Source organism: Kushneria sp. AK178 (genome assembly GCF_053903105.1).
In genome coordinates, this window is sequence record NZ_CP096381.1 from 2920637 (window position 1) to 2977722 (window position 57086).

Annotated in this window: 54 protein-coding genes, 1 tRNA gene and 1 riboswitch (2 of these 56 running past the window's edge); of the genes, 24 read left to right on the forward strand and 31 right to left on the reverse strand. The window is 63.7% G+C overall.

Annotated features, from left to right (window positions below):
• The 8 genes from M1D97_RS13365 to ffh all read right to left on the reverse strand — a co-directional run.
• Positions 1-214, reverse strand: the start of a protein-coding gene (locus M1D97_RS13365) for a homoserine dehydrogenase (RefSeq protein ID WP_456268221.1). It extends 1103 nt beyond the left edge of the window; the window shows 214 of its 1317 coding nt (coding positions 1-214); it begins with the start codon at positions 212-214; its stop codon lies off the left edge, out of view.
• 117 nt (positions 215-331) lie between these two features.
• Positions 332-1093 carry a DsbC family protein gene (locus M1D97_RS13370; RefSeq protein WP_456268222.1) on the reverse strand — a complete coding sequence of 254 codons (762 nt, stop codon included), beginning with the start codon at positions 1091-1093 and terminating at the stop codon, positions 332-334.
• Positions 1094-1100: 7 nt separating this feature from the next.
• Positions 1101-1988: a site-specific tyrosine recombinase XerD gene (gene xerD / locus M1D97_RS13375; RefSeq protein WP_456268223.1), complete on the reverse strand. Its 888-nt coding sequence runs from the start codon at positions 1986-1988 to the stop codon at positions 1101-1103.
• A gap of 155 nt (positions 1989-2143) precedes the next feature.
• Entirely contained in the window at positions 2144-2509 is a 366-nt protein-coding gene (gene rplS, locus M1D97_RS13380) for a 50S ribosomal protein L19 (RefSeq protein ID WP_456268224.1), read from the reverse strand.
• Between the two features lie 104 nt (positions 2510-2613).
• Positions 2614-3426 (reverse strand): tRNA (guanosine(37)-N1)-methyltransferase TrmD, encoded by an 813-nt coding sequence (trmD, locus tag M1D97_RS13385; RefSeq protein ID WP_456268225.1) that lies wholly within the window; start codon positions 3424-3426, stop codon positions 2614-2616.
• Between the two features lie 32 nt (positions 3427-3458).
• Positions 3459-3974: a ribosome maturation factor RimM gene (gene rimM / locus M1D97_RS13390; protein WP_456268226.1), complete on the reverse strand. Its 516-nt coding sequence runs from the start codon at positions 3972-3974 to the stop codon at positions 3459-3461.
• 17 nt (positions 3975-3991) lie between these two features.
• Complete coding sequence (rpsP, locus tag M1D97_RS13395) at positions 3992-4252, reverse strand: 30S ribosomal protein S16 (RefSeq protein ID WP_456268227.1); 261 nt, start codon at positions 4250-4252, stop codon at positions 3992-3994.
• Between the two features lie 218 nt (positions 4253-4470).
• Positions 4471-5919 (reverse strand): signal recognition particle protein, encoded by a 1449-nt coding sequence (gene ffh, locus M1D97_RS13400; protein ID WP_456268228.1) that lies wholly within the window; start codon positions 5917-5919, stop codon positions 4471-4473.
• A 282-nt stretch (positions 5920-6201) separates the two neighbouring features.
• Here ffh and M1D97_RS13405 point away from each other — a divergent pair, with 282 nt between their 5' ends.
• The 5 genes from M1D97_RS13405 to M1D97_RS13425 all read left to right on the forward strand — a co-directional run bounded on the left by M1D97_RS13405 (position 6202) and on the right by M1D97_RS13425 (position 10879).
• Positions 6202-6996, forward strand: coding sequence for a cytochrome C assembly family protein (locus M1D97_RS13405; RefSeq protein ID WP_456268229.1), 795 nt, complete (start codon positions 6202-6204; stop codon positions 6994-6996).
• Between the two features lie 99 nt (positions 6997-7095).
• On the forward strand, positions 7096-8391 hold the full coding sequence (locus M1D97_RS13410) for an HlyC/CorC family transporter (protein ID WP_456268230.1): 1296 nt from the start codon (positions 7096-7098) through the stop codon (positions 8389-8391).
• 154 nt (positions 8392-8545) lie between these two features.
• Positions 8546-8875 carry a PepSY domain-containing protein gene (locus M1D97_RS13415; RefSeq protein ID WP_456268231.1) on the forward strand — a complete coding sequence of 110 codons (330 nt, stop codon included), beginning with the start codon at positions 8546-8548 and terminating at the stop codon, positions 8873-8875.
• 10 nt (positions 8876-8885) lie between these two features.
• On the forward strand, positions 8886-9566 hold the full coding sequence (locus tag M1D97_RS13420; RefSeq protein ID WP_456268232.1) for a response regulator transcription factor: 681 nt from the start codon (positions 8886-8888) through the stop codon (positions 9564-9566).
• Positions 9566-10879: a sensor histidine kinase gene (locus tag M1D97_RS13425; protein WP_456268233.1), complete on the forward strand. Its 1314-nt coding sequence runs from the start codon at positions 9566-9568 to the stop codon at positions 10877-10879. The genes M1D97_RS13420 and M1D97_RS13425 overlap by 1 nt, the downstream gene beginning before the upstream one ends.
• Here the strand turns inward: M1D97_RS13425 and M1D97_RS13430 are convergent.
• Both M1D97_RS13430 and M1D97_RS13435 read right to left on the reverse strand, forming a co-directional pair.
• Positions 10876-12795, reverse strand: a complete 1920-nt coding sequence (locus tag M1D97_RS13430) for an MFS transporter (RefSeq protein WP_456268234.1) — start codon at positions 12793-12795, stop codon at positions 10876-10878. The genes M1D97_RS13425 and M1D97_RS13430 overlap by 4 nt on opposite strands.
• Positions 12796-12812: 17 nt before the next feature.
• Positions 12813-13427 (reverse strand): TetR/AcrR family transcriptional regulator, encoded by a 615-nt coding sequence (locus tag M1D97_RS13435; protein ID WP_456268235.1) that lies wholly within the window; start codon positions 13425-13427, stop codon positions 12813-12815.
• Positions 13428-13633: 206 nt separating this feature from the next.
• On the opposite strand from M1D97_RS13435, the gene M1D97_RS13440 reads away from it, so the two are divergent.
• A complete protein-coding gene (locus M1D97_RS13440; RefSeq protein WP_456268236.1) occupies positions 13634-14332 on the forward strand; it encodes an SOS response-associated peptidase in 699 nt (232 codons plus the stop codon).
• Positions 14333-14400: 68 nt separating this feature from the next.
• Positions 14401-17160 carry an insulinase family protein gene (locus M1D97_RS13445; protein WP_456268237.1) on the forward strand — a complete coding sequence of 920 codons (2760 nt, stop codon included), beginning with the start codon at positions 14401-14403 and terminating at the stop codon, positions 17158-17160.
• A gap of 15 nt (positions 17161-17175) precedes the next feature.
• Here the strand turns inward: M1D97_RS13445 and sbcB are convergent, their stop codons facing one another.
• The 4 genes from sbcB to minC form a co-directional block, all read right to left on the reverse strand.
• Positions 17176-18642, reverse strand: coding sequence for an exodeoxyribonuclease I (gene sbcB / locus M1D97_RS13450; protein ID WP_456270228.1), 1467 nt, complete (start codon positions 18640-18642; stop codon positions 17176-17178).
• Between the two features lie 79 nt (positions 18643-18721).
• A complete protein-coding gene (minE, locus tag M1D97_RS13455; RefSeq protein WP_086900848.1) occupies positions 18722-18976 on the reverse strand; it encodes a cell division topological specificity factor MinE in 255 nt (84 codons plus the stop codon).
• Positions 18973-19791: a septum site-determining protein MinD gene (gene minD / locus M1D97_RS13460; protein ID WP_456268238.1), complete on the reverse strand. Its 819-nt coding sequence runs from the start codon at positions 19789-19791 to the stop codon at positions 18973-18975. The genes minE and minD overlap by 4 nt, the downstream gene beginning before the upstream one ends.
• A 43-nt stretch (positions 19792-19834) precedes the next feature.
• A complete protein-coding gene (gene minC / locus M1D97_RS13465) occupies positions 19835-20560 on the reverse strand; it encodes a septum site-determining protein MinC (RefSeq protein ID WP_456268239.1) in 726 nt (241 codons plus the stop codon).
• Between the two features lie 224 nt (positions 20561-20784).
• Here minC and M1D97_RS13470 point away from each other — a divergent pair, with 224 nt between their 5' ends.
• Together M1D97_RS13470 and M1D97_RS13475 are read left to right on the forward strand one after the other, a co-directional pair.
• A complete protein-coding gene (locus tag M1D97_RS13470; protein WP_456268240.1) occupies positions 20785-23559 on the forward strand; it encodes a DUF349 domain-containing protein in 2775 nt (924 codons plus the stop codon).
• Between the two features lie 38 nt (positions 23560-23597).
• Positions 23598-23674: transfer RNA gene (locus M1D97_RS13475), tRNA-Met, on the forward strand.
• Between the two features lie 185 nt (positions 23675-23859).
• Here M1D97_RS13475 and M1D97_RS13480 read toward each other — a convergent pair.
• A complete protein-coding gene (locus M1D97_RS13480; protein ID WP_456268241.1) occupies positions 23860-24639 on the reverse strand; it encodes a DUF3750 domain-containing protein in 780 nt (259 codons plus the stop codon).
• A gap of 165 nt (positions 24640-24804) precedes the next feature.
• On the opposite strand from M1D97_RS13480, the gene M1D97_RS13485 reads away from it, so the two are divergent.
• Positions 24805-25740 carry a tetratricopeptide repeat protein gene (locus tag M1D97_RS13485; RefSeq protein ID WP_456268242.1) on the forward strand — a complete coding sequence of 312 codons (936 nt, stop codon included), beginning with the start codon at positions 24805-24807 and terminating at the stop codon, positions 25738-25740.
• 55 nt (positions 25741-25795) lie between these two features.
• Here the strand turns inward: M1D97_RS13485 and M1D97_RS13490 are convergent, their stop codons facing one another.
• The gene (locus M1D97_RS13490) at positions 25796-26968 is read right to left on the reverse strand and encodes a MalY/PatB family protein (RefSeq protein ID WP_456268243.1); all 1173 of its coding nucleotides are present in this window, start codon (positions 26966-26968) and stop codon (positions 25796-25798) included.
• A gap of 120 nt (positions 26969-27088) precedes the next feature.
• On the opposite strand from M1D97_RS13490, the gene M1D97_RS13495 reads away from it, so the two are divergent.
• The gene (locus M1D97_RS13495; RefSeq protein WP_456268244.1) at positions 27089-27526 is read left to right on the forward strand and encodes a hypothetical protein; all 438 of its coding nucleotides are present in this window, start codon (positions 27089-27091) and stop codon (positions 27524-27526) included.
• Positions 27527-27547: 21 nt separating this feature from the next.
• Here M1D97_RS13495 and M1D97_RS13500 read toward each other — a convergent pair whose 3' ends face one another.
• Positions 27548-27883, reverse strand: coding sequence for a hypothetical protein (locus M1D97_RS13500; protein WP_456268245.1), 336 nt, complete (start codon positions 27881-27883; stop codon positions 27548-27550).
• Between the two features lie 186 nt (positions 27884-28069).
• Between M1D97_RS13500 and M1D97_RS13505 the strand changes: the two genes are divergently transcribed.
• The 3 genes from M1D97_RS13505 to M1D97_RS13515 are packed head-to-tail and all read left to right on the forward strand — an operon-like array spanning position 28070 to position 30205.
• Positions 28070-28594, forward strand: a complete 525-nt coding sequence (locus M1D97_RS13505) for a DUF501 domain-containing protein (RefSeq protein WP_456268246.1) — start codon at positions 28070-28072, stop codon at positions 28592-28594.
• A gap of 47 nt (positions 28595-28641) precedes the next feature.
• A complete protein-coding gene (locus tag M1D97_RS13510) occupies positions 28642-29211 on the forward strand; it encodes an LOG family protein (protein WP_456268247.1) in 570 nt (189 codons plus the stop codon).
• Positions 29212-29236: 25 nt separating this feature from the next.
• Positions 29237-30205, forward strand: coding sequence for an NAD(P)H-quinone oxidoreductase (locus tag M1D97_RS13515; protein WP_456268248.1), 969 nt, complete (start codon positions 29237-29239; stop codon positions 30203-30205).
• Positions 30206-30292: 87 nt separating this feature from the next.
• Here the strand turns inward: M1D97_RS13515 and M1D97_RS13520 are convergent, their stop codons facing one another.
• Positions 30293-30757 carry a tetratricopeptide repeat protein gene (locus tag M1D97_RS13520; RefSeq protein WP_456268249.1) on the reverse strand — a complete coding sequence of 155 codons (465 nt, stop codon included), beginning with the start codon at positions 30755-30757 and terminating at the stop codon, positions 30293-30295.
• A 347-nt stretch (positions 30758-31104) separates the two neighbouring features.
• On the opposite strand from M1D97_RS13520, the gene M1D97_RS13525 reads away from it, so the two are divergent.
• The 7 genes from M1D97_RS13525 (at position 31105) to M1D97_RS13555 (ending at position 41023) form a co-directional block, all read left to right on the forward strand.
• On the forward strand, positions 31105-32142 hold the full coding sequence (locus tag M1D97_RS13525; protein ID WP_456268250.1) for an NADP(H)-dependent aldo-keto reductase: 1038 nt from the start codon (positions 31105-31107) through the stop codon (positions 32140-32142).
• Positions 32143-32260: 118 nt separating this feature from the next.
• Positions 32261-33037, forward strand: a complete 777-nt coding sequence (yaaA, locus tag M1D97_RS13530) for a peroxide stress protein YaaA (protein WP_456268251.1) — start codon at positions 32261-32263, stop codon at positions 33035-33037.
• Positions 33038-33094: 57 nt separating this feature from the next.
• Entirely contained in the window at positions 33095-33937 is an 843-nt protein-coding gene (locus M1D97_RS13535) for a Tim44 domain-containing protein (RefSeq protein ID WP_456268252.1), read from the forward strand.
• Positions 33938-34140: 203 nt separating this feature from the next.
• Complete coding sequence (locus tag M1D97_RS13540) at positions 34141-36036, forward strand: sensor histidine kinase (protein ID WP_456268253.1); 1896 nt, start codon at positions 34141-34143, stop codon at positions 36034-36036.
• Positions 36029-37423, forward strand: a complete 1395-nt coding sequence (locus M1D97_RS13545) for a sigma-54-dependent transcriptional regulator (RefSeq protein ID WP_456268254.1) — start codon at positions 36029-36031, stop codon at positions 37421-37423. Before M1D97_RS13540 ends, M1D97_RS13545 begins: the two co-directional genes overlap by 8 nt.
• Positions 37424-37820: 397 nt before the next feature.
• Positions 37821-38786: a TAXI family TRAP transporter solute-binding subunit gene (locus tag M1D97_RS13550; RefSeq protein ID WP_456270229.1), complete on the forward strand. Its 966-nt coding sequence runs from the start codon at positions 37821-37823 to the stop codon at positions 38784-38786.
• Between the two features lie 62 nt (positions 38787-38848).
• Positions 38849-41023 carry a TRAP transporter permease gene (locus tag M1D97_RS13555; protein WP_456268255.1) on the forward strand — a complete coding sequence of 725 codons (2175 nt, stop codon included), beginning with the start codon at positions 38849-38851 and terminating at the stop codon, positions 41021-41023.
• 59 nt (positions 41024-41082) lie between these two features.
• On the opposite strand, the gene M1D97_RS13560 is transcribed toward M1D97_RS13555, so the two are convergent.
• The 13 genes from M1D97_RS13560 to crcB all read right to left on the reverse strand — a co-directional run bounded on the left by M1D97_RS13560 (position 41083) and on the right by crcB (position 53197).
• Positions 41083-42288, reverse strand: coding sequence for a pyridoxal-phosphate-dependent aminotransferase family protein (locus M1D97_RS13560; RefSeq protein WP_456268256.1), 1206 nt, complete (start codon positions 42286-42288; stop codon positions 41083-41085).
• A 265-nt stretch (positions 42289-42553) separates the two neighbouring features.
• Positions 42554-43672, reverse strand: a complete 1119-nt coding sequence (locus M1D97_RS13565; protein WP_456268257.1) for a 5-(carboxyamino)imidazole ribonucleotide synthase — start codon at positions 43670-43672, stop codon at positions 42554-42556.
• A 63-nt stretch (positions 43673-43735) separates the two neighbouring features.
• Entirely contained in the window at positions 43736-44248 is a 513-nt protein-coding gene (purE, locus tag M1D97_RS13570; protein WP_456268258.1) for a 5-(carboxyamino)imidazole ribonucleotide mutase, read from the reverse strand.
• A 133-nt stretch (positions 44249-44381) separates the two neighbouring features.
• Positions 44382-45035, reverse strand: coding sequence for a glutathione S-transferase family protein (locus M1D97_RS13575; protein WP_456268259.1), 654 nt, complete (start codon positions 45033-45035; stop codon positions 44382-44384).
• Positions 45036-45104: 69 nt separating this feature from the next.
• The gene (locus M1D97_RS13580; protein ID WP_456268260.1) at positions 45105-45362 is read right to left on the reverse strand and encodes a DUF3253 domain-containing protein; all 258 of its coding nucleotides are present in this window, start codon (positions 45360-45362) and stop codon (positions 45105-45107) included.
• Positions 45359-45772: a VOC family protein gene (locus M1D97_RS13585; RefSeq protein WP_456268261.1), complete on the reverse strand. Its 414-nt coding sequence runs from the start codon at positions 45770-45772 to the stop codon at positions 45359-45361. The genes M1D97_RS13580 and M1D97_RS13585 overlap by 4 nt, the downstream gene beginning before the upstream one ends.
• Before the next feature lie 225 nt (positions 45773-45997).
• The gene (locus tag M1D97_RS13590) at positions 45998-46708 is read right to left on the reverse strand and encodes an extensin-like domain-containing protein (RefSeq protein ID WP_456268262.1); all 711 of its coding nucleotides are present in this window, start codon (positions 46706-46708) and stop codon (positions 45998-46000) included.
• A gap of 247 nt (positions 46709-46955) precedes the next feature.
• Complete coding sequence (locus tag M1D97_RS13595; RefSeq protein ID WP_456268263.1) at positions 46956-48626, reverse strand: BCCT family transporter; 1671 nt, start codon at positions 48624-48626, stop codon at positions 46956-46958.
• Between the two features lie 232 nt (positions 48627-48858).
• Positions 48859-49686, reverse strand: a complete 828-nt coding sequence (gene pstB / locus M1D97_RS13600; protein WP_456270230.1) for a phosphate ABC transporter ATP-binding protein PstB — start codon at positions 49684-49686, stop codon at positions 48859-48861.
• Between the two features lie 27 nt (positions 49687-49713).
• Positions 49714-50556 (reverse strand): phosphate ABC transporter permease PstA, encoded by an 843-nt coding sequence (gene pstA / locus M1D97_RS13605; RefSeq protein WP_456268264.1) that lies wholly within the window; start codon positions 50554-50556, stop codon positions 49714-49716.
• Positions 50557-50566: 10 nt separating this feature from the next.
• A complete protein-coding gene (gene pstC, locus M1D97_RS13610) occupies positions 50567-51526 on the reverse strand; it encodes a phosphate ABC transporter permease subunit PstC (RefSeq protein ID WP_456268265.1) in 960 nt (319 codons plus the stop codon).
• A gap of 92 nt (positions 51527-51618) precedes the next feature.
• The gene (gene pstS / locus M1D97_RS13615) at positions 51619-52653 is read right to left on the reverse strand and encodes a phosphate ABC transporter substrate-binding protein PstS (protein ID WP_456268266.1); all 1035 of its coding nucleotides are present in this window, start codon (positions 52651-52653) and stop codon (positions 51619-51621) included.
• A gap of 154 nt (positions 52654-52807) precedes the next feature.
• Positions 52808-53197 (reverse strand): fluoride efflux transporter CrcB, encoded by a 390-nt coding sequence (gene crcB, locus M1D97_RS13620; RefSeq protein ID WP_456268267.1) that lies wholly within the window; start codon positions 53195-53197, stop codon positions 52808-52810.
• An 86-nt stretch (positions 53198-53283) separates the two neighbouring features.
• Positions 53284-53371, reverse strand: a riboswitch (Fluoride riboswitch).
• 114 nt (positions 53372-53485) lie between these two features.
• Here crcB and M1D97_RS13625 point away from each other — a divergent pair.
• From M1D97_RS13625 to M1D97_RS13635, 3 genes are all read left to right on the forward strand, one after another.
• The gene (locus M1D97_RS13625) at positions 53486-54337 is read left to right on the forward strand and encodes a CvfB family protein (RefSeq protein WP_456268268.1); all 852 of its coding nucleotides are present in this window, start codon (positions 53486-53488) and stop codon (positions 54335-54337) included.
• 53 nt (positions 54338-54390) lie between these two features.
• Positions 54391-55746, forward strand: a complete 1356-nt coding sequence (locus tag M1D97_RS13630) for a YdgA family protein (protein WP_456268269.1) — start codon at positions 54391-54393, stop codon at positions 55744-55746.
• A gap of 160 nt (positions 55747-55906) precedes the next feature.
• On the forward strand, positions 55907-57086 hold the 5' portion of the coding sequence (locus M1D97_RS13635) for an NAD-dependent malic enzyme (protein WP_456268270.1). Its footprint extends 512 nt past the window's final position; the window shows 1180 of its 1692 coding nt (coding positions 1-1180); its start codon is at positions 55907-55909; its stop codon lies beyond the right edge, outside the window.

A 57086-nucleotide genomic window follows, 5' to 3' on the forward strand; every position in this document is an offset into this window, starting at 1 on the left:
CAATGTCGGGATTGCGCGCCACCTCGAAGACATCCCGGGTCACGTTGATGCCGGTCAGGTCGACGTGTGGAATATCGCGCCGCGCGCCGATCTGCGTCACCACAATGGCGCGTCCGGCGCGACGCTCGATGTCCCGGGCGTTACGCACCAGTACATTGAACGTGCCGCTGCCCACGGTCCCGAGTCCGCAAATGCCTACCTTTACCGGTTCCACCGTCTTGCCCCCTGGTCTACTGATCTCAACGCTGCATGACTGTTGTTCCCGGCGCGGTCAGAGGCCGGGTGGAGAAGCAGTGTAACGCCCTGCGCGGCTGGCATGAATGCCCCGTGATCAATTCTCCAGTCCCAGCATGTTGACCAGTCGATCCACCGGCACATAGCCCGGGATCATGCGGCCATCGGGCAGGATCAGGGCCGGCGTGCCCTGGATGGCCATCTGCTTGCCCAAAGCAAACTGTTGTTCGATGGGCGTGTCGCAGCTGGCCGTGGCCTTGAGCTTTTGGCCCTGCTTGGCTCGGGTCATCGCTTCGCTGCGATTGTCACTGCACCAGACCTGACCGAGCTCCCGCGCGCCTTCGCCATTCATGCCGGAGCGCGGGAAGGCCAGATAGCGCACCTCGATGCCATGCTCGTTGAGCTCGGGCACCTCTTCGTGAAACTTGCGACAGTAGGGGCAGGTGGTATCGGTGAAGACGTTGATCACGGCCCTGACCTCACCGGCCGGCCGGAACACGACCGCTTCGTCATCGGGGACCTGCTCGAGCAGGTCGACGCGATGCTGCTGCTGTTTCTGCTCGGTCAGATTGACCATCTGCCCGTCACTGTTGCGATAGAGGTCGCCGACCAGCAGGTACTGCCCGTCGCGATCGCTGTAAAGGGTCTGGCCGTTCTCCAGCTGCACCTCGTAGACCCCGGGCAGGGGCGATGCGTCGATCGACCGGACCGGCATTTTCTGACCGTTGACGACCAGGTGATCGGCCAGGTCCTTCGGCACCCTGCCATCATCGGCCTGTACGGCCGGGGCCAGCAGAGCACCGGTCAGCAGGACACCGGGCAGCAGCGAACGAAAGGGAAAGGCAAGCGACATGGACATGGGTAATTCAGCCCCGTGGATGATGTTTGGCATGGATGGCTTCAAGGCGGGCCTGAGCCACCCGGGTATAGATCTGTGTGGTAGAGAGGTCGCGATGGCCGAGAAGTTCCTGCAGCACGCGCAGATTGGCGCCGTGATTGAGCAGATGGGTGGCGAAGGCGTGGCGCAGGGTATGCGGCGACAGCGGCGCGTCGATGCCGGCTCGCGTGGCGTGGTGCTTGATGCGATACCAGAAGGTCTGTCGCATCATGAAGCCGTCACTGCGGCCGGGAAAAAGCGGTGCCCGGGTAATATCGCGCATCAGCTCGCCGCGGCCCTCGCGCAGATAGCGCTCGAGCCACTCGACGGCCGGCTCTCCCATGGGCACCAGCCGTTCGGCATCGCCCTTGCCCAGCACCCTTACCACGCCCTGACGCAGGTTGACGCTGTCCACCCGCAGCCCCACCAGCTCGGAGACGCGCAGTCCGCAGCTGTAGAGCACTTCCAGCATGGCACGGTCGCGCAGCCCCAGTGCGGTGGTGATATCGGGGGCATCGAGCAGGCGCTCGACCTCGTCCTCTTCGAGCGTGCCCGGCAGCTCCGAGCTGGCACGAGGTGCCACGATGTCGGCCAGAGGGTCGCTGTCGATCTGACCGGTCACCAGCGCCCAGCGGTAAAAGCGGCGCAGGCTGGAGGTCAACCGCGCATCGGAGCGCGCCTGGTAGCCGTTGCGACGACGCTCTTCGATCAGTCCATGGTAGGTCCGGCTGTCCGGGGCCAGAAGGCTCATGTCATGGCGCGTCAGATAGCGCTGCCAGTGCATCAGATCACATCGATAGGCATCGAGGGTGTGCATGCTGGCACCACGCTCGAGCCAGAGCGCATCAAGAAAGGCTTCAATCAGCTTGCTGGACATGACGGTCTCTCATGAAAACACAACGCCCCGGATGATCCGGGCAGCCCCGCACAGGCGACCGGGCCTGCCCCCGGACAGACAAAGACCCCGCCCATGATGCATGGTGCGGGGTCTTGAGGAAACTGCCCGATGATGCCGGGCAGTACCGGAAGGGCTCAGGACTTCTTGGTGAGCCTTTCCTTGATGCGTGCGGACTTGCCGCTGCGCTCGCGCAGATAGTAGAGCTTGGCCTGACGAACGTCACCACGACGACGCACTTCGATGCTGTCGACCTGACGGCTGTAGGTCTGGAAGGTACGCTCGACGCCGACACCGTGGGAGACCTTGCGCACGGTGAACGCGGAGTTCAGCCCGCGGTTGCGCTTGCCGATAACAACGCCTTCAAACGCCTGCAGACGCTCGCGGCTGCCTTCCACGACCTTGACCTGTACCACGACAGTGTCGCCGGGGCCGAAATTCGGTACTTCCCTGTCCAGCTGCTCGTTTTCAAGCGCCTGGATGATCAGGTTCTTGCTGCTCATGACATTTCTCCAATGTGACCGGACCCGGCAGCAGTGTCTGCAATACCGGCGTCCTTGATCCCGGCGACATGCGCGGGGTCGATTCGTGGGTGACGCGGCACCGTTTACAGGGTCTGGCCCTGATCCCGGCCCCGCACCGCCGCATCGGCATCCGCCGATGCGTATTCGTTGATGAACTCGTCCAGCAGCTTTCGCTGCTCGGCATCGAGCGTCATCTGCTGCAAAAGCTCCGGCCGACGCTGCCAGGTTCGCCCCAGGGACTGCTTGAGCCGCCAGCGACGAATTTCGCCGTGGTGCCCGCCCAGCAGGACCTGCGGTACGCGTCGGCCGTCCACTTCTTCCGGCCGCGTATAGTGCGGACAGTCCAGCAGGCCATCGCTGAAGGAGTCCTCCTCGGCCGAGGCCTGATGGCCCAGCACGCCGGGCACCAGTCGCGCCACGGCATCGCAGAGCACCATGGCCGGCAGCTCGCCACCGCTGAGCACGTAATCACCGATGGACCACTCTTCATCGATGTCCAGATCAATGACGCGCTCATCGATGCCTTCGTAGCGTCCGGCGACCAGCACCAGCCGTTTATGCGAGGCCAGCTGTCTGACGCCGGCCTGATCGAGCGGCCTGCCCTGCGGTGACAGATAGATCACCCGGACCGGGTCATCATCGTCGCCTTCTCCCTGCTGCTCGCCGTGCTGACGAGCCTGATCGATGGCGCTGCGCAGGGTATCCACCTTCATCAACATGCCGGGGCCGCCCCCATAGGGGCGATCATCCACGCTGCGATGGCGATCCAGCGCATAGTCCCGCGGGTTCCAGCAGTCGATGCGCATCAGACCGCGCTCCACGGCGCGACCGGTGACCCCGTAACGGGTCACGGCATCGAACATCTCCGGAAACAGCGATACCACTCCGATCCACACGATCCACTACTCGCCTGACGGGGACGGCGTTTTCAAAAGTCGGGATCCCAGTCGACGGTCATGATGCCGCCCTGCAGATCCACCTTCTGAATCACGTCGTCCGGCAGAAACGGAATCAGGCGTTCACGGTCTTCGCCGCGAACCACCAGCACGTCGTTGGCACCGGTCTCGAACAGATATTCGACGCGTCCCAGTGCAACACCGTCGCCCGTCTGAACGGCAAGCCCTTCAAGCTGGTACCAGTAGTACTCATCCTCTGAAAGGCTCGGCAGTTCCGCCGCTTTCAAAAGCACGGTAGCACCGGCCACACGCTCGGCGGCCTCGCGCGAATCCACACCGTCGAGCCGGACAATCAGTCCCTTGCCGTGGCGCTGACCGTTGCGCAGGGTCATGGGCGTGCGCTGCCCGTTCTGCTCGACCAGCCAGGTCTCGTAATCGAGGATGCCCTCCATCGGGCTGGTCCACGAATACACGCGGAGCCACCCTTTTACGCCATAGGGGCTGGTCAGCTTGCCCATGACGACGTACTGCTCGGGCGACTGCGTCATACCGATTCCAGACTCGATCAGGCGGAAGCGGCTTGCTGCTTGCGCGCGTAACGCACCAGCTCGGCAACGCGATCGGACAGCTGCGCGCCATGGGCCTGCCAGTGGTCGATGCGATCGAGGTCGATGCGCAGACGCTCCTGCTGACCGCGGGCAACCGGGTTGAAAAAGCCGACCTGCTCCAGGTGACGGCCGTCACGCTTGACGCGCGAATCGGTCACATGCAGGTGATAAAAGGGACGCTTCTTGGCGCCACCACGTGCCAGACGAATGGTAACCATTTAAAGTCCTTCAGTTGGAATAGCGTCGTACCAGCCGTACGACGAAGCCGTAAACATGTTGCGCACAGCGCCCTGGCAGCCTGCGCTTCCCGAATGAGACATGCCGGAAAACGCAACGCGCAGGCGCGCCGCTCCTCGAAGACGCGGTATTCTACGGGAAATTTCAAGGCTTGGGAACTGCATGAAGCCATCTCCCTGCCTGTCGGATCAGCGAGTGCTCAGCGGCGCGGCAGACCGCCGGAGCCGCCCATACCGCCGGGACCGCCCATACCGCCGGGGCCTCCCATGCCACCCGGGCCGCCGCCGGGACCGCCCATGCCGCCACCGCCCATCATCGAGCTCATGTTGCGCATCATTTTCTGCATGCCGCCCTTCTTGCCCATCTTTTTCATCATCTTCTGCATCTGCTTGTGCTGCTTGAGCAGACGATTGAGATCCGGCACGGTCGTCCCGGAGCCGGCGCAGATGCGGCGCTTGCGCGAGCCATTGATGAGATCGGGCTTGCGGCGCTCCTTCGGCGTCATGGAGTTGATCATCGATTCGAGCTTGCCGAACTCCTTCTCGCTCGCCTGACCCTGAGCCATCTCGGCCATCTGGCCCATGCCCGGCAGCTTCTCCATCAGGCTGCCCATGCCGCCCATGCTCTTGAGCTGCTGGAGCTGGTCGCGAAAATCCTCGAGATCAAAGCTTTCGCCCTTCTTGATCTTTTTGGAGAGCTGATCGGCCTTGCTGCGGTCCACCTTGCGCTCGGCTTCCTCGATCAGGCTGAGCACATCCCCCATGCCCAGGATGCGCGAGGCCACGCGGTCCGGATAGAAGGGTTCGAGGGCATCGGTTTTCTCTCCCATGCCCATGAACTTGATCGGCTTGCCGGTGATATGGCGTACCGACAGTGCAGCACCGCCACGGGAGTCACCGTCGGCCTTGGTCAGGATCACGCCGGTCAGCGGCAGCGCCTCGTGAAAGGCATGCGCCGTATTGGCGGCGTCCTGGCCCGTCATGGCATCCACGACGAACAGCGTCTCCTGCGGCGAAATGGCGCGGTGCAGATCGCGAATCTCGCCCATCATGGTGTCGTCGATGTGAAGACGACCGGCCGTATCGACCAGCACGACATCGAAGAACTGAATACGGGCATGACGGATGGCCGCCTCGGCGATCGCGGTCGGCTCCTGCTCGCTGTTCGAGGGGAAGAACTCAACGCCGACTTCATGGGCCAGCGTTTCGAGCTGATCGATCGCGGCCGGACGATAGACGTCGGCCGAGACCACCAGCACCTTTTTCTTTTCACGCTCGCGCAGAAAGCGGGCCAGCTTGGCGACCGAGGTCGTCTTGCCCGCCCCCTGCAGGCCGGCCATCAGGATGACGGACGGCGTCTGCTTGAGCTCGAGGGGCACGTTGCCCTCGCCCATGGTCGCTTCCAGCTCCTGCTGGACGATCTTGACGAACTGCTGGCCGGGCGAGAGGCTTTTGGACACCTCCTGCCCCACGGCGCGTGTGCGCACGCGCTCGACAAAGTCCTTGACCACCGACAACGAAACGTCGGCTTCCAGCAGGGCGCGACGCACCTCGCGCAGGGTGTCCTTGATGTTCTCTTCGGTCAGCCGTGCCTGGCCGGTCACGGATCTGAGCGTGTGTGAGAGACGATCTGTCAGGCTGTCAAACATGAGCTTCTCCGATGGTGCAGCGGCGGCGGCAGAAACGTGAGGGGCGCCCATGCCGAGACCGGAAAATGTTGGCCCGCATTATAACGGTTCAGGGCGCTGCCATGCACCAGCCCGAACCGGATTCGTGTCAAACGGCGCAGAAACATCCCCCTGCCCGGGCCGCGCGTATCCCGGTGGCCGGTTTCGATAACGAAAGGCTCCCGGTATAGTAGGCAGACTCCGTGATCTGCATCACGACGCGTACGCCCGGTTCGCGATTTCCATACGGATTGTCATATAACGATGCTCACGCTTTTCTCTGCCCTTGTGGCAGTCGTGTTCTACTGCACTGCCGCCTGTCGTCAGATGCTCTCACTGACGCGGCGCCTGCCCGTGCGCCAGGGGCTTGTCAACGCCGCCAGTGCCCTGGCAGTCGCGGGCCATGGCGTGGTGGTCTTTACCACACTGCACGCCCGTGACGGCCTCAATCTGGGCATCTCTGAAACCGTTTCGCTGGTCTTTTTCCTGATTGCCGCCCTGCTGCTGCTGGCCAGTATCAAAAAACCGCTGATGCCGGCCGCCGTGGGGCTTTATCCGCTGGCCGCCCTGAGCGTGGTGGGCGTTGTCGGCCTTCCGCAGTCCAGCATCGAGTATGGCTTTACTCCCGGCATGCTGGTCCATATCGCCACGTCGGTGCTGGCCTATGCGTTTCTGATCATGGCGGCAGGTCAGGCCGTGTTGCTGTCCGTTCAGACCCACGCGCTCAAGCACAATCATCTGCGCGGCATCATTCAGGTCCTGCCACCGCTGACGACCATGGAACGGCTGATGTTCGAGCTGATCATCTGCGGCATGGTCTTTCTGACGGCCTCGATCATCAGCGGCTTTTTGTTCATCAACGACCTCTTTGCCCAGCATCTGGCGCACAAGACCGTGCTGTCCCTGCTGGCCTGGGTGCTCTTCTCCATTCTCCTCTGGGGGCGGTACCAGCGCGGCTGGCGCGGCCCCTGGGCCATCCGCTGGACGCTGGGCGCGGTGATCGTGTTGATACTGGCCTACTTCGGCACCAGGCTGATCATTCAGCTGCTGCATGGCTGAGCGGCGCCACGGAGCGGCACATCCCGGCAGTGCCGCCTTGACACCCACGGCACAAGTTCCTAAAAACGACCGATAACCGATTCCGAGGGCCCACCAACCTTGAGCGATGACACTCCCCTGGGGCTGATGTTCACCCTGCTCGTGCTGCTCATTATCCTGTCTGCCTTTTTCTCGAGCTCGGAGACCGGCATGATGTCCATCAACCGCTATCGGTTGAAGCATCAGGCCAATACGGGGCAAAAATCCGCCAAACGGGTGCTGCGCATGCTCTCGCGCCCCGACCGGCTGATCGGCGTCATCCTGATCGGCAACAATTTCGTTAATAACCTGGCCGCCTCGATCGCCACCATCATCGCCATCCACTTTTTTGGCGAGGTTTCCGGGCCGGCCATTTCGACCGCTATCCTGACGCTGGTCGTGCTGATCTTTGCAGAAGTCACGCCCAAGACGATGGCTGCCCTGCGCCCTGAAAAAATCGCCTTTCCCGCCTCGCTGGTCCTCGACCCCCTGCTGCGCCTGCTCTACCCGCTGGTCTGGCTGGTCAACGGCATTTCCAACGGTCTACTGCGTCTGGTGGGAGTGCGCGACATCGATGGCGGCGCCGCCCATCTGACCCGCGACGAGCTGCGCACCGTGGTGCATGAAGCGGGTACCATGATCCCGCGCCGTCACCAGACCATGCTGCTGTCGATCCTTGATCTGGAAAATGTCACCGTCAACGACATCATGGTGCCGCGCCACGAGGTCGTGGGACTCAATCTCGAGGATGATCTGGACGTACTGCTGTCTGAAATCCGTACCAGCCAGCACACCCGGGTGCCGGTCTACAAGGGCGATATCAACAACATCATCGGCATTCTGCATTTGCGCAACGCCGCTCGCATCATGTCCCAGTCCAGCGTCAACAAGGCCTCCATCGTGCAGGAGGCACGCGAGCCCTACTTCGTGCCCGAATCCACCCCGCTGCATACCCAGCTGCTCAATTTCCAGCAGCAAAAGCGTCGCATTGGCATCGTGGTCGACGAATACGGTGATGTGCAGGGGCTGGTGACACTCGAGGATATTCTTGAAGAGATCGTGGGCGAGTTCACGACCGACATCGCCGACACCCATCAGGAGATTCATCTGCAGGAAGATGGCAGCTACATCATTGATGGCACGGCCAACATTCGCGAGATCAACAAGGTGCTGGGCTGGCAGCTGCCGACCAGCGGGCCCAAGACGCTCAACGGACTGATTCTGGAATATCTGGAGTCCTTTCCCGACGCCCCGGCCAGTCTGGAGATCGGCACCATTCGCATCGAAATTCTCGACATCCGGGAAAACCTGATCACTTCAACGCGCTGCTGGCAGACCCAGCGGCGCGCAACACGCGCGGCTGAAACCCGTCAGTAGGCGGTAACGCCGTAATGCAGGCGAGCCGGTTTTGAGATTGAATTAAGCCTGTTTTGTTAAGTTGCGCGATATCCATGATGGCTGTCCCGAGGACGCATGATGATATCGCTCACTTTTCCGCACGGCCTGCGTGCCACAGGTCAACATGATGTTCATGGATAGCCTCCGGCGGCGCCTGCCTCTTTCCTGCTGTCTGATACTGCTGCCGATCCTGACGGGACTCGCCCGGGCCTGCCCCGAAGAGGGCCGGGACGTGTCCCAGGACGAAGTGCTGCAGATGACCGAAAGCGGTCACATCGAGCCCTTTCCGGCCATTCTCGAAAAGGCCCGGGAGTATCGCAGCGGCAAGCTGCTCGAAGCCAAGCTCGACTGTGTTAACCAACGTTATGTTTACGAAATCGACATGCTCGATCATGATGGGCAGATCAGGGCACTTCGATTCGATGCGGTGACCGGAAAGCATCTGGATCTGGAAGAAGATTAGAGGGGTAACCATGCGGCTGCTACTGATTGAAGACAACGTCCCCCTGGCGGACGAACTGACGGCCCTGTTCACCCAGCACGGCTACGCTGTTGACTGGTGCACGGACGGTCGCGATGCCGCCGTCATGGCCACCAGCGAACCCTTCGATATCATCATCCTTGATCTGGGGCTGCCCGGTCGCCCGGGGCTGACGCTGCTGGAGCAGTGGCGCGCCGACGGGCTGGACACGCCTGTGCTGATCCTGACGGCCCGCTCCAGCTGGAGCGAGCGCATCACCGGTCTGCGCGCCGGGGCCGACGACTATCTGCCCAAGCCCTTTCACCCCGACGAGCTGATCCTGCGCCTGCAGGCCCTTGTACGCCGCCGTCACGGTCAGCGCCCCTCTCCGACCATCTCGGTCGCCGGTGTCGTACTGGATGAAAACGGCCAGAGCGCGTGGCGTACATCCAACGATACGCCGGTCAACCTGACCCGCGCCGAATTCGCGATCCTGCGCTATCTCATGCTGCACCCCGATCACGTGATCGCCAAGGATCGCCTGCTTGATCACCTTTATGACAGCGAACACGATCGCAACCCCAATGTGGTCGAGGTGCACATCAACCATCTGCGCCAGAAACTGGGTCGTGGCGTGATCATTACCCAGCGGGGCCAGGGCTATCGTTTCGGCGGTGACAGCGCCGCTGCCTGATGTCACTGACGCGTCGTCTTGATCTGGGCCTGCTGGCCTCGGTACTGGTGGTCATGCTGCTGCTGGCCCACGGCAGCGTGGTACTGTTCGACTACGTGCTGCGGGATTACCTGACCGAGCGGCTGCGCGAGGACGCCGAGAGCCTGGCCACCCTGCCAGTGGACCGGAATGATCAGGTCCGTATCGATCCGCTGCGCCTGCGTGCCTCCTTCAATCAGGTCTACTCGGGGCAGTATTTCGTCATCGACATCGATGACGACATTCATCTGCGCTCGCGCTCTCTCTGGGACCATCGGCTCAAACCGGTCGAGGGCGACACCGCCCAGATCCGCCCGGGGCCCGAAAACCAGTCCCTGCTGGCCTGGACCGGGCAGTACCATCGCGGCCGACACCACTTCACCATTACCACGGCGCTCGATTACAGCACCGTCACCCGACGTCTGGACTGGCTGCGCCTGTGTATCTGGGGGCTGGGCGGCGTCATGGCCATCCTGCTGGTCTTCATTCAGCGTCGGGTCATCCGCCTGGGGCTCATGCCGCTGGAGAAGCTGCAGCGCGAACTGGCCCAGCTGCATGAAGGCAAGCGCATGGCGCTGGAAACCCGCGTACCGGATGAAATTGCCCCCTTCGTTGACGAGCTCAATCATCAGCTGGAGCGCATCGAGCGCGTGCTCAACCGCTCGCGTGACGGCATCGCCAACCTGGGGCATGCGCTCAAGACGCCCCTGTCGGTGATGGAAACGCAGCTGGCCCGGCGGGAACTCGAACAGCTCCCCGACCTGCGCCACTCCCTGCAGGCCCGGCTGGATGACATTCACCGCCTGGTGGAGCGTGAGCTGCAGCGCGCGCGTCTGGATACCGGCGAGGTCTCCGCAGCCGCTCGCTTTCAGCCCGACAGCGATATCCCGCCGCTTCTGGACACGCTGCGCGAGATTCATGCCAACGTCACGTTCATCAATGACAGCGCCCCCCTGCCGCCCCTGCCCTGGGATCGCGATGAGCTGCTGGAGATTCTGGGCAACCTGCTGGATAACGCCGGCAAGTGGGCCCATGGGCTGGCCCGCCTGACCCTGTCCCGCGAGGAAGGCCGGTTCGTGATGCTGGTCGAGGATGACGGACCGGGCATTCCGCCGGACCAGCGCGGGCGAGTCATGGGGCGAGGCACGCGCCTGGATGAACAGGTCAGCGGTCACGGGCTGGGGCTGGGCATCGTGGAGCAGATTGTCCATCACCACGGCGGGGAGATTCATCTCGGCGAGAGCGATCTGGGCGGACTGGCCGTTACCGTGGACCTGCCGGCACCGCTCGTCTAGCGCGACGCCTCAGCCCCTTGATCCTGCCCTGCCAGCGTACGTACGGGCTTGTTGCTGGCGTAGCCATCGATACCGGCCTTGAGCGCCGCCACACTGGCCTGCAGCGATTCCCGCGTCACGGTTTCCGAATCAACCGGTGCGCCAAAGGTGAGGCACACCTTCGCCCGAAAACGTCTGGGCATCCCCTTGAAGGGCACGCCATCGTAGCGTGATGACCACGACCCCCAGAGCCCGGACAGCGCTGCCGGCACCACCGGCACCGGATCGCGCTTGAGAATCAGATCAATCCCTCGACGGAATTCATTGATGTGGCCGTCGCGGGTCAGGCGCCCTTCGGGAAACAGCATGACCACCTCGCCGTTCTGCAGCGCTTTGCTGACCAGATCCAGCGCCCGGCGCATGCCCTTGGGATCACGCCGCTCGGAAGCCACCGGAATGGCGCCGGCCATGCGAAAGAACCAGTTGAGCCACGGCGATTCGTAAATGGGCTTGTCCATCAGAAAGCGCAGCGGCCGCGGGCTGGCGCCGCCCATGACCAGCGCATCCATGAAGCTGACGTGGTTGCAGACCACGATGGCCGGCCCTTCATCGGGAATGTTGTCGATACCCCGGATCCGCAATCGGTACCACATGTGGACCAGCACAAAGATACTGATACGCATCATGGGGCGTGCCTGCAGCAGGGCGCAGACCAGCGCCGTCAGCAGGGAAATGGCCGCAAGAGAGGCAAAAAAGGTGTGCAGGGTGACATTCATGACGCCAATCAGCACGGCCCCGAAGGCTGCAGAGGCCACCATGAACAGCGCATTGAGAATGTTGTTGGCGGCAATCATGCGCGCTCGATCCTCGTCACCGCTGAGAATCTGAACCAGCGTATACAGCGGAATGATGTAGAGTCCGCCGCCCGCCCCGATCAGGATCAGATCCAGCAGCATCCACCAGAAGCGCGGCATGGCCATCAGATCCGCCATCGTATTGATGCCCGCGCCCAGTGCCGGATGGGTGGCAAAATCAAATCCGGCCAGCGCCAGCACGAAGGCGCCGATGGGGACCAGGCCAACCTCCAGTCGACCGGCCGACAGCCGAGCACAGATCAGCGACCCCAGCCCCACACCCACGGCAAAGGCGGCCAGCAGCATGGTCACCGCCCCGGCCTGGCCATGCACCACATGGCTCGTCCACAGCGGTAGCTGGGTCAGATAGCAGGCGCCCAGAAACCAGAAGACGCTGATCCCGATCAGGGCACGAAAGATACGGGGGGTGCGCCAGGCCGCCGAGAGCACCTGCCAGGAGCCCCGAAAGGGCTGCCATTTCAGCGCTCCCCGCGAGCTGGCCGGCGCCGAGGGCACCAGCAGGGCTGCGCCCAGGCCGCACAGCGACACGATGACCAGGGTGGCACCGATCAGCATATGAGCCCGGCTGCCCCCCACCGCCATGAGAATGCCGGCGCCGAGCGTCCCCAGCAGGATGGCCAGAAAGGTGCCCATCTCCACCCAGGCATTGGCCTGTACCAGCTCCGTGCGCTGTACGTGCTGGGGCAGAATGGCGTACTTGACCGGCCCGAACAGCGCCGACTGGGTGCCCATCATGAACAGAAGCCCCAGCAGCAGGGCATAGGCCTCCAGCCAGATGGCCAGTGCGGCACAGCTCATGGTGGCAAGCTCCAGCCACTTGAGCGCGATGATCAACTGCCGCTTGTCCCGGTAGTCGGCCAGCTGTCCGCCCCATGCCGAAAACAGCAGATAGGGCAGGATGAAAAGTGCCGCGGCCAGATTGTTGATCAGTCCCGCATCCCAGCCCAGTCGGGGTACGGCCACGAAGGTCACCAGCAGCAGCAGAACGTTTTTGAAAACGTTATCGTTGAAGGCGCCCAGCGCCTGAGTCCAGAAAAAGGGCGCAAAGTAGCGGCTGCGCATCAGGTTCAGGACATTTCTCAATGGCTCGCCCCCCCGGCGCGCAGTCCTGCCAGGATGGTATGCAACAGCTGATCCAGCAGTTCGGTCACCTCCAGCGCCTGCCCCTGGCCATAGCCCAGACGCTCGTTGAGCCCCAGCTGCACAAGACCGTGCACGCTGCCCCAAAGGGTGCGTGCCAGTCGGCTGGCCTCGGCATCCGTCATCAGCGGCTGGATCTCCTTGAGCGTGGCCTCGACCCGCAGAAACAGCGCCTCGATCATGCGCCCCTGGCGGGTATCGAGCTCGCCCTCCTCGGCCAGCGGGTAATCAAACAGCAGCTGCCAGCGATAGGGATAGCGATGGGCAAATTCCCAGTAGGCCCGGGCCAGGGCGCCCAGCCGCTCATCGGGCGTACCGGTCTGAAAGGTATCGATCTGGCCCTTCAGGCTGTCCAGGGTTTCGAGGTTGACGTACTGAAGCAGATTGTTGAAGCTGCCGTAGAGCTTGAGCAGCGTACTGGGTGCACAGCCGACATCGCGCGCAATGGAGCGCAGTGACAGCGCATGGATGGGATGATCCTTGAGCCAGCTGTCGCATGCCGCCATGACGCTGGCATGCAGCTCTTCCGGTGAATGCTGTCTTGGGCGCGCCATGAAAAAATCCCTGCCTGTTATATTTTGTGATCGAACACTGTTTTCATACAGCATATCCAGCTTGCCTTTAAAAGCAAGGGTTATTACGGCGACGGAAAATACAAGGGCTGCAAACCGTCCTGATACAGAAATACATGTTATATCAAAGCCTGTCTTAATGAACCTGCACCACTGTTCACGCGTTTCACGTTTAGGGAGGAGCTGCCATGGCAGGGCGTTTGTATATCGAGGCGCTGAGTCCCGGCCGGCTGCTCGACAATATCGTCGTCGATCACCCCATCGTGGCCAGTCCCAACCTGGCCCCGCGGCACTGGTTATCGATGCTGCGTCTGGAACAGGGCGCCACCCATCTGGGCCGCGCCTTCTGGGGCATGACGCCCTCCTGGCTCAAGGTCCTTGATCACGCGCCGCACTGTGCGCGGGCCGAGTCGCTGGACGACAGGCGCATGTTTCGCGAAGCCTTCGCGGCCCGGCGCTGTCTGATTCCGGTGTCGGGGGTCTATATCTGGAAACAGCTGCCGCGGCAAAAGCAGCCCTTTCTGGTGACCCGCACCGACCGTGACCCCTTCATGCTGGCAGGCATCTGGTGTCGCTACATGACCGACACCCGCACGGCCTTTGACTCCATGGCCCTGATTACGGTGGACGTCGACGCTCCGCTGTCGCCCCTGACCGACCGTTTCCCGGCCGTGATCGGCGCCGATCAGGCGAGCACCTGGCTGTCGCCCGAAACGCCGCTGCCACGGGCCCGCGAATTGCTTGCGCCGGCCCCGCCGGCCCTGCTGGGCGCCTTCCCGGTCGAGCGGCTGGTCAATGACCCCGCCAATCAGAACTGGCACTGTGCCCGCCCCACCGGCCACATGATGACCGCGACCCGTGGCGCCATTGACGCGACCGGCCACTAGGCGGACCACGGCCCATTTTCAGCACCCGGGGCGCTTCCGCCCCCGATCACGCAAGCGAACCGATCCCCATGACCATGACGACAAACGCCTCAGCAGACAGTGAGCCGGCCGGCCCTGTCATTCCGGGCCCGGGCGACAGCGCCGAATACCGGGCGCTGACGCTCGACAACGGCCTGCAGGTACTGCTGGTCCATGACGCCGCCGCCGAACGCGCCGGCGCCGCGATGAACGTGGCCACCGGCAGCGCCTTCAACCCGGACGATGTCCCGGGGCTGGCCCACTTTCTCGAACACATGCTGTTTCTGGGCACCGACCGCTATCCCGACCCCGACGACTACCATCAGTTTCTGGGCGAGCACGGCGGCCAGCACAACGCCTTTACCGCACCGCGCGACACCAACTACTTCTTCGACATTGCCCCGGAGGCTTTTGCTCCGGCGCTGGCGCGGTTTGCCCGCTTTTTTGTCGCCCCGACCCTGGATGCCTCCTGCGTCGAGCGCGAACGCCATGCCGTTCATGCCGAGTATCAGGCCCGTTTACAGGATGACGGTCGACGCATCGAGGACGCCCTGAGCCAGGCTCTCAACCCCGAGCACCCCTACAATCGTTTCAGCATCGGCAATCTCGACACCCTCAGGGATCTTCCCGGCCAGACCCTGCGCGAGGCGCTGGTGGCCTTCCACGAGGCGCACTACGACGCCAACACCATGGCACTGGTATTGACCGGTCCGCAGCCGCTGGACACGCTCGACGCCCTGGCCCGGGAGCACTTTGCCGACGTGCCCGATCGCGGCCTGACGCCACGCACCATTGATCAGCCGGTGGCGCTCAAGACGCAGCTGCCCGCGGCCATGGCCGTCCAGTCGCTGCAGCACCAGCATCAGGTACGCTTTCTCTTCCCCATTCCCGACCCCGACCAGGACTACCGGCTCAAGCCGGTCTCGTTTCTCTCCAATCTGATCGGTCACGAAGCACCCGGCAGCCTGCTGGCCCGGCTGCGAGCGCGCGGCTGGGCCGACGCCCTCTCGGCCGGCAGTGTCCGCGGCGACGGCCGGCGCGCCCTGTTCATGGTCAACATCGACCTCACCCCGCAGGGCAGCGAGCATCTCGAGGAGATTCAGGCCTCGCTCATGGCCTGGATCGACCTGATCCGTGAACAGGGCGTGGCGTCGTGGCGCTACGAAGAGCAGGCCCGACTGGTCGAACAGCAGTTTCGCTTTCAGCAGCGTCAGTCACCTGCCCGACAGGCCACCGCCCTGTCGACGGCGATGGCCCGCTACCCCCTCCGGGACGTGCGCCGGGCCGGCTTCTGGATGGAAGGTTTTGACGGGTCTCGTATTCACGAGTATCTGAGCTGTTTGACACCCGACTCGCTGCTGCGCCTCTACAGCGGTCCGGAGGTCACGGGCGAGCAGCGCTCGCCCTGGTTCGACACGCCCTGGCAGTACCACGCCGTCAGGCCACGCGGCGCCTCGATCGACGGGCTGACCCTGCCGGACGTCAACGAGTTCATCGCCCGGGATCTGGCACTCATCAATGATGAGACCGCCGGGACCCATTGTCTCGTCGACACCCCGGGGCTGGATCTCTGGCTGCACGCCACGGGCGAGTTCGGCGCGCCGCGCGTGGCATGGCGCTTCAGTCTGCAGAGCCCGCACGCGGGTGAAAGCGTTCATCATGCCGTCATGACCGAACTGCTGGCGCGCTGGCTGGAGGACAGCCTGTCGGATGCGCTCTACCCGGCACGCCTTGCCGGCCAGGGCATGAACGCTCACGCCCATGCCCGCGGCATGACGCTCTCCCTTTCGGGCTGGCGCGACCGTCAGGCGCTGGTCATGGAGCGGGTGCTGGCCCAGCTGGCAAGCGGCGACATGAGTGACCATCACGTGCAGCGCGCCCGTCGCGGTCTTGAGCGACGCTGGCAGGATGAGCCCGCCTCGGCCCTGCACGAGCAGCTCAATCGTGGTCTGGTACAGAGCCTCGTCATCCCGGGCTGGCCCAGTGAGGCGCGGCTGGCAGCCCTTGAAGGGATCACCCCCGGGGCGCTGCGCGACTTTCGCCGCCGGTGGCTGGACGAGCTGCACGTTCAGGCGCTGGCCACCGGTGACATCAGCGCCGATCACGCCCGGGAGCTGGGCGCGCGCGTTCAGGCGATGCTGTCGCCCCGGATCACGAAAAACGCCATTCCCGAGCTGGCCGTCCTGTCACCGACCGCCACGCCGCCGCTACTGCGCCCGAACAGCCGTCGCCGGGATTCGGGCCTGCTGTACTACCTGCAGGACGAGGGGCGCAGCGTGGCGGATCAGGCCCGCCTGGCCATTCTGGGCCAGATGATCAGCGCGCCCTTTTTCAATCAGCTTCGAACCGAGCAGCAGCTGGGCTATGTCGTCTCGGCACGCTACCAGCCGCTGCTGGAGGCGCCCGGTCTGGCGCTGCTGGTGCAGTCACCGGACCACGACGGCGCCACGCTCAAGGCGCGCATCGAGCAGTTTCTGGCGGGATTTGATGACATCGTCATGGGCATGGAAGACGCCGGCCTCCACGGCTACCAGCAGGCCGTGGCCGAACGCCTGGTCGAGCGCGAGCAGCGGCTGGGGCAGCGGGCCTCGCGGCTATGGCAGGAGCTGGCACACGGCTGGACCGATTTCGATCGCCGTGAGCAGCTGGCAGAGGCGGTCAGGGATCAGCGCGGCGAGTCGATCCGCAGCGCCTGGCAGGCGCTGCGGTCGCGACCGGTACTGATGACGGCGTCCGATGACGGGGTAGCGGCCAACATCGCTGACACGCCCTGGCAGCCCTTTCTGACTGCCCCGCCGCAAGAGGCATGACCCGACGCCGCGGGCCTATTCAAAGGCCTGCGGCGGCATCATGGCCTCGACGTGCATCACCAGCTCCTCGAGGCACTGACGCTCCCTGTCGCTCATGTGCGCCAGCTCACCGTTGAGGCGCTCGATTTCGCGGGCGAAGCCGGCCAGCGTCATGGCGGCCACCTTCGGGTCGTTCAGTCGCTCCCAGCGATCGCTTTCCCAGCGCGCGCGCTCCTCGGAGGTCAGCACTTCAGGGTAGTTGCGCGCCTTGTAGCGAAAGAACATCTCTTCCAGCCGGGTATCCTGAAAGGCCGGCTGCAGCGCCTCGAGCGTCTCCACCGGCGTCTCCCGGATGCGCGTCATCTCCCGCTTGTCGCCATTGGAGAAAAACCCGCCCGAGTAGAGCATCAGATCCGGGTCGGCCGGCGGTGCCGGCGGCGGCGTGCTGAACGCCTGCGCCACGCGCGTGGCGATATCACCACTGCCGGCGAGCATCTGCCAGTGGCGCTCGGCGGCGTCCCGGTCGATACCCAGACGCTCGGCCACGGCGTCGTCCACGGCCTTGATCGGCATCAGCACAGGGCTGCGGTTGAGATGAATCACCTTGAGCGGAATGCGCGACGTCCCTTCCGCCAGCTCGTCGGCACTGGCAAAGACGCGCTCGGCAATGGCCTCGGGGCCCAGCTCGAACAGCGGTGTCGGATCCATGGCCAGATCCACCACGATCACCCCGTTGGGGTTAGTCGGGTGCATGGCCAGCGGCGCGATCAGGGCACTGCAGCCGCGGCTGGCCGGATAGCGCCGCGACACGTGCAGCATGGGCTTTCGCGTGTTGACATCCAGTAGCGAGGCAACCCGACGCTTGTCGCGCAGCCCCAGCAGATAGTCAAAGAGCTTCTCGTTGCGCGAGCGCAGCAGTTTTGCAAGCTCGATGGTCGCCCGCACATCGGCCAGCGCATCGTGGGCGTCGCCGTGTTCGATGCCGTTGGCCACGCTGAGCTGCTCGAGCTTGAAGCTGGGACTGCCGTCCTCGCGTCGCGGCCACTCGATCCCTTCCGGACGCAGCGCGTAGAAGGCGCGCACGGCATCGATCAGGTCCCAGCGCGAGTTGCCGTTTTGCCACTCGCGGGCGTAGGGGTCGATGAAGTTGCGATAGAACAGATGACGCGTGACCTCATCATCAAAGCGCAGCGAGTTGTACCCCAGCGTGCAGGTATCGCCCTGCTGCATCATCTCCAGAATGCGCCCGGCAAACTCGGTTTCGGGCAGGCCGCGGCGCGAGGCCTGCTGGGGCGTAATGCCGGTCAGCAGACACGCCACCGGCTGGGGTAGATAGTCATCGCTCTGGCGGCAGTAGATGACCTCGGGTTCGCCGATTTCATTGAACTGCGCATCGGTTCGAATGGCGGCAAACTGCGAGGGGCGATCGCGGCGCGGGTCGGCGCCGAAGGTCTCGTAGTCATGGAAAAGAAAGCTGACCGACAAAACAGTGGCTCCAGGCAGGGATCACGGGGCAGGCGGATATCATGGCCACGCCCCTTCACTGGCCATGGCCAGTGAAGGGGCCGGTGAGCGCGCGGCGTCAGCCGCGGTTGGGCAGGGTCACGTTGAGCTCCAGCACCGAACAGTCATCCTCGCTGTCCAGACTGATATTGATCGCGTCCTGCTCGACCTCGACATAGCGACGGATCACTTCGAGGAGCTCACGCTCCAGCATGGGCATGTAATCGGGCTGACCGCGCTGACCGCGCTGGTGGGCCACGATAATCTGCAGTCGCTCCTTGGCGACCGATGCCGATTTCTTGCGCTCGCGCTTTAGAAATTCCAGTAGTTTCACCGACGCCCCCCGCCGAAGATCCGACTCAGAAAACTTTTCTTTTGTAGCTGATGAAAGCGCAGCGGCTTTTCATCACCCAAAAGCCTGGCCACGGTATCACTATAGGCCTGACCGGCATCGCTGTCCTGGTCATGCGTCACAGGTACCCCGGAGTTGGAGGAGCGCAGCACGGCCTCGGACTCCGGAATCAGTCCGATCAGCTTGATCGCCAGGATTTCCTGAATGTCTTCCAGATTGAGCATGTCGCCGCTGTCGACCCGGTTCGGGTCATAGCGGGTGATCAAAAGGCGCTCCACGACCGGGTCATTGCCCTGCTCGGCGCGCCGTGTCTTGGACGCCAGAAGGCCCAGAATGCGGTCGGAGTCACGCACCGAAGAGACTTCCGGATTGGTCACCACGATCGCCTCGTCGGCGAAATACATCGCCAGCTGGGCGCCGCGCTCGATACCGGCCGGCGAGTCACAGACGATATAGTCGAAATCTTCCGAGAGCTTGTCGAGCACCTGCTCGACGCCCTCGAGCGTCAGGGCGTCCTTGTCGCGGGTCTGCGAGGCCGGCAGGATATGGAGATTGTCGGTGCGCTTGTCACGGATCATGGCCTGGTTGAGGCTCGCCTCGCCCTGAATGACGTTGACCAGATCGTAGACCACACGACGCTCGCACCCCATGATCAGGTCGAGGTTTCGAAGCCCCACATCAAAATCGATCACGATGGTCTTTTTGCCCTTCAAGGCCAGACCGGTGGCGATGGCTGCCGCGCTGGTGGTCTTGCCGACCCCGCCCTTTCCTGATGTAACGACGATGATCCTGGCCAAAATGCGCTTCCTGTAACTGTTGCGTTGTAAGGGGTCTTCGCAGTCAGACGAGTGCTTCTATGGAGAGCTGGTTGTCTCTCAATCTGACCTGAACCGTCGTATTGAGCAGTGACGGATCGATATCCTCAAGGCGCTTGTAGTTGCCGGCCACCGACAACAGCTCGGCATGCAGCTCATGACAGAAGATGCCGCAGTCACGATCACCGTGAATGCCGGCCAGCGCCCGACCGCGCAGCGGTCCGTAGACATGAACGCTGCCCGCCGCCAGCACCTCGGCGCCGGCGTTGACCGCGCCCACGACCACCAGATCACCCTCGGCGGCGCTGATCTGCTGTCCCGAACGCACCGTGCCGCGAAAGATGCGACCGCCACTGGCCGCGTCTTCCACCATGGGGGCGCGCCCGGGCGGCGGCGTTACCGACTCGAGCGTGCGCGACTCGCGTGACTCCTGAGGTGGAAACCAGCCCAGCCCCAGCGCCCATGCCGACTGCTTGATGCCTTCACTGCCGCCCCTGACAGCGACCGGCAGGAGCTTGTGCGAACGACAGACGGCGCAAAGACGCTCCAGCGCCAGTGCGGTATCATCAAGTTTTTCGACACTCAATACCACTGGCGTATGCTGAAAAAAGGCCGGCGACTGGCTAAGCTTGCCTGCCAGTTGCGCACCGATACGTTCAGGGTCGGAGCTTGCAAGCTCCATGACCGTCATGGGCAGCATGCCACCCTTGAACGTAAAGGCAGTGGCCGTCTGATCCACCTTGAGACTCATGCCCGGTTTCCTGTCGGATAATGAATGAACGCCCTGAGCGATGATAGTGTTGCCGGGCCATGATCATACGGTGTGTACCGGCGTCTGTCAGGTGTCGCCAGTTGCCGACGCCCCAAAGGAAGCTCTGCCACGCGCTCCCGGGCCTGTTATGCTTTCCTGACGTCACGACACCCGTATCGCCCGGTATTCAGCCACCGCCAGTTGCCTGGAAAGACATCGATCTCATGCCCGGATTTCTACAACGTCTGTTTGCGCCGCGCTGGCGTCACAATGATCCCCGTATTCGCCAGGAGGCCATCGCCGGTCTGAGCGTCGAGCGCGATCGCGACAAGCTCGAGACCCTGCTTCATGACGACAGCCCCGATGTCCGTCATGCCGCCCTCGCCCGCCTGGCCACTCCCGAGCGCTATCAGACACTGCTGACGACCATCGAGGCCGATACGCCGCTGCATCGCACGCTGCGCGATACCCTCAGCGGCCGGGAGCGCACGCTGCTGACCCTGGAGCAGCGCCAGCAGGTCATGGACGCCCTCACCGACCCCGACCTGCTCGGTCACATGGCCACCCATGCCGACAATCAGCAGCTCAGGCTGACGGCGCTGGCGCGCATCGAAAACGAAAACGTTCTGATCGAGCAGGCCTGTCAGAACTCGATCGCCGGTGTTCGCCAGGCAGCCGCCCAGCGTATCGACAGCGACGAGGGGCTCGAACGCCTCGCCCGGGAGGCCCGCCGCGACAAGCAGATCATGCGCAGCGCCCGCGACAGGCTCAACCAGCGCCGTGACCAGCGCCGCGAACACAGCGCCCGACAGCAGCGTCGCGACGACCTGATTGCCGCCATGACCCGACTGGCAGAGCAGCAGTGGGAGCCCATGCTGCCGGCGCGCTATCGTCACCTGCTGCGCGAATGGCAGTCGCTGATGGAGGATGCCGACGAGTCACAGCGCGAGCGGTTTCACCGGGTCGAACAGCGCACCAGCGCGCGCGTGACCGAGCATGACAACGCCCAGCGGGAGGCCCGGGCACATGAACAGGCCATGGACATGGCCCGCCGCGACAGCCAGCGCATCATCACCTCGCTGGCGCAGGCTCTGAAGGATCTTGAACATCGCGCCACGCTGGATGGCCAGGACGTGGCCCAGCTGCAGGCGCATTTCAGACTGCAGGCCGAGCAGTGGCGGGACCTGACCGACCGCATCGCGCCGGAACAGGAAGATCAGCAGCACTTTGAAGCACTGGTGCAGCAGGCCAGCAACCTGACCGCTGCCTGGCAGCGCTTTGAAACGCATCAGCAGGCGTTGAGCAGCGCCATCGACCAGCGCGATCTTCAGACCATCGAGCAGCTCAAGCGCACCATCGCCTGGCCGGACGGCCTCCCCTGCCCGACCCTGCTCACGCATCTGCCCGAGCCCGAGGCCCCGGCCGCCGACAGCGACCCCGCACCGGGCACCACGATCAATCCGGATCAGTTTCAGCAGTCACTGGATCAGCTGGAAAGCCAGCTCGATCGCGGCGAGCTGCAGGAAGCCACCCGCCTGCTGGACAGTCTGATGCAGCGCCGCCAGCGCCTGCCGGCCAATCGGCGCGACAGCCTGCAGACCCGGCTCAATCAGCTCGGGCAGCGCACCCATGAGCTGCGCGACTGGCGCAACTTTGCCGCCGCCCCCAAGCGTGAACAGCTGATCGACGGCATGGAAGGACTTGCCGCGGCAGACATGGATGACCCCGCCCGCGACCAGCAGCATCGCCGTCTGGTGCGTGACTGGAAGGCGCTGGGCGATGCCGCCGCCTCACGCGAGCGCTCCACGCGCTTTCGTCAGGCCTCCGACCGGGTCCGCGAACAGCTGACCGACTTTTATCAGCGCCGCGACCAGCAGCGCGAGACCAATCTGGTCGAGCGGGAACGACTCTGTGAACAGCTGGAAACCCTGGTCAACACCGCCGCCGCCACCTCCGACCCCGACAGCCTGCGCACCATCCGCGATCGCGCCCGCGAAGCGTGGCGCCAGTGGTCGCCCGTGCCCCGCGACCGGGAAGCCGAACTGCGCCAGCGCTTTACCCGCTCACTGCGCGCCCTGCAGACCCTGATCGATCAGCAGGCGCGCGCCGTGGCCCAGGCCAAGCAGGCGCTGGTCGACGAGATCCGCGAGCTGGAAGCCGCCGATATCGACGACGAGCGCCGCGCCGAGAAGACCAAGGCGCTGCAGACCCGATGGCGCGAGCTCGGCCGCGCCCCGCGCGGCGAAGAGCAGACCCTGTGGCGCGCCTTCCGCCAGCACTGCGACGCCATCTTCGAGCGTCGCAACTCCCGGCGCCAGCAGCAGCGACAGCAGCGCGACAGCCGCCTTGATCAAATGCAGGCACTGATCGATCGGCTGGACCAGTGGCTGCCGGAAAGCGCCGCGGATCGCACCATGCTGGATGACGCCGAACGCGAGGCCGAGGCCCTGATGCCCCTGCCCAACGGCCCCCGCACCAGCGGCATGCTCAAACGCTGGGAAGGCATCCTGCGCGATCGCCGCGACCGGCTCGACCGCCTGGCCCTCGGGGCACTGGCCGATCGCTGGCAGCAGTGGCAGCCCCTGCTCGAGGCGCATGTGGCCGCCGACACCCGGGCGCTGAACGGCGGGTCCGCCGACAGCGTTGATGCGCCACTCCCCCTCTCCTCGCAGGCGCTGGAAGCGCACCGGCTGCGCAACGAGCGTCGCGCCACCGGCGAGCAGGCCAAGGCGCGCGAGTGGCTGGAACATCTGCGCGTGCATCTATCGGTGCTGGTGGACGCGCCGCTGGGCAGCGAGGACTCTTCCCGGCGTCTGGACGTGCAGGTCGCCCGCCTCAACGACGCCATGGGCAGCACCTCCGATCCCATGGAGGAGCTCGAGCAGCTGCAGTACCGGCTGCTGGCCAGCGGTCCGATCAGCGAAGAAGACTGGCAGGCCATTGCCCCGCGCCTCGAGTCACTCATGGCCATGTTGCAGGAAATTGACAGCAACGATTGACACGACAGAAAAAACGCGTAAGATGCACAGCACGTCGATGCGGGGTGGAGCAGCCTGGTAGCTCGTCGGGCTCATAACCCGAAGGTCGTCGGTTCAAATCCGGCCCCCGCTACCATCGACACGTGAATTGCAAAAGCCGACCTCCGGGTCGGCTTTTTTGCGTCCGGACGTTATCCAATCCGACCTGCCCCGCTTGAACATCACGGTCGTCGGTTTCCGGTTGCATTCAACACCGGCGGCCCCGCTGCCAGCGACACGTGACGGCGCCGGCACCCGGCGTACTCGTGCCGCCGTCACACGCTATTCGTACTGCGACCGATACAGCGGCGCCGGCGCGAGACGCCCGATGCCGGGCAGCTTGATGGCCAGATCCAGCGGATCGACACCAAACACCAGCCCCAGCAGGTTGAATTCGAGCCCTTCATCGCGAGCCACCATGACCCCCAGCACGCCGTACAGGGAAAGCTGATAGCCCGTGCCGCTGGGCGCCGGCCCGAAGACATGCCCCAGCGCTCGCGTCTCGTCGATCAGATAATCCTTGCCCAGTGCCAGCGCGGGCATCTCTACTTCGAGCTCGGGGACCTGACGGATCAGCCAGGCAATGAACGTATTGCTGTTGGGGCCGGGAAAGACGCGATAGCGCTGCGGCCGGGGATACGCATCGACCGAGCGCTCGATACCCGCAATGGCGCGCGAGGCCTCGTCACCGCGCAGATCCGCCAGTAGCTGCGGACGCTGGCCAAACCACTCCCGATCGGGTGCCCCGTGGCGCGTGCGTACGGTGGGCTGACGCCAGCCCTGCACCTCGTAGGTGGTATAGCCCCGCGCGCCTGCCGGCTTGACGGCAATCCAGGTGTGCATGGCAAAGGCGCCGCGCCAGCTGAAGGCGCGTGCGCCGTAGAGCTGCACCACGGCACCATCGAACGCCTCGCTCCGGGGCGCCAGGCCCGTGGAGGCCCGGCCGGCACTGGCCCAGCCGGTGCGGGTGTCGATACCGCCCAGCCACCACACGGCGGCAGGCCCCGCCAGCAGCAGCACCACCAGCGCCGCCACGCCGGTCATTCCCCTGACCAGCCTCACGACGGCCTGCCTCCCGCCATCCCGATCATGTTCATTGCGCCTCCTGTCGTCACGTCGTTTCCCGCTACCCTGTTGGGCAGGGCGGCTTGAATTCGCCTTCTGCCAGCGCCATAAACACCCATATTCGAACGTATCGTGAATTCCCCTTAGCGAGAGCTTGCCATCATGCAGATCGTTGATCCCAAAACCGGTGAACCCATGGGCGCGCCGTCATCACAACCCGGCCAGAGCGCCGGCGGCGGTGCCGATGCCTCGCAGTTTATCGTCGACGTGGACATGTCCAACTTCCAGCAGGTGGTGCTGGAAGGCTCCATGCATGTCCCCGTGGTCCTGCAGAGCTGGTCCCCCTCGAGCGAGGCCTGCCAGACCCTGATGTCGGCGCTGGAAAAGCTGACCCATGAGTATCAGGGCACGCTGGTACTGGCGAAGCTCAACATCGATGAGCAGCAGCAGATTGCCGCTCAGCTGGGCATTCGCTCGGTCCCCGACGTCAAGCTGATCGTGCAGGGCCAGCTCCACGACCAGCTTCATGAGGCCCTGCCGGAGCGTCAGCTGCGCGACTGGCTCGGCAAGCACATCACTGCCCCTGAAGGCGGCAGTCAGAGCCTTGAAGAGCAGGCGCAGGCGGCGCTGGAGGCCGGTGACACGGCCACGGCCCGCGGCCTGTATGAACAGTTGATCAGCGACAACCCCGGTGATCACAACTATCGCATCGACATGGCCGGCGTCATGACGCGCGAAGGCCAGTTTGACGATGCGCTGAGCGTTCTCGACGCCCTGCCGCCGGAGTATCGTGACGGTGTGAAGGCGCGCGGCGTGCGGGCTCGTGTCGATTTCGCCCGCGAAGCCCTCTCCGCCTCGGAAATCGAGGCCATGGCCGACCGCGACGACAGCGAAGCGCAGTTCCAGCGCGCGCTGCGTGCCGTGGCCGACGGCGACTATGAACGCGGGCTCGAGGGCCTGCTCGAGCTGATGAAGCGTGATCGCGGCTACGGTGACGATGCCGCGCGCAAGACACTGCTGCGCGTCTTTGACGCCCTCGGCGGGGATCATCCGCTGACGGTGACCTACCGTCGCCGCATGTTCACCCTGCTCTACTGATTGCGGCGCGCCTTCCAGAAACGCCCGGCCCCGCAAGGGCCGGGCGTTTTTGTGTTCAGCGCTGGCTCGTCCCCAGCAGGGCGTCCATGCGTGTCAGCGCCTCTTCCAGCCGGGCACGCTCGGTGCCGAAATTGAGCCGGGCAAAGCCGGGCCAGCCGAAATCGGCGCCGTTGTTGAGCGCCACCCGGGCCCGCTTGAGCACTTCCTTTTGAGGCGTCTCGCCAAGGCCTGCTTCGCGCAGATCCAGCCAGGCCAGAAAGGTGGCCTGAGGCGCGCTCAGATGCACACCCGGCCAGCGCGCCACGAAGGATTCGATCAGCGCCCGGTTGTCACGCAGCCGTTCCAGCAGTGCCTGACGCCACGGCTCGCCGTGGGCGAAGGCAGCGTGCGCGGCCGTCTCGCCCATGATGTTGTCGGACGGCATCAGCCCCAGACAGCCGCGCTTGAAGCGCGCGCGCAGATCGTCATCGCTGATCACGGCGCAGGCGCTGGTCAGTCCGGCCACGTTGAAGGTCTTGGAGGCCGCCCAGAGCGTGATGGTGCGCGGGGCCAGACGCGGCTCGGCGTGGGCCAGCGGCCGATGGGCGCTGCCATCCAGAATCAGGTCGCAGTGCAGCTCATCGGAGCAGACCAGCAGGTCGTGGCGCTCGACGAAGTCGGCCAGTCGGGACAGCTCATCCTCATCGAAAACGCGCCCGGTCGGATTGTGCGGATGGCACCACAGCAGCAGCCGGGTACGCGGCGTGACGGCGGCTTCCATGGCGTCAAGATCCAGCCGCCACAGCGGGTCATCGCTCGTCGGCGCCCGCATGGGCGCCGTCTGCGGCGTGCGCCTGGTATTGTCCGCCACCTTTAGAAAGGGCGGGTAGATGGGCGTGACGGTCAGCACGCCATCGCCGGGTTCGGTCAGGGCCAGGCTTGCCACGTGCAGCGCCGGTACCACGCCGGGCAGCCAGTGCTGCCAGTCGGCCTCGATCTCCCAGCCGTAGCGGTCGCGGCTCCACTGGCACAGCGCCTGCTTCAGACCGCGGTCGGCGTGCGTGTAGCCGAATACCGGATGCGCTACCCGCTCGGCCAGCGCCTTCCGGATGGCCGGGGCCACGGCAAAATCCATGTCCGCCACCCACAGCGGCAGCACATCCTCGTCATAGAGATGCCATTTGGTGGTAGGGTACACGCGCCGATCCAGCGGTGTCGTAAAATCAAAGGCGGCACTGTCGTGCGACATGCAGACTCCCTGAGGTGCAGATCCGGTCAGTCTCTGACCGAAGCGTGATTGAACACATGATGTCGTGATGCCGGCGGCATCGTGATCCCTTTTGAGCCGACTCTTTCCGACAGACACGTCATGACCGATAGCGACTTTTATACCAGCGCCATGGCCGGCCTGCCTTCCCTGATCGAGCGCTGGCTCGAGATTGGCGACACCACGCCCGGGAAGCTGGGCATCATTCTGGCCGATACGGCGCGTGTTGCCGGCCTGGGCGAGCCGGAACGCGACCCGGACGGTGACACCCTCCGGCGCTGGGCCGCGCCCGCCTCGAAGGCGGACCACCCGCCTACCTGGGCCACCCGCAGCGCCCTGTTTCTGCTCTCCCAGATGCCGGCGCACCCGATGCCAGAGACGCCGTCACAGTGCGATGGCTGGGCCTGGACCTGGGTTCGCCTGCGCCGCTGGGAGAGTCTCGGTCAGGCCCGCGAGGCGCTGCCGCACTGGCTGGCCCCGGCGCTTGCAGAGCGCCTGCCCAAAGCCTGGCACGATCACAGCGCCCAGCGCCTTATCTGATAAGCCAGCCTCGCCGTGACCTCAGCGCTGGCGCCTGATCGGCGACTTGGGCTTGAAGCCGGGCGGGCGGCTTGAGAGCCAGCGCGCAAATTCGGCAATCTCCGGCTGCGCCAGCAGCGCCTCACGGGTGTGATAGTGCTCGGCCATCTCGCGCTCGCTGAGCACGCGATGAATGTGATTGTGGCAGGGGCGACAGATCATCAGGATATCGCCTTTCATCGCTTCACGGCTGAAGCGCTTGCGAAACCGCTTGCGCCCGTGCAGGGCGCGCGGAATCAGATGATGACGCGTCAGCGACACGCCCTGACGCGCGCACAGCGCACAGCAGTTTTCCGGGGTGGCATCGCCTTGTGACATGGCATCTCCAGGGAGGGGGCCGGGGGTTGAGCGCGATGGACTGACGGTCAGTATAAGAGGATGACTGCCGCCTTGCCGCCGGGCAGGGGCATGTCTATGATGCACGTCCGTCGTCACGGCGATGGCATCCGCGTTTTCCTTTCACGATCGTGCGCCCCGGGCCCACGTCGAACTGCCTATCCGATCATGATCATTCGTACCGACCACGCCCCCAGCGCTGCCCAGCTCGACATCATCACACAGCAGCTTGGGCGTACGCCGCGCGGCCTTCAGGCCGTCAGCGCCGAAGACAGCCGCGGCACGCCGCTCGCCCTGCGCGTTGCGCCGCTGGTGGAAGGCAAGCCCTTCCCGACCCTTTACTGGCTCTGCAGTCGCGAGCTGACCGTGGCGCTGTCACACCTTGAAGCCGATGGCGTGATCAAGCGTCTTGAAGCGCATCTCCAGGACAACGAGACGCTGCGCGAGGCCTACCGTCACAGCCACGAGGCGTATGTGCAAAGGCGCTGGGCATCGATGAGCGCCCAGGAGCGCGCCGAGATCGAGCGGCTGGGCTTCACGAAAGCCCTGACCGAGCGGGGCGTGGGCGGCATCACCAACTGGCAGCAGGTGCGCTGCCTGCATACGCAGTACGCTCATCATGTCAGCGACCACAACGCCATCGGCGCCTGGATCGATGAGCACTACCCGCAGGTTGCCGAAAGCGTTGGCTGAGCACCGAACCGCCGTCGCCGCCTGATCCACCAGCAGCAGGAATCGTCATGAACAGCCATACCCGGCCCTTCGAGGGCCGCAGCGTCTGTGTTTACATGGGCTCGCGCAGCGGCCATGCCCCCCACTGGCAGCAGCTGGCCGAAGCCGTCGGCGAGGGTATCGCCCGGCGCGGCGGGCGCCTGGTCTACGGCGGCGGCAATACCGGCCTCATGGGAGCCTGCGCCAGCGCCGCCCTGGCCGCCGGCGGTGAGGTCACGGGCGTCATTCCGGATCATCTGGTCGAGCGTGAAGTGGCCCATACCGGGCTGACCGAACTGCTCAGGGTGCCGGACATGCATACCCGCAAGGCGCAGATGGCCGCCGCCAGTGACGCCTTTGTCACCCTGCCGGGCGGCATCGGCACCTTCGAGGAGTTCTTCGAGACCTGGACGTGGCGCTATCTGGGCCTGCACCGCAAGCCCATCGGCCTGCTCAATCACACCGGCTTCTTCGATCCCCTGCTACAGTTTCTGGATAACACGGTCGAGGCGGGCTTTCTCGATGCCGATACGCGCGCCACGCTGATCAGCGCCAACACGCCGGACGAGCTGCTGGATACCCTCTTCGACCGATTTTGATCCCATTGGACTGGAGTAGCACCGCATGTATGCCATTGCCGTCAAGGATTCGCACCTTCACTGGTGTGAGCACAACGACCTGCCCTCCCCCGGCGGCAGCGACATTCTCATTGATGTGGCCTGGGCGGGCATGAACCGCGCGGATGTCCTGCAGCGTGACGGGGGCTACCCGCCGCCGAAGGGCGCCTCGGAGATTCTCGGGCTCGAGGTCAGTGGCGTGGTGGCAAGCGTTGGCCCGGCAGTGGAGCGCTTTCGCGTCGGCGATCAGGTCTGTGCGCTGCTCGCCGGCGGCGGCTATGCCGAGCAGGTCCTCGTCGACGAAGCCCAGGCGCTGCGCATCCCCGAGGGCATGACCCTGCGTGATGCGGCCGCCCTGCCGGAAGTCTTCGCGACCGCCTGGCTCAACCTCTTCATGGAGGCAGACCTTCGTGACGGCGAGCGGGTGCTTTTGCATGCCGGCGCCAGCGGCGTGGGCACGGCCGCCATTCAGCTGTGTCACGCCTTCAACAATCCCTGCTTTGTCACCGTGGGCAGTCAGGACAAGATCGACGCCTGCAGGGCCCTGGGCGCCGACGGCGGCTGGAATCGCCACGACGGCAGCTTTGTCGAGGCGGTGCAGAACTGGGGCGGGGTTGATGTGGTTCTCGACCCGGTGGCCGGTGAGTACATCGAGTGGAACCAGCAGGTGCTCAATCTTGACGGTCGCATCATCCTGATCGGCTTCATGGGGGGCAAGGAGACCAGCGTGGATCTGGCGCGCATGCTGATGAAGCGCCAGCGCCTGATCGGCTCGACCCTGCGTTCACGCTCGCCGGCCGGCAAGGGCAGCGTCATGGACGCCCTGCACGCCCACGTCTGGCCGCTGCTGGAAAACGGTCGCGTCAAGCCGCTGATCGATCGCACCTTCTCCATTCAGGAAGCCGACGACGCCATGCGCTTTCTGGAAGAGAACACCAGCACCGGCAAGGTGTTGATGGGCGTCTCCGGCGCCTGAGACAACCCGCCGTAACGACGAAAAAAAGCCCGAATCCACTGGATTCGGGCCTTTTCATGGCATCCCCGCGATCGGCGGTGCCGGCGCCTACTGCAGGGCCGGCGAGCGCCCGGGGACCGAAATCATCTGTCTGGCCGCGATGGCGGCGTCGTCATCGGAGAGCTGCCAGTGTCGCGAACGCTCGGGGTCGACCGGCAGGCCCAGCTCGCCGTGATCGAAGGCATGCGCCAGGCGCTGGGCAGCACCAACGTGACCGGCTTCGGCCGCGCGGGCATACCAGGTCACGGCGCGATCCTCACGACGGGCAAACTGGGTGCAGCCGTGTTCATACATGTGCCCCACCTGATACTGCGCCTCGGGATGGCCGGCCTCGGCGGCCTGCACCACGCAGCGCACGCCACGCGCCTTGTCGCGGGCCGACTGACCCCGACGACACAGCATCACGCCGTAGGTGGACAGTGCATCCACATGTCCGGCGTTGGCGCAGCGTCGAAAAAGATGCATGGTCAGGCGCCGCTTGTGGGCCGAACCTTCCAGCCAGGGGGCCTGCATCAAACGCGATGCCAGACGATATTCAAGCCGTGTAAATACTTGAGCAGACCGCAGCATAACAACCAGCCTTGTAAGTTCCAGCGTTCGATTCATGCCCTGTCCGCCTGTAGCGTGGCAGGAATCGGGCGTTTAAGCGAACCGCTGTTGCCGTGAAGGTGACTCATCACCTGCAGAGTAAACAACCGAAGGGGCAGCCCCGTTAGCGCACTACCGGAAAGGGGTCTCCCGGTACGGCGAGGCCGGCAATATACGCCTGTGCGCAGGGCGACTCAAGCCCCGTGTTTGCCCGCACATTACCGCCCGTCTAACATGGGCACTCACCCGCTTATCAAGGCTCTGGAGACCCCATGGAAAGACGTCCTCTCGGTGACAGTGGTATAACGGTCAGCCGGCTCTGTCTTGGCACCATGACCTTTGGCGAACAAAACAGTGAAGCCCAGGCGCACGAGCAGCTCGACCGCGCGCTCGCCGCCGGCATCGACTTCATTGACACCGCTGAAATGTATCCGGTACCGCCGAACGGCGACACCCAGGGTCGTACCGAGGCCTATATCGGCAGCTGGCTGAAGGCGCGCGGCCGCCGCGACGATATCGTGCTGGCCAGCAAGGTGGCCGGCGCCGGCCGCGGCATGGAGTATCTGCGCGGTGGCCCGAAGCTGTCGCGAGCGCAGATCCATCAGGCCCTTGATGACAGTCTCAGGCGCCTGAACACCGACTATCTCGACCTGTATCAGCTGCACTGGCCGGACCGCCCCGCCAACTACTTCGGCAGACTGGACTATCAGCACGAAGAGTCACCGGATGCGACCCCGCTGGAAGAGACCCTGTCGGCACTCAAGGAAGCCGTGGATGCCGGCAAGATCCGCACCATCGGCCTGTCCAACGAAACGCCCTGGGGCACAATGACCTGTCTGCGCCTGGCCGAGACCATGAACCTGCCGCGCGTGGTATCGGTCCAGAACCCCTATAATCTGCTCAATCGCAGCTATGAAATCGGCATGGCCGAGATCAGCCATCGCGAAAACGTGGGACTTCTGGCCTACTCGCCGCTGGCCTTCGGCGTGCTCAGCGGCAAGTATCTGGGGGGCATGACACCGGAGGGCGCACGCCTGACCCTGTTCGAGCGTTTCCAGCGCTATAACTCGACGCTGGCCAAAGAAGCGACCTGGGCCTATGTCGATATCGCCCGGCGCTTCGATCTGAACCCGGCCCAGATGGCGCTGGCCTGGGTCAACACCCGGCCCTTTGTGACCAGCAATATCATCGGTGCCACCACGCTCGAGCAGCTCGATCACAACATTGCAAGCGAGAACATGACGCTCTCCGACGAGGTCATCGAAGCCATCGAAGGCGTACACAGGCGCCTGCCCAACCCCTGCCCCTGATCCCTTTCCCGGGGCCGGGCGCCCCTGCGTTGCCCCTCTGACCCGACATCAGGCTTAAAACAGCCTGATGTCGGCCCCGGAGGGGTTATAATCGTGACAACATGAGCGGAGAATCTGCATGCTGAGCGTGCTGTCCCCAGCCAAGACGCTGGATTTTGAAACGCCCTCCCACGCGACAACGGCCACGCAGCCGGATTATCTGGACCGCAGCCGCGAGCTCATCGATATCCTGCGCGAGTATTCGCCACAGGAACTGTCGCAGCTGATGGGCATCAGCGACAAACTGGCCGGTCTCAACGTGGCCCGTTTCGAGCAGTGGCAAACGCCGTTTGATACGAGCAATGCCAAGCAGGCGATCCTGGCCTTTCAGGGCGATGTGTATACCGGGCTCGAGGCCGAACACTGGCCCGAGGAAGACCTTGAATGGGCCCAGTCGCATCTGCGCATCCTGTCGGGTCTTTACGGCATGCTCAGGCCGCTGGATCTGATGCAGCCCTACCGCCTCGAGATGGGCACGAAGCTCGAGAACCCGGCAGGACGCGACCTTTACGCCTTCTGGCGGGAGCGTCTGACCCGGGACCTGGATCAGGCGGTCAGTGACAGCGACGGTGACCGGGTGCTCGTCAACCTGGCCTCCAACGAATACTTCGGTGCCATCGACCGTCGGCATCTCGGCTGCGATGTCATCACCCCGGTCTTCAAGGACGCCAAAAACGGGCAGTACAAGGTCATCAGCTTTTATGCCAAGAAGGCGCGCGGCATGATGAGCGCCTGGATGGTGAAGCAGAGACTCGACAAGCGTGACGATTTAAAGGCCTTCGACATGGGCGGCTATCGCTTCAATGCCGACCTGTCGGACCAGAACAGCTGGGTATTTACCCGCGACGCGCAGTAATCGCAACGATGGTCGACTGACCACCACTCAATGATGCATTTATCGGGAGGATCTCTCATGCGTCATCTACTGATCACCCTGCTCATCGGTCTGATGAGCTTTGGCCTGGCCGTCGAGCATGCCGACGCCAAGCGTTTCGGCGGCGGCAAGAGCTTTGGCAGCTACTCCCGTTCGTCAAGCCCGAGCAGCAGTCAGGCCAGCACGCCGCCGCGCCAGGCCCAGCAGGGCACGCGCGCCGCCGGTGGTGGCCTGTCGCGCTTCATGGGCCCGCTGGCCGGCATCATGGCCGGCGGCCTGATCGCCTCGCTGCTCTTTGGCGGCGCCTTCAGCGGTATCCGCTTCATGGATATCCTGCTGATCGCGCTTCTCGGCTTCATTGCCTGGAAGGTGCTGGCAGCGCGTCGGCGCGCCACCGATACCGGTGCGCATGATGCACACCAGCCTCATCAGCAGCGTCAGACGCATGACTTCGGCCCGGCGTCATCAGGCGCGGCAGGTGCCGGTGCTGCCGGCGACGCGGCCATGGGCAGCGAACCTGCCTGGTTCAACCGTGAGCAGTTTTTGTCCGGCGCCAAGGAGCACTTCACCAGCCTGCAGCGCGCCTGGGACAACAACGACTTCGAAAGGATTCAGGAGTTTGTCACGCCCGAGCTCTATAACCTGCTGCGCAAGGAGCGGGCCGAGCAGAGCGCCAACAACCAGACCGAAATCGTGCGGCTGTTTGCCGAGCTGGGTGATGTGCGGGAACACGGCCAGCAGGCCGAGGCCACGGTACTCTTTCACGGCATCATGAAAGAAGACGGCCAGGAGAACGAGTTCAACGAAACCTGGCATCTGGTCCGTGAAGTCCGCGACCAGTCGCCCTGGTACATTCAGGGCATCGAGCAGAACAACGTCTGATCTCCCCTTCATGCGCCGCCTTGTCCGTCGCCCCGTTTTCGGGGCGGCGGCCCTCCTGCCCGTCGCTGACCGACGCCTCCTGAATCGACCATTCGGTACTGTTCGACCTGTCTTGATCCGCGTAACGTGATGTTTCAACGCTATTTTCGAAAGAGAGCAGGTACCGGCTCTGGCGTGGGCGCCATAATGCCTGTCATGCAACGATGAGCAACACACCGCAACGACGAATCAGATACCGGCGCATGCTGGTGGTGCTGGCAGCCAGCATCGTGCTGATCCTGCTCATGTGGCAGGGCGCACGACTGACCCGTGAACAGGCGCTGTCGGAACTTCATCACAGCGCCGGCAACGCGCTGCAGCTCTCCCGTGCCAATCTGACAGGCTATCTCACCCGCCACGACTATCTGCCCCATCTGCTGGCCACCCGTGAGCGCGTGCGACGCTTTCTTGCCCGGCCCGACAATACCCGCGACACCCTGGCGCTCAATCGATTGCTGGCGCGTTCACAGGCCTATGCGGATGTCTCGGATATCTACCTGCTCGACCGCAGTGGCACGACCATCGCTGCCAGTAACTGGCAGCGCACCGACAGCTTCATGGGCCAGAACTATGCCTTCCGGGGCTATTACCGTCAGGCCATTAGCGGCCGCAGCGGACGCTTTCACGCTCTCGGCATTCAATCGGGCAAGCGCGGTTACTACTTTTCGGCGCCGGTTCGGGCCAGTGGCAATACCCCGGACATGCCGCCCGATGGCGTGATGGTAGTCAAGGTGGGGCTCGAAGAGATCGAGCGCGAGTGGCAGGGTCTTGACGCCACCCTGCTGGTCACCGATATCAACGGTATTATCTTCATGGCCAGCGACCCCGCCCTGCGGCTGACCGCACTGCAACCGCTGTCGGAGAACGCCCGCCGTGGACTGCAGTCGACCCGGCGTTACACCGACCAACCACTGCCCGAGGCAGGATTCGAGACGCTTGAGACGCTGCCCGGCAATGCTCGCCTGGTGCGTCTTGACGGTCGTGATTATCTGAACCTTTCACAGCCGCTGCCACGCTTCAACTGGCGCCTGAATATCCTGCAGCCTCTGGCGCCGGTGGTGAAGGCACAGTGGCTGGGGGCGCTGGGCGCCGGCGGCAGCTGGATGCTGCTCGCACTGGGCGGTGCCATCGGCTGGCAGCGCCGTCGGCTGCGCCGCGAGCGCGAGCGCTTCGCCGAACGCGAGCGTCATACCCTGGCCCGCGCCCGCGATGAGCTGGAACGCCATGTCGCGGCACGCACCCGGGAGCTGATGGACGCCAACCAGCAGCTGTCACAGGAGATCGAGGAGCGCAGGCGCGCCGAAAAGCGGCTGCGCCAGACCCGCGACGAACTGGTACAGGCCGCGCGACTGGCCGTGCTGGGTCAGCTGGCCGCCAGCATCAATCACGAACTCAACCAGCCGCTCGGCGCGATTCGCGCCTATGCCGACAACGCCCGTGCTCTGCTGTCACGTGATCGTCCCGGGGACGCCGCCGACAATCTGGTGCAGATCAGCGAACTGGTCGAACGCATGGCCACCATCAGCGCTCAGCTGCGTCAGTTCTCGCGCAAGGGCGATGAGACCCTGACCGACGTCTCGGCTCAGGCGTGCTTCGACTATGCGCTACGTCTGTTTCGTACGCGCCTGGAGGCAGCCGATATCCGGATCAATCTGCAGATGAGTGAGGCAACCTGCTGGGTGCGCGCCGACTCGGTACGCCTTGAGCAGGTACTGGTCAACCTGATCGGCAATGCCCAGCAGGCGATGATCGACAGCACCGATCGGCAGCTGACCCTGACCGCCGAAACCCACGGTGACCGGGTTATCCTGAGCGTTGCCGACAGCGGCCCGGGGCTCAGCACCGAGGCGCTTGATCACCTCTTCGAGCCGTTCTATACCACCCGTTCCGCCGGCAAGGGACTGGGATTGGGCCTGTCGATTTCGCAGCGCATCATTCATGACCTCGGCGGTCGCCTCGAAGCCCGTAACCGCCCCGAAGGCGGCGCCCTGTTCATGGTCCACCTCCCCGCCGTCGCACCACCGCGCGCCCTGCCCCCGGAGACTTCTGCTGATGTCTGAACGCCCGGCCACCCCGGTCATCATCGTCGACGACGAACACCATATGCGCTTCACTACCGGACAGACGCTGGAGCTGGCCGGCTATCAGCCCCTGCCGCTCGCCAGTGCCGAACAGGCACTGGAAACGCTGAGGCAGGATTTTCCCGGCGTGCTGATCAGCGACATTCGCATGCCGGGCATGGATGGCATGGCGCTGCTGCGTGAAGTGCACGCCCGCGACCCGGAGCTGCCGGTGATTTTGATTACCGGCCACGGTGACGTCTCCACCGCGGTGACCGCCATGCGCGACGGCGCCTGGGACTTCGTCGAAAAACCCTTCGCCGGCGATGCGCTGGTGGAAGTGGTACGCCGTGCCGCCGAAACCCGTCGGCTGGCTCTGGAGAATCGCCACCTGCGCGCCGAGCTGGAGGCACAGCAGTCAGCGCCGGGGCCTCGGCTGGTCGGCCGCACAGCGGCGATTGCACAGCTGGCCACCATGGTGTCGCGCATCAGCCAGATAGAGGCCGATGTCCTGCTGTTCGGGGAAACCGGCGTCGGCAAGGACCTGGTCGCCCGTGCCATCCACGAGCGTAGCCGCCGCGGCGGCGCCCCCTTTGTGGCGATCAACTGCGGCGCGGTGCCGGAGAGCATCATCGAATCGGAGCTGTTCGGCCACGAGAAGGGGGCCTTCACCGGCGCCGTGGAACGACGTATCGGCAAGTTCGAGTACGGCCAGGGAGGCACCATCTTTCTCGACGAGATCGAGTCGATGCCGCTGACCCTGCAGGTGCGACTTCTGCGGGTGCTGCAGGAGCGCACCATCGAGCGGCTCGGTGCCAACACCTCCATCGAGCTGGATATCCGCGTGATTGCCGCCACCAAGGTGGATCTGAAGGCAGCCGCCGAGGCGGGGCGCTTTCGCGAGGACCTCTACTATCGGCTCAATGTGGTGACCCTGCCGATTCCACCACTGCGCGAGCGACGCGAGGATATTCCCCTGCTGTTTCAGCATTTCGCGGTGGTCGCAGCGACCCGCAGCGGGCTTGAGGCGCCGCCCCTTGATGGCGCCGGGATGTCGGTGCTGCTGTCGCATGACTGGCCCGGCAACGTGCGCGAGCTGCGTAACCTCGCCGAGCGCTATGTGCTGATCGGCAGCGCCCACGATTATCGGCTGGACGCCCTGCTGGGCGATGGCGAGAGTGACAGCGGCGACCTGTCACTGGCCCGGCAGGTAGAAATGTTTGAAAAAAGCCTGATCGACCAGGCCCTGGCCCGCTGCCGTGGCCGCATCAGCGATGCCTGTGACTATCTCGCTGTGCCGCGCAAGACCCTCTACGACAAGCTGAAAAAACATGGCCTGCGCGCCGAGGCATATCGCCACGAGGGTGACGACAGGGACGGCGGCTGAACGCAGCCGTTGACAGAACGAGCGTTGTCGCGATCCGCGCGCCGGCATCGTGCTCTTTCTTATACTTTAGCCCCGGTCAGAGCCAACAAGACGGCGCTGGCCGCCTTTTTTCCCCTCTGACACCCCTACTGTGCGGATTTCCGCACACGCCTCATGCGCCGGAATGCGGATATCCGCCCCTCGCCAGCCCTTAGCCATACGACCAAGGTGGCATACCTGAATCCCAAACCACTGAAATGTATCGAAAAAACGGCAAATGGCGCATCGCTTGCCACTCCCGTGATGTGACGCGCATCGACGCCCTGGTCGGTGTCATTGAAAAAGTCCAATCATAACGGGAGCTCCCACCATGCCAATTCTGTCGCGCAGTACCCTGGCCCTGACCGTTGCCGCCTCCATGACCACCGCGGCGTCAATGACCGCCATCGGCGCCGCCCAGGCCGGCGATGGCGCAGACCGCAGCGACTGGCCGGACAGCATTACCGTTGCGACGGCCAGTCAGGGCGGCACCTACTATGTTTATGGTTCCGGCTGGGCCAACCTGATCGCCGACGAACTGGGCATCTCCGGCGGCGGCGAGATCACCGGCGGTCCAACCCAGAACATGGCGCTGGTCCATAGCGGCGACGTGGCGCTGGGGCTGACCACCATGGGCCCGGCCGCCCAGGCGCTCAACGGTGAAAGTCCGCTGGCACCGGGCATGGAAATGGACAACGTCTGTGCGCTGTTCCCCATGTACGAAACCCCCTTCTCGGTGGCCACCCTGTCCAGCAGCGGCATCGACAGTATCGACAGCATCCCCGACGGCGCGCGCATCGGTTTTGGTCCTGCCGCCTCCACCTCCGACACCTATTTCCCGGCGATTTTGTCCGAACTGGGCGTGGAGTACGAGCGTCGCAACGGCGGCTGGTCGGATCTCGGCAGTCAGTTGCAGGACGGCCTGATCGATGTGGTCGCCTTTGCGGCCGGCATTCCCATTCCGGCGGTCAGCCAGCTGGAAGTGCAGACCGGCGTCAATTTCGTCGAGTTCACCGAAGCACAGCAGGAGACGGTCGTCGAAGAGTTCCCGGTGGCACCGTTCACCATTCCGGCCAGCACCTACAGCACGCTGGAGCGGGATATACGCGCCGTTTCGATGTGGAACTTCACCATCGCCAACTGTGATCTGCCCGAGGAATTCGTCTATCAGATCGTCAAGCTGAGCATGGAAAACAATGACCGCATGCGTGACATCCACCGCAGCGCCGCCAACAGCGTGCCGGAGAACCTTGAATACAACACCGTGCTGCCCTACCACCCGGGTGCCGTGCGCTGGTACGAGGAGAACGGTTACGAGATCGATCCGTCGCTGATTCGTCAGTAACGCACGTCGCCGCCCCGCTCACGGGGCGGCGCCGTTTTTCGATGCATTCGGGGTAACACACCATGTCCAGCAAACATGAAGACAAAAAGCCTGATGACGGCATGATCATTGCCGATGGCGTCGACAATGATGTCGTTGAGCCGACCCGACGCATTTTCTCGGGCTGGCAGTGGTGGCTGTTCGCTGCCATGGCCGTGGCCTACACCAGCTTTCACCTGATTTCGCTCAATCTCTATCCGATCGAGACGTGGACGTTTCGTATCCTGCACGTCTGCGGGGCACTGATTCTCGGCTTCGGACTCTATACCGGGGCACGCTTTGCCGAAGATGGCCAGAAAGCCTCGCCGCGCTGGCTCGACGGCCTGGCCGCCGTGCTGCTGCTGCCTGCCCTCTACGCCCTGGTGCAGGTGTTTTTGATGCGTCAGACCATGGCCGGCGGCGCCATGCGCATTGATCCATCCGTCGAGACCTGGCACTTCGGCGCCCCGCTGATTGCCGCCACCGTTGGCGCCATCGTGCTCTCATGGCTGATCCGCCGTCCGCGTGGCAGCCTGCCGATCACCGAACTGGTCCTGATGGTGTGCGCCGCTGCGGCCTCCAACTACCTGCTGTTGATGTTCAATTCGCCGATGCGGGCTTCAACCGGCACTGCCTTTGCGCCCATTGGCATCAGCTGGGCAGCCATTGCCGGCTCGCTGCTCATTCTGGAGCTGACCCGGCGCGTGGCCGGCATGGCGCTGGTGATCATTGCCGCCATCTTTATCGCCTACGTCTTTGCCGGCCCCATGCTGCCCGGCTTTCTGGGCTACCCGGGGCTGTCGCTCAACCGCTTCTTCAGCCAGGTCTACACCGATGCCGGCGTGCTGGGGCCAACGACAGCGGTCTCCTCGACCTACATCATTTTGTTCATCATCTTCGCTGCCTTCCTGCAGGCCTCGAAGGTGGGTGACTACTTCGTCAACTTCGCCTTCGCCGCTGCCGGCCGCGCCCGCGGGGGCCCGGCCAAGGTGTCGATCTTCGCTTCCGGGTTGATGGGCATGATCAACGGCACCAGCGCCGGCAACGTGGTCTCCACCGGCTCGCTGACCATTCCGCTGATGAAAAGGGTCGGCTACCCCGGCCGCAGCGCCGGGGCCATCGAGGCCGCCGCCTCTACCGGTGGACAGATCATGCCGCCGATCATGGGGGCAGGCGCCTTCATCATGGCCGAGATCACCGGCATCCCCTATACCGAGATCGCCATCGCTGCGGTTATTCCGGCGATTCTCTACTTCGCCTCGGTCTACTTCATGGTCGACTTCGAGGCCGCCCGCAAGGGCATGCGCGGCATGACCCGCGACGAGATTCCAAAGTTCTCGAAGCTGGCGCGCCACGCCTATCTGTTTGCCCCCATCATCATTCTGGTCGTTGCGCTGTTCATGGGCTATTCGGTGATTCGGGCCGGCACCCTGGCCACCGCCTCGGCAGCCATTGTCAGCTGGATATCCCCCAACAAGATGGGCCCGGCGGCGATTCTGCGCGCCCTGCAACTGGGGGGCACCATGTCGATCCAGATCATTGCGGTATGCGCCTGCGCCGGACTGATCGTCGGCGTCATCGGTCTCACCGGGGTGGGGGCGCGCTTTTCCTCGCTGCTGCTGGGGCTGGCCGGCGTCAGTCAGCTGCTGGCGCTGTTCTTCGCCATGCTGATCAGCATTCTGCTGGGGATGGGCATGCCCACAACCGCGGCCTATGCGGTTGCCGCCTCGGTGGTAGCGCCCGGCCTGATCGGTATCGGCATCCAGCCACTGGTGGCCCACTTCTTCGTGTTCTACTTCGCGGTGGTGTCGGCCATCACACCGCCGGTGGCGCTGGCCTCCTACGCCGCGGCAGGCATTTCGGGGGATAACGCCATGGGGACCTCGGTGGCCTCGTTCAAGATCGGCCTGGCCGCCTTCATCGTCCCCTTCATGTTTTTCTACAGCCCGGCGATGCTGATGGAGGGCAGCTGGTTGCAGATCGCCCGCGTCGGTGTGACGGCCACCATGGGCATTGTGCTGCTCTCCGCCACTGTTCAGGCATGGTTCTTCGGTCCGGTGAAAATGTGGCAGCGGGTAGTGATGTTCCTTGGAGCGCTGTGCATGATCTATGGCGGTATCTATAGCGACCTGGCCGGCATTGCCATCGCCGCCGGGCTGATTGTCATGCAGCGTCGCGCCCATAGCGGCAGCAACACCCCCGGCATGGCAACAACCTGACCGTAGACGATGTCCACAGAAAGGGCCCCGCACGGGGCCCTTTTCATTCGCCGGTTGATTCAGGCATGGACCGGTTGGTAGCCGGCAAGCGCCAGCTCCAGCGCCGCCACGCCGGCAGGCACGTCAACCCTGTAACCCAGCGAGCGTACGCTGGTGCCCAGCGCATGCAGGGTGCGAAACAGATGGTGTGTCCGACACTGCTCGCCCATCTGGCCGATCCGCACGATGTTGGCGCCGAAGGCGCCGGAGATCTCCACACCATGATGCTGCGAGATGTGCTGCATCAGATCACCCTGCGCCAGCCCCTCGGGGAGATGAATCCCCACCACCGAGTTCAGCCGCGACGGGCCGTCGATGTACAGTCGGAGCCCCAGCCCCTCGATACCGGCCTGCAGCGCCCTGGAACAGCGCAGATGCCGATCAAAGCGTTTTGGCAGGGTCTCCTGACACACCAGCCGCAGCGCCTCGTGCAGCGCCAGAATGCCCGACACCGGCGCCGTATAGTGATAGGACTTGTTGTACCAGAACTGATGCGCCAGCCGGGCATCCAGACACCAGTGCGTCAGGGTGCGCTCACGGGCTTCGATCACCGCCCAGGCGCGGTCGGAAAAGGCCACCAGCGACACGCCGGGAATCGAGCTCAGACCCTTCTGGCCACCGGTAATCACCACATCCACACCCCAGGCATCCATCTCCAGCGGCATGGTGCTCAGCGTACAGACCGCGTCGCAGACCACCAGACAGTCGGCCTCGGCAGCCGCGCGACAGATGGCCGGCAGGGCGTGGTTGTAGACGGTACTGGAAGTCTCTCCCTGCACGATGGTCAACACGCGCGGGCGATGGGTGCGGATTGCCTCGATGACGGCGACCTCATCGGCGGCATGCAACACGCCGGCATCCATCTCCCTGACGTCGCCGCCGGCGCGTCGGGCCATCTCGCCCAGCCGGCTGCTGAAAAAACCGTTATTGACTGTCAGCACCCGGGTGCCGGGGTCGACCAGATTGATGACCGCCATCTCCATCGCCGCCGACCCGGGCCCTGCCACACCCAGAATGTGGCGCGACTCGGTCTGAAAGACGTAGCGCGACATCGCCTTCATCTGCTCGATGATGCGCGCCATGGTCTCGCCCAGGTGATTGATGACGATACCGTTGGCCGCTGCCACCCGCGCCGGAATGGGCACGGGGCCCGCGCCCATCATGAGCAGCGGCTCATCGGGCAGAATGCTTTCCAGGGGGTCGATGTCGGGCACGGTATAGGGCATCACTCTCTCCTTGAGATGAGACCGGGCAGATCAAGGCGCCATCCAGCGATGACGCCGGCAGGAACCTTTCAGTATGCCCACGGCCTGAAAACGCCGACAAGCGAAAGATCACCAGAATCCGATCAAGGCACTGCCTGATGTCCGAGCGGCTGTCACGAACCCGGACGTATCAAGGAGAGAACAGCGAAGAGGGTCACGGGTGTGCTGCAGGGGCCGCAAGGCCCCTGCAGACCGTCCCGGAAGGGGCATCTTTAAAGACAGGCCGTCAGACGCTGTCCCAGTGCATGGTGATCTCGAACGCGCCCGGTAACAGTGCCGTCACGGCGCGTGCGCGCTGCATGAGCGTGGCGTAGTCATCGGCCACCACGTTGATATGGGCCAGCTTGCGCCCGGCCCGCGGCGCCTTGCCGTAGCGGTGCAGATGCACGCCGTCGAGGGCCAGCAGCGCGGCGCTGTCGCCCTCTTCACCGATGACATTGACCATGCAGGTCAGACCGCGCGAGCGGGTCTCGCCCAGCGGCAGCCCGGCGATGGCGCGCAGGTGATTCTCGAACTGGCTGGTCACCGCACCGTTCATGGTCCAGTGGCCGGAGTTGTGCACCCGGGGCGCCATTTCGTTGGCCAGAAGCCGGCCGTCGCGGGTCTGAAACAGCTCCAGCGACAGCACGCCGACGTAGTCGAGCTCTTCAAGCAACGCCTGAATATAGCCGTCCGCCGTGGCCTGCAGCTCGGCATCGACATCCGGCAGCGGCGCCACCGAGTAGCGCAGGATGCCCTCTTCATGCTGGTTTTGCGCGATCGGATACGAGCGCACCTCGCCGTCGCGCCCGCGCACGGCAATCAGCGAGACCTCGCGCACAAAATCCACGAACGCCTCGACCACCAGCTGGTCATGGCCGATGCGCTGCCACGCCTCTTCGGCCTGCTCGGGCGTACGCAACACAAACTGACCCTTGCCGTCATAGCCTTCCGTGGTGGACTTGGCCACCACCGGACAGCCCAGCTCGCGCGCTACTGCCTCGAGGGTCTCGGCGCTGTCGGCCAGCCGGTACTCGGGCGTGGGAATATTCAGCTGCGAAAAGAGCGCCTTTTCCCGGGCGCGGTGCTGGCACACCGCAATGGCGCGACTCGAGGGATGGACCGGTCGTAGCTGCTCGATGCGCTTCAGAAGCGCCACCGGCAGGTGTTCGAATTCATAGGTGACCACGTCCGTGCGGGCAATGAAGTCTTCCAGGGTGGCGTCATCACTGCCGGTGAGGATGTCACCGATCCCGGCGCTCGGCGCGCCGCCCGGGTCCAGTAGCGTAAACTGCTGGCCCAGCGGCAGGCCCGCCAGCGCCATCATGCGTCCGAGCTGCCCCGCTCCCAGAATGCCGATCTGCATGGCCGTCTCTCGCTGATCAAGGGAAATGAAAGGAAAACTGCGCCGGTCCTGTTGGCAACAGTACTATTCGACGCTCGGGTCGGGATTGTCCAGAACGTTTTGGGTCTGCTCGGCCCGGAAATCCTCGACGGCGCGGCGAACATCAGCGTCGTGCGTGCCGATGATCTGGGCCGCCAGCAGGCCCGCATTGGTGGCCCCGGCCTTGCCGATCGCCAGCGTTCCGACAGCGACACCGCCCGGCATCTGGGCAATCGAGAGCAGCGAATCCATGCCCTTGAGCGCTTTTGACTCCACCGGCACCCCCAGCACGGGCACCGGCGTCTGTGACGCCACCATGCCGGGCAGGTGCGCGGCACCGCCGGCACCGGCAATGATGACGTCAATGCCCCGCTCGGCGGCCGTACGGGCATATTCGAACATCAGATCCGGCGTCCGGTGCGCCGACACCACGCGCGTCTCGTACGTCACCCCCAGCCGGGTCAGCATGTTGACGGCATGCTCCATGATCGGCCAGTCCGACTTCGATCCCATGATCACACCCACACGCGGCTGCATCGGCACTCCCCTTTCGGCCATGAACAATTCGACAAGGAACCGGGCAGCGTCCGCGATGGTTGCGGCGCTGCGTCAGGTCGGAAAACCGTGCAGGATACCCGCTCGGCTAAAGGGGGGGAAGTCACGCGCGGCGCCCATGACGGTCAGCAGGGGCTCAGTTCTGGTGGCGAAAGCGCTCGGGGATGGTGCGTTCAAAGCTTTCACGCTGTCGGATATTGTCCCACCAGCGCTGCACACCCGGGAAATCGGCCATGATCTCGCGGCCTTCCGGTGTCATGACCACATAGGCCATGATCGGGGCCAGCAGAAAATCCACATAGGAGATGGGGCCGGCGACCAGCCAGGTACGCGTGGCCAGCGACTGTTCCAGCAGCGAGAACTGATGACGCACCTTCGGCAGGGCGGCGGCAATCACCGTCTCGTCGACCGGGCGCTGCAGCAGCGGATTGATGACACGCTGCCAGGCCAGCTCCATGACCATGGCCTGGTAGTAGTAGTTGTTGATCACCGCCGCCCACTGACGCATGTCGACCCGGTCATCAAGCTGACGCGGCACCAGCGCCGGCGCTGGAAAGTGCCCCTCCAGAAACTCGGCAATGGCATCGGTTTCATACAGGATACGCCCGCCGGTCTCCAGCGCCGGCACCTTGCCAAAGGGATGGCGACGCAGGTGCTCAGGGGTGTGGGTCTCGCCCTGAAGCACATCGACCGAGACCTGGTCATACGTCACGCCCTTTTCCAGAAAGAGCATGCGCACCGTGCGGACATAGGTGCTGCCATCAAAGCCGTAAAGAACAAAGTCGCTCACGCGGTCACTCCCTGAGTGTCTGCCCTGCCAGCCAGATGTTCACCAATGAACACGCAGCGTTTGCAGGATTTAACACAACCGTAGACGTATCGGCCCGCGATGCGCCACTGCCGGTGACAGGGGCTGCCCGCACGAGAGCATTTCGAGCCTGCCCTGGCGGGCCAGATCGGCCGCTACCCGGCGCACGTCCGCCATGTGCTCACGCCAGTGCGTCTCGTCAAACAGCGCTCGCGCCGCCTCCGATGGACAAAAGCTCTTGTCACGACCGCGGCGATGCGCCAGCGCCATCAGCGTATCAGCAATGGCCGTCTCGTCCGGCGCTGTCATGTAAAAAATGCCTTTATCGTGGCGTCGTGCACGAAGCAGAGCTTGTTGCCTTCGATATCGCGACAGTAGGCGGCGTAAAAATCCGGCCCGTAACAGTCGCGAATGCCCGGTGGCCCCTCACTGACGCCGCCGCCGGCCATGACCCGGTGCCAGACGTCATCGACGCTCCCCCGACCCGGCGACATGAAGCTGATCTGGGCGCCGTTGCCCCAGGTGGCCGGCAGGCCGTTGAAGGGGTAATGAATGACAAACAGCGGCCAGTGCCGCCCCGGGTAGTGCCAGACGGCATCGGGGGCGCCGCCCTCGCGCTCGCCGGCCATGCGAATCAACCCGAGCGGTTCCAGTACGTGATCGTAAAAGGCGGCCAGACGCGGCAGATCGCGCGCACCAAGATGAATATGGGTAAACATGGAATCAGACGCGTCCCCCGTTGATGGTCGACATCATGGGGGGCGCCAATGGCGGGCAGCACGGACGGGAAGATCGGAACAGGGTGCTCATGCAGCAGAACTCCTCGAGGTTGTTATTGGGGAGTAAGCTTTTGCGGCCAGCATGCTCATACCATAGACAGCCTTCAGGGCAGTGACACCACCCTTTTTGTGACGATGCGTATGCCCTGCTGTCGGGGCGCGCATCTAGCGACAGAGTCCGTAGCCGCGCATGCCCAGATGAAAGTGATCACGATGGGCCGCGTTGTATTCAGGCCCCAGCGAATTGCCAAAGACATCACAGCTGCCGTCGAAGGCGCGCCTGAGCAGTTCGCCGCGTGGCCCTTCATCCTGCCAGTGCCCGGAGACCGTGGCCCGGGTGCCGCCGCTCAGACGAAAACCGGTGACATCGAACGCTTCGGCCGTGGCATGTTCGCTGCGCCGGCCGCTGGCGCGATGATAGACATTGCGACAGGCGAAGCTGCCGACATGATCGACCCGGGTCACGTCCCTACCAAAGAGCTCGCGCGCGAGCGGCTGCAGGCGCTGTCGTTCGAACACCACCCAGGACAGCGCCAGCGGGCAGCTGGCCAGAAAGCTGGTACCGAACTGCACCGAGGTCGAGCGTACTCGTACGGCGTCATGGAGCTGACACTCGCCGATCTCGGGACTGCCCACTTCCACATAATCGATGGCCCCCTGCTCGCGCGCCCGCGCCAGCGCTGTCAGACAGCGCTGCGGGTCCTGATCCAGCGCCTTGAGCTTGAAACGGGTCACCGGCGTCAGCGGATCATCCACATTAAACGGCGCAAAGGGGTTGAACCGTGACGGGACGCGCTCGCTGCCCGGCCACTGCTGCCAGAGGCCGACCGCCACTACCACCGGTATCAACAAAATGATCAGTATGGCGTAGCGCACGTCCCCTCCTGCTCATTCGACGGACAAAAAAAATCCCGCATGGAGGACATGCGGGAGAGAAGGGGGTGTTGCAATGCATCAACGATGCAGGGTAAAGCAGATTCGAGTCTGGCGGCTCGAACCGTCATCAAGATTAAGGCATGACCTGTCAATAAACTAATCATGATTGCGGATCATTGAAATAGTCATATGTAATCAGGCCGACCCAACAGGTCGGCCTGACACTATTACCGCAGCCCCTTTTCATTTATTCCGGCTCGATTTGCCCGGTGCCCCGATCACGATTGATCCGACGATTCTTGACGCCCGGCACACGACGCAGCCGGTCGGCGTTGGTATCGGACATCTCATCGGCCTCGAAGGCGTCCGCCCCGACCGGGGTCTCGCCGTGCTGGCGATAGAGATTGAGCAGCATCTGCTTGCGATCGGCCCGCAGCTCCTTGAGCAGCACATAGACCATGCCGTAGATGATCAGCGTAAACGGCAGCGCCGACACCACCGCGGCCGACTGCAGTCCGCTCAGACCGCTCTCGCCGCCGGCCGTGATCAGGATCAGACAGATTGCGGCAATCAGCACTCCCCAGGTCACACGCTTGTAGAGCGGCGGATTGAGCGAGCCCTTGTCGGTCATCTGCCCCACGATGTAGGCCGCCGAGTCGGCCGAGGTGACCAGAAAGATAAAGATCAGGATCATGGCCACGATCGACAGCGGGAAGGTGAACGGCATCTGCTCGAACATCACGAACAGGGCCGAGGTGATGTTGTCACTGGTGGCCTGCGCCAGTCCCGCATCCTGATAGAGATCCATGTGCAGGGCAGCCCCGCCAAAAACGCCGATCCACAGACAGGCCAGCAGCGGCGGCACGATCAGCACCCCGAAGACGTACTCCTTGATGGTACGCCCGCGCGACACGCGCGCCACGAAGGTTCCCACAAAGGGCGACCAGGCGATGACCCAGGCCCAATAGAACACGGTCCAGCTGCTGATCCAGTCATTGTCGGTGAAGGGGTTGATGCGCAGGCTCATGCCCAGAAAATTCTGCAGATAGTCCCCCATGCCGACCGTGATGGTCTCCAGAATGGCCACCGTCGGCCCGGTGAACAGGACGTAGAGCATCAGCCCCAGACACAGGATCATGTTCAGATTCGAGAGCCGCTTGATGCCCTTGTCGAGCCCGGAGACCGTGGACATCATGTAGCACACGAACATCGCCGACAGGATAATCGCCTGCCACATGAAGCCTTCGGCCACGCCGAAGACGGCATGCAGCCCGCCGTTGATCTGCAGCACGGCCAGACCGATGGAGGTGGCCACGCCCATGACGGTCGCCACGACCGCAAAGGTATTGAGCAGCCCGCCGGCAAACACGCGCCCCTTGCCGAGTTTCGCCGTCAGCGGCGACATGACCGTCGAGACCAGCCCGGTATTGCCCTTGCGAAACTGGGTATAGGCAATGATCAGCCCTACCACTGAAAACGCGGCCCACTGATGCACGCCCCAGTTGAAAAACGCGTACTGGATAGCGTAGCGCGCAGCATCGGGCGTGCCGCCCTCCATGTCATCAAAGGGCGGCGTCGTGAAGTGCATCATCGGCTCGGCCATGCCGTAAAACACCAGTCCCACCCCGAAACCGGCGGCCAGCAGCATGCTGACCCAGGAAAAGAAGTCGTAGGACGGCTTGCTTTCCTGAGGGCCGAGACGAATCTTGCCGTACTTGCTGAAGGCCAGCACCAGCAAAAAGATGACAAAACCGAAGACCGAAAACAGATAGAACCATCCAAAGAGATGAGTAACGCCGTCCAGTGCGGCACTGGCGCCCTCACTGAAGCCTTCAGGAAAGATGGCACCGATTGCCACAAGCACCACGATAATGATCGTGGAAGCGACAAAGACACGCTGTCTGGGAGCTATGACCATGAGTGCGTCGATCCCCTGTCGTTGTTGGAGTATTTCTGAAGACTAGTTCAAAACATCGCGATTCATGCAGATAAGCGTGCATGATCATCCGCGTCACGACACCACCATCGAATCGATCACCCGGCGGCCTGCAGCGCGTTTTTTGAATACGCGCAAAAAAGGGGACACGTCGGTGTCCCCTTTTATCCTCTGCGCTGCAGGACAAATTACATCCTGGCAGCAATATCCCCCTTTATCCATAACGTCCTGTTATGTAGTCCTCGGTCTGTTTCTTCTCGGGGTCGGTAAAGATCTGATCGGTCTGCCCGCATTCGATCAGCTCGCCCAGATACATGAACGCCGTGATATCCGACACGCGCGCCGCCTGCTGCATGTTGTGCGTCACGATCACGATCGTATAGTCGGCCTTGAGCTCGTGGATCAGATCCTCGATGTAACCGGTGGAGATCGGATCCAGCGCCGAGGTGGGCTCATCGAGCAGGATCACTTCGGGCTTGACCGCAATGGTGCGCGCGATGCAAAGACGCTGCTGCTGGCCGCCGGAAAGCGACTGTCCGTTGGTCTTGAGCTTGTCCTTGACCTCACCCCACAGGGCGGCCTTTTTCAGCGCCCACTCCACCCGCTCGTCCATGTCGCGACGCGACAGACGCTCATAGAGCTTCACGCCGAAGGCGATGTTGTCATACACCGACATCGGAAACGGCGTCGGCTTTTGAAACACCATGCCGATGCGGGCGCGCAGCAGATTGATATCCACGCCCGAGGCGTGCGTGTCCTGGCCATCCAGCAGGATACTGCCTTCGGTTTTCAGCCCCGGATAGAGATCATGCATGCGGTTGAAGCAGCGCAGAAGCGTTGACTTGCCGCAGCCGGAAGGGCCGATATAGGCGGTCACCTGATTGGCCGGGATGTCCATCGAGACATTCTTGATGGCCTGAAAGCCGCCGTAGTAAAAATCCAGATTCTGGACCGATAGCTTGGCCTTGGCCTCGGCATGGGGACTGCCGGATGCGGTTCTGGGTGTCTGCCTGGGCGCCATGGTGAAATTCTCTGATCGCATATTCATGAAATGAAAGCCCTCTGGTGCCTACTTCTGTGACCGCGCGGACGTCACGCGCGCCAGAATATTGAGAATCAGCACCGCTGCCGTCAGTATCAGTGCTCCGGCCCACGCCAGCGACACCTGAGCGGGGATAAACGAATTGATGGTCATGTTCTGGTAAAGCACCATCGGCAGGTTGGGCATTTCGCTGCCCATGTTGAAAAAGTTCCACTGGTTGGTATTGAGTGCCGTAAAGAGCAGCGGCGCCGTCTCGCCGCTGATACGCGCACACCCCAGCAGTACGCCGGTCGTAATGCCCGCCTTCGCGCCGCTGTAGCAGACCCTGAGCACGATCAACCAGCGATGGGCGCCCAGCGCCGCCGCCGCTTCACGCAGCGAATTGGGGACCAGCAGCAGCATGTCCTCGGTCGAGCGAATCACGACCGGAATGATGATGACCATCAGCGCCGCCACACCGGCCCAGCCCGAGAAGTGCCCCATCGGCAGCACCACGACGGCGTAGATATACAACCCGATGATGATGGAGGGCGCCGACAGCAGCACATCATTGATAAAGCGGATGGTGTTGGCCAGGCGCGAACGGCCGCCGTATTCGGCAAGCCAGGTGCCGGCCGCGATGCCGATGATGGTGCCACCGAGGGTCGCCAGCGCCGTCATGATCAGCGAGCCCAGGATGGCATTGCCCAGCCCGCCACCGGACATGCGGGTCCGTTCGGTAAAGACATCCAGTGACAGGGCCGGTACGCCCTTGCTTACCAGCGTGACAAGAATCAGAAACAGCCAGATGACCCCGAAGGCCGAGGCCAGCAGCGAGGCGGTCATGATGATGCGATTGATCGTGCGCCGACGACGATAGACAGGATTCATGATGCGCTCCTCATGCGGCCCGTTTTTCCATGCGAGCAAGCATGAAACGGGCCAGTGCCAGCACGGCAAAGGTAATCAGAAACAGGACCAGCCCCAGCAGCAGCAACGCCGAGCGCTGCAGGCCATCGGCCTCGGAGAACTGGTTGGCGATCAGGGCGGCGATCGAGGTGCCCTGCCCGGTCAGCGTCGCATTGAGGAACAGGTTGTTGCCGATCACGAAGGTAACCGCCATGGTCTCCCCGAGCGCTCGCCCGAGGCCGAGAATCACACCGCCCAGCATGCCGGCCTTCACGGACGGAAAAATGACGTGGCGTATCACCTCCCAGGTGGTACAGCCCAGCCCGTAGGCGGATTCGCGCATGATCGGCGGCACGGTATTCATGACATCGCGGGTCACGGCGGTGATGAAGGGGATAATCATGATGGCCAGAATCAGACCGGCGGTGGTCAGGCCGGTACCCGCCGGAAACACTGACGGAAAGTGGGACTGCAGAAACGGCGCCAGTACCTCCATGCCCCACATGCCGTAAATAATGGAAGGCACGCCTGCCAGCAGCTCGACCATGGTCCCGATGGTGCGTCGCAGCTTCGGGGGGCAGAGCTCGGTCAGAAAGATGGCAATACCCAGCGAGACCGGAATCGCAATGGCGATGGCAATCAGGGAAGTGACCAGGGTGCCGTAAATGGCCGGCAGCGCACCGAAGTTTTCAACATTGGCCGCCCAGCGATCCCCCGTAAAGAAGGACAGCCCAAGCTCCTGCAGCGCCGGCCAGCCAGCCAGCACCAGCGAGCCGGTGATGGTGCCCAGCAGCACCAGCACCAGCAGTGCCGATGTTCGGGTGCCCAGCTCAAAGATCCGGTCCACCAGACCATTACGCCTGAGCGCGGTGCGTTCCTGAGCACTTGCCGACAGATTCTGCATCCGTTCGCCCTCTGCAGTTCGTGGGGTAACGCTGCTGCCGGTCGTCATGAGTCATACCTGTGCATAAACGTTTGTGGGGTTGTCAGGTGGACAGAGGCCGGAGCACATGGCTCCGGCCCGTTACACTGGCGCGGCAGGAATTACTGCTGCCAGACGGCGTTGCCGCTGCTGTCCTTGATCTGCGACCAGACGTCCTGCTTGATCATGCTGACGACGTTCTCCGGCATCGGGATATAGTCCAGCTCGGAGGCCATGTCGTCGCCGTTTTCAAACGACCAGTCGAAGAAGGCGAGCGCGTCACGAGCGGCCTGGGCATCATCGACCTCGGTGTGCATGAGGATGAAGGAGGCGCCCACGATCGGCCAGCTGTCATCACCCGGCTGGTTGGTCAGCACCAGGTACATGCCGTCGGCATTTTCCCAGTCGGCATTGGCCGCCGCGGCCTGGAAGGAGTCGCTGCCGGCGGTCACGAAATTACCGGCCTGGTTTTCCAGCTGTGCCACGTTCAGATCGTTCTGCTCGGCGTAGGCCGACTCGACGTAACCGATCGCACCATTGATGCCGTCGACCTGGCTTGCCACACCGGCATTGGCCTTGGCACCGACACCGGCAGGCCAGGCGACCGACTTGCCTTCACCGATCTCGTTTTTGAACTCATCACTGACCTGAGACAGATAGTGCGTGAACAGGAAGTTGGTCCCGGAGCCTTCAGCGCGATAGACCGGCGTGATCTGGGTGTCCGGCAGATCCATATCGGGATTGAGTTCGGCAATGGCATCATCGTTCCAGCTGGTGATATTGCCCTGGTAGATGTCGGCCAGCGTCTGTCCGTCCAGGCGCAGCGCACCATCATCGACACCTTCGATATGCACAACCGGTACCACACCGCCCATGATCTGCGGCCACTGAACCAGATTGTTCTCCTCGAGCTCTTCCGGCGTCATCGGCGCATCACTGGCACCAAAGGTGACCGTGTTGGCCGTGATCTGCTGGATACCACCACCGGAACCGATGGCCTGATAGTTGAGGCCATTGCCGGTCTCGTCCTGATAGCCATCGGCCCACTGTGAATAGACCGGATAGGGAAAGGTCGCTCCGGCGCCGGTAATGGTAGCGGCCGAAGCGGTGGCCGCCAGCGAGGTAGCGATGAAGGCTGCAGCGACTTGCTTGATCATCTGAATTGCTCCGTTCCCTTGCGACAGGACGCACCGGGCGTCCTGTTGATCATCATACCGCCCGGAATACAGGGGCGACTGCTCAGTACCACGCCAGGTTAGCAAGCATATATGTCAGTTTTATTGCAGCACTGTCATATAAACGACACGATCTCTAGCGAAGCCACTGCCGCACAAGGGTGACGCAGGCCATGCCCAGCGCCGTCATGACCAGCGACCCGATCAGATGGGCACTGATGCCGGCCAGGGCATTCAGGTAACGCCCGGCCTGCAGTTGCCCCAGGATTTCCAGCGAGAAGGTCGAAAAGGTCGTCAGCGCGCCCAGAAAGCCGGTCACGACAAACAGCTTCCAGTGCGGACTCAGCTCCGGCAGCAGATTGAACAGCGCAAAGGCGATACCGATCAGCCAGGCGCCCAGCAGGTTGGCCACCAGCGTGCCGGGCGGCAGAGGTGGAAAGAGCGCATTGAGCACCAGTGACAGGCCCCAGCGCAGGTTGGCCCCCAGGGCCGCGCCAAGACCGATGGCAAGAATGGAAAACCACATGGGACACTCCTTGACGATGGAACAGGGAGCGAACGCGGTGACAGGACGGGGCATCGTCATGGCACGCCTGCGCCCGCACCCGGGTGCGTGATGCAGGCATCATCAATCACGATGTGGTAGAACGCGATGGTTTGAAGCACCGGCTTCGGGAGGCATGCCATCTCCTCCGCCAAAGGATTGCACTGCCCCGGGGTGATGACAAGTAGCACGCCACGAACGCCCTGCCCCTGCCCGCCATCGCCGCGTTTGCGTTAACATGTCCCTTTATTCTGTTTACGGGGCGTGACCATGCCGGCAATGGGCCGTTTCAATACGCTTGAGGTCCTCAGGACGTCTTCCATCGGGCTGTTTCTCGATGGTGGCACACTGGGCGATGTTCTCCTGCCGACGCGCCAGATACCGCGAGGGGCATCTACCGAGCCGGGCGACTCGCTGCGGGTCTTTTTGTATCTCGACAGCGAAGACCGCCCGATCGCCACCACCGAGCGCCCGAAGATTCAGGTCGGTGAATTTGCCGCCCTGGAAGTGGTCGAGCGCACCCCGGTCGGCATCTTTCTGGACTGGGGACTGCCCAAGGACCTGCTGCTGCCGCATTTCGAGGAGCGCACCAACCGGCCGCTGCGCCAGGGCGATCGCTGCGTGGTAGTGGCCTATCTGGACGATCGCACCCGACGCATCACCGCCTCGATGCGACTGGATCGCTACCTGGATCAGGTACCGGCCGACTACGCGCGGGACGAGGCGGTCGAGCTGCTCATTACCGGGCCCACCGACCTGGGCTTCAATGCCATCATCAATCATCGCCACCGGGGGCTTTTGCACAAAAGCGAAGCGATTCGCCCGCTGCGCATGGGCACCCGTACCCGAGGCTATATTCGCCGGCTACGCGATGATGGCAGGATCGATCTGAGCCTGCAGCCCCGCCGCGAAGTGCTGGCAGAACCGCTGGCCGAACAGATTCTTGAACAACTGCAGGAGGCCGGCGGCATGCTGCCCATCAGCGACAAAAGCGACCCGGTCCTGATTCAGCGCACCTTCGGGGTGAGCAAGGGCAACTTCAAGAAAACAATTGGCGGTCTCTACAAACAGGGACTGATCACCATCGACACCGATGGCATACGGCTGGTGCAGTCGTCCTGACCGGCCCGGCCGCAGCGTGTTTCAGCAACCCCTCTGGATGTTCAGGAATCGTCATGCGCAAGACAACGGGCATTATCGGCATCGCGGCCGTCATTGTCGTGGCAGCGGGCATTGCCGCGCCCTGGTACACCGGCCAGCGGATCGAGCAGGAATTTCGTCAGGGCGTCGAGCAGCTCTCCGCCAGCGTTCCCATGGAAGTCACCCGCTACGACCGGGGCTGGCGCACGTCCGAGGCCGTCACCCGCACCATCATCGACACCGAAGACGGCCCCTGGCCGATCGATATCCACCACCACATTACCCACGGCCCCTGGGGATTTGGCTGGGCACACATCGACAGCACCCCCGATTCCGGCGAGCACCGCAGCGCCGTGGCCCACTATTTCGGCGATCAGGTCCCGCTTGAGGCCACCACCACCGTGGGCTTTGGCAACGACGTCAACATCGACTGGCGCTCGCCGTCGTTCGAGGCCACCGACGTCCCGGAGCTGCCCGGCGCGCAGCTGGCCTGGGGCGGCATGGAAGGCCATTACCATCTGGATGATGGCCGCACCGAGTCGAATATCTCGATCCCTTCCCTGCATTTTCTGAGCGAGGACGCCCGCCTGGTGCTCAAGTCGCTCAGACTTGAAAACAGCGGTGCCGGCGGCCCCGACTGGCCCGATATGGACAACTTCTGGGACGGTCGTTTCCGGACCACGCTGGGCAAGCTGCACTATCAGGACGATACCGAAGGCATGACCCTGAAGCTGGGGCTGGACGGCCAGGGCCAGCTGCGGGACAACGGCGATGACGGCCTGTCGATGGCAGGCTCCTGGCAGATCAGCAACATGCTGCTGAAGGACCCGTCGCTGGCCGAACCGCTGATCATCAATAGCGCCACCCAGACCCTGGCGCTCAGGCACCTGCCTCGTGACGCCACACGCCACCTTCTGATCGGCCTGTCGAATCTGGATGACTCGCTGGACGAGGACCGGATCGAGGCCCGGGCACAGCAGATGCTGACCCGATACCTGATGGAAGTCCTTGGCGGCACACCCTCGGCCGAAGTGACGGTCGCGGGGCTGGATACGCCGCAGGGGTCGCTGGAAGGCAAGCTGGAGGTCAGCCTCACGGACGGCGACGGTGGCGAACGCTCCCCGCTGACATCGGCCCTGCAGCGCGCCAGCCTGACACTCGACATGGCCTCGGATCGCACGCTGCTCACGCGCCTGATCCAGCTGTCGGATACCGACACCCGGGCGGCCCCGCTGCTCGATGGGCTCGAGCAAGAAGGGCTGCTGGTCCGCGATGGCGACCGCTACCGTCTGGATGTCGAGATGAACAGCCGGGACCTTCGGGTCAACGGCGAGCCCCACCCCGAGCTTTACATGATGCTGCCGCTGCTGTTGATGTCCACGGGCAGCTGAGCCATCGGCCTGACGCCAGCGTCAGGCCATGGTCGTCTTGTGTCGCACTCCGGGAGTCGAGTATAGAAAGAGCACTACCGGCGGCCGGAGTGATCACCGGTGTCTCGAGGCCAGCGCCCGGGGCATCCCCATCAACGTCTGTCTACAGCGAGTCATGACGATGTCCCAGAACCCTTCTCGCCCACTCTATATCGTGCACTCGGGGCCCACCCTGCTGGAAACGCCGCTGCTCAACAAGGACAGCGCCTTTTCGCTGGAAGAGCGCATTCAGTTCAACCTGCTGGGCCTTCTGCCCCAGAACATCGAAACCATCGAGGAGCAGGCCGAGCGCGCCTATCAGCAGTACGACCAGCAGCCCAGCGACCTGGATCGTCACATCTATCTGCGCTCGATTCAGGACAGCAACGAAACGCTGTTCTTCCGCCTGCTGGAAGACCATCTCGAGGAGATGCTGCCGATCATCTACACGCCTACCGTCGGCGAGGCGTGCCAGTCATTTTCCCAGATCTATCGCTCTCACCGCGGCATCTTCATCTCCTATGACCACCGCGACTACATCACCGATATCCTGCACAGTGCCACCAAGGACAACGTCAAGGTCGTGGTGATCACCGACAGCGAGCGCATCCTGGGGCTGGGGGATCAGGGCATCGGCGGGATGGGCATTCCGATCGGCAAGCTCTCGCTCTATACCGCCTGCGGCGGCATCAGCCCGGCCTACACCATGCCGGTCGTGCTGGATGTCGGCACCAACAATCAGGACCTGCTGGACGATCCGATGTACATGGGCTGGCGCCACGAGCGCATCACCGGCGAGGCCTACTACGAGTTCGTCGACCAGTGCATTCAGGGCATCAAGCGGCGCTGGCCCAACGCCATCATTCAGTTCGAGGATTTCGCCCAGGCCAACGCCATGCCGCTGCTGGAGCGCTATCGCGACGAAGTCTGCTGCTTCAACGATGACATCCAGGGCACGGCTTCGGTCGCACTGGGCACGCTGTTTTCGGCCTGCAAGGCCAAAAACGAGAAGCTCTCCGAGCAGCGCGTGGCCTTTGTGGGCGCCGGCTCGGCGGGCTGCGGCATCGCCGAGCACATTGTACTGGCCATGCAGGAAGAAGGCCTCAGCGAAGAGGAAGCCCGCAAGCGCATCTTCATGATCGATCGTTACGGCCTTCTGACCGATGACATGAGCAACCTGGTCAACTTCCAGCGCCGGCTGGTGCAAAAACGCGCCGACATCGACGGCTGGGACACCAGCAGTGGGGACCTGGCGCTGATCGATGTGGTACGCAATGCCAGGCCGACCATCCTGATCGGCGTGTCGGGTCAGCGCGGCCTCT

What these genes read in the sequence shown, in the direction of transcription:
- M1D97_RS13370 (WP_456268222.1), bottom strand. Translation starts at nt 1,093, where the DNA reads ATGTCCATGTCGCTTGCCTTTCCCTTTCGTTCGCTGCTGCCCGGTGTC.
- xerD (WP_456268223.1), bottom strand. Translation starts at nt 1,988, where the DNA reads ATGTCCAGCAAGCTGATTGAAGCCTTTCTTGATGCGCTCTGGCTCGAG.
- rplS (WP_456268224.1), bottom strand. Translation starts at nt 2,509, where the DNA reads ATGAGCAGCAAGAACCTGATCATCCAGGCGCTTGAAAACGAGCAGCTG.
- rimM (WP_456268226.1), bottom strand. Translation starts at nt 3,974, where the DNA reads ATGACGCAGTCGCCCGAGCAGTACGTCGTCATGGGCAAGCTGACCAGC.
- rpsP (WP_456268227.1), bottom strand. Translation starts at nt 4,252, where the DNA reads ATGGTTACCATTCGTCTGGCACGTGGTGGCGCCAAGAAGCGTCCCTTT.
- ffh (WP_456268228.1), bottom strand. Translation starts at nt 5,919, where the DNA reads ATGTTTGACAGCCTGACAGATCGTCTCTCACACACGCTCAGATCCGTG.
- M1D97_RS13405 (WP_456268229.1), top strand. Translation starts at nt 6,202, where the DNA reads ATGCTCACGCTTTTCTCTGCCCTTGTGGCAGTCGTGTTCTACTGCACT.
- M1D97_RS13415 (WP_456268231.1), top strand. Translation starts at nt 8,546, where the DNA reads ATGGATAGCCTCCGGCGGCGCCTGCCTCTTTCCTGCTGTCTGATACTG.
- M1D97_RS13420 (WP_456268232.1), top strand. Translation starts at nt 8,886, where the DNA reads ATGCGGCTGCTACTGATTGAAGACAACGTCCCCCTGGCGGACGAACTG.
- M1D97_RS13425 (WP_456268233.1), top strand. Translation starts at nt 9,566, where the DNA reads ATGTCACTGACGCGTCGTCTTGATCTGGGCCTGCTGGCCTCGGTACTG.
- M1D97_RS13430 (WP_456268234.1), bottom strand. Translation starts at nt 12,795, where the DNA reads ATGCGCAGCCGCTACTTTGCGCCCTTTTTCTGGACTCAGGCGCTGGGC.
- M1D97_RS13435 (WP_456268235.1), bottom strand. Translation starts at nt 13,427, where the DNA reads ATGGCGCGCCCAAGACAGCATTCACCGGAAGAGCTGCATGCCAGCGTC.
- M1D97_RS13440 (WP_456268236.1), top strand. Translation starts at nt 13,634, where the DNA reads ATGGCAGGGCGTTTGTATATCGAGGCGCTGAGTCCCGGCCGGCTGCTC.
- M1D97_RS13445 (WP_456268237.1), top strand. Translation starts at nt 14,401, where the DNA reads ATGACCATGACGACAAACGCCTCAGCAGACAGTGAGCCGGCCGGCCCT.
- minC (WP_456268239.1), bottom strand. Translation starts at nt 20,560, where the DNA reads ATGAGTCTCAAGGTGGATCAGACGGCCACTGCCTTTACGTTCAAGGGT.
- M1D97_RS13470 (WP_456268240.1), top strand. Translation starts at nt 20,785, where the DNA reads ATGCCCGGATTTCTACAACGTCTGTTTGCGCCGCGCTGGCGTCACAAT.
- M1D97_RS13485 (WP_456268242.1), top strand. Translation starts at nt 24,805, where the DNA reads ATGCAGATCGTTGATCCCAAAACCGGTGAACCCATGGGCGCGCCGTCA.
- M1D97_RS13490 (WP_456268243.1), bottom strand. Translation starts at nt 26,968, where the DNA reads ATGTCGCACGACAGTGCCGCCTTTGATTTTACGACACCGCTGGATCGG.
- M1D97_RS13495 (WP_456268244.1), top strand. Translation starts at nt 27,089, where the DNA reads ATGACCGATAGCGACTTTTATACCAGCGCCATGGCCGGCCTGCCTTCC.
- M1D97_RS13500 (WP_456268245.1), bottom strand. Translation starts at nt 27,883, where the DNA reads ATGTCACAAGGCGATGCCACCCCGGAAAACTGCTGTGCGCTGTGCGCG.
- M1D97_RS13505 (WP_456268246.1), top strand. Translation starts at nt 28,070, where the DNA reads ATGATCATTCGTACCGACCACGCCCCCAGCGCTGCCCAGCTCGACATC.
- M1D97_RS13510 (WP_456268247.1), top strand. Translation starts at nt 28,642, where the DNA reads ATGAACAGCCATACCCGGCCCTTCGAGGGCCGCAGCGTCTGTGTTTAC.
- M1D97_RS13515 (WP_456268248.1), top strand. Translation starts at nt 29,237, where the DNA reads ATGTATGCCATTGCCGTCAAGGATTCGCACCTTCACTGGTGTGAGCAC.
- M1D97_RS13520 (WP_456268249.1), bottom strand. Translation starts at nt 30,757, where the DNA reads ATGCAGGCCCCCTGGCTGGAAGGTTCGGCCCACAAGCGGCGCCTGACC.
- M1D97_RS13525 (WP_456268250.1), top strand. Translation starts at nt 31,105, where the DNA reads ATGGAAAGACGTCCTCTCGGTGACAGTGGTATAACGGTCAGCCGGCTC.
- yaaA (WP_456268251.1), top strand. Translation starts at nt 32,261, where the DNA reads ATGCTGAGCGTGCTGTCCCCAGCCAAGACGCTGGATTTTGAAACGCCC.
- M1D97_RS13535 (WP_456268252.1), top strand. Translation starts at nt 33,095, where the DNA reads ATGCGTCATCTACTGATCACCCTGCTCATCGGTCTGATGAGCTTTGGC.
- M1D97_RS13540 (WP_456268253.1), top strand. Translation starts at nt 34,141, where the DNA reads ATGAGCAACACACCGCAACGACGAATCAGATACCGGCGCATGCTGGTG.
- M1D97_RS13545 (WP_456268254.1), top strand. Translation starts at nt 36,029, where the DNA reads ATGTCTGAACGCCCGGCCACCCCGGTCATCATCGTCGACGACGAACAC.
- M1D97_RS13550 (WP_456270229.1), top strand. Translation starts at nt 37,821, where the DNA reads ATGACCACCGCGGCGTCAATGACCGCCATCGGCGCCGCCCAGGCCGGC.
- M1D97_RS13555 (WP_456268255.1), top strand. Translation starts at nt 38,849, where the DNA reads ATGTCCAGCAAACATGAAGACAAAAAGCCTGATGACGGCATGATCATT.
- M1D97_RS13560 (WP_456268256.1), bottom strand. Translation starts at nt 42,288, where the DNA reads ATGCCCTATACCGTGCCCGACATCGACCCCCTGGAAAGCATTCTGCCC.
- M1D97_RS13565 (WP_456268257.1), bottom strand. Translation starts at nt 43,672, where the DNA reads ATGCAGATCGGCATTCTGGGAGCGGGGCAGCTCGGACGCATGATGGCG.
- purE (WP_456268258.1), bottom strand. Translation starts at nt 44,248, where the DNA reads ATGGCCGAAAGGGGAGTGCCGATGCAGCCGCGTGTGGGTGTGATCATG.
- M1D97_RS13580 (WP_456268260.1), bottom strand. Translation starts at nt 45,362, where the DNA reads ATGACAGCGCCGGACGAGACGGCCATTGCTGATACGCTGATGGCGCTG.
- M1D97_RS13585 (WP_456268261.1), bottom strand. Translation starts at nt 45,772, where the DNA reads ATGTTTACCCATATTCATCTTGGTGCGCGCGATCTGCCGCGTCTGGCC.
- M1D97_RS13595 (WP_456268263.1), bottom strand. Translation starts at nt 48,626, where the DNA reads ATGGTCATAGCTCCCAGACAGCGTGTCTTTGTCGCTTCCACGATCATT.
- pstB (WP_456270230.1), bottom strand. Translation starts at nt 49,686, where the DNA reads ATGCGATCAGAGAATTTCACCATGGCGCCCAGGCAGACACCCAGAACC.
- pstA (WP_456268264.1), bottom strand. Translation starts at nt 50,556, where the DNA reads ATGAATCCTGTCTATCGTCGTCGGCGCACGATCAATCGCATCATCATG.
- pstC (WP_456268265.1), bottom strand. Translation starts at nt 51,526, where the DNA reads ATGACGACCGGCAGCAGCGTTACCCCACGAACTGCAGAGGGCGAACGG.
- pstS (WP_456268266.1), bottom strand. Translation starts at nt 52,653, where the DNA reads ATGATCAAGCAAGTCGCTGCAGCCTTCATCGCTACCTCGCTGGCGGCC.
- crcB (WP_456268267.1), bottom strand. Translation starts at nt 53,197, where the DNA reads ATGTGGTTTTCCATTCTTGCCATCGGTCTTGGCGCGGCCCTGGGGGCC.
- M1D97_RS13625 (WP_456268268.1), top strand. Translation starts at nt 53,486, where the DNA reads ATGCCGGCAATGGGCCGTTTCAATACGCTTGAGGTCCTCAGGACGTCT.
- M1D97_RS13630 (WP_456268269.1), top strand. Translation starts at nt 54,391, where the DNA reads ATGCGCAAGACAACGGGCATTATCGGCATCGCGGCCGTCATTGTCGTG.